This is a genomic window from Rhizobium sp. C4 (assembly GCF_021026315.1).
GTDB lineage: Bacteria > Pseudomonadota > Alphaproteobacteria > Rhizobiales > Rhizobiaceae > Ensifer_A.
This window is the reverse complement of the sequence record NZ_JAJNCX010000012.1, coordinates 115,344-170,522: the sequence shown is the minus strand read 5'-3', so window position 1 is coordinate 170,522 and position 55,179 is coordinate 115,344. Positions and strand designations below refer to the sequence as shown.

Genomic DNA, 55,179 nt, shown 5'->3' with positions numbered 1-55,179 from the left:
CCTGCGGCTTTTCCTTGGCAGTATCGGGGATAATGATGCCGCCCTTGGTCTTTTCTTGGGATTCGACCCGGCGGACGAGAATGCGATCATGAAGCGGTCGGAACGACATGTTTTCCTCCGTTGAGCAAAAAATGTGACGTTGTTCCCTCACCGGACCGGATGACCAGTCCGGGCGGGTGCGAACCTCATTGAGCGTTCGCGCGCATAGATTTATTTTGGGTTTTTCCGAATTCAAGAGGGTGACAAGAAAAAATCAGCGCTCACGAAAGACGGCTGCTAACAGTTTGTAAAAGAAACACAAAAGCGCTGGCGCGTTCAAAAATTCGTTGATGACGGCAAAATTTTGCGCCACCTTGTGTTGGTCAAGAAAGGAGATGAAACATGCAGTTCTCATCAGACTTTGCGCGTCAACTCAATGGCTACGGCCTTACCACCGCGCATATCCTATATCGCATCCCCGATTTTGAATCCGTCCTTCAAACCTATGTCTGGCAGGATTACGATTTGGCGCCTGATTTTCCAGAAATGCACAAGTTCCTCGATTTCTGGCAGGCCAGCCTTGATGGACCTCTGCATTCTGTGCGCTACAGCCATCGGCGCCTCATCGGGCCGAATGAATGGCGACGCGTCGACGGCGAGCTCAAGCTGCACTGAGAGCTTGAAACGAGAATTTTCTCTTCCTAGCTCTTTCGCGGCCGAGGCTTAACGAGCTCGGCCGAAATCCCACGTTTATCTTGAGTGAGATTGAAAATGGACGAGAAGATCAAGATCATCAAAGATCTCAGCGTTGAGGAACGCGAAGACGTTTTTGTCGATATTGCGCGTATGCTGGAGGGAACTGCACGCGAAGCCTTCGTCGAAGGTCATCGCCATTTCGCCGCGCTTTCGGCCAACATGGCCCAGGCAATTTTCGTCAATGCCGACGAGCTGGCGCGCGACGACGTGCAAAATGCAGAACGTGTGCTTGAGCAGGCGACCGCAATGATCACGCAGTTCAAGGCTTTGCATCCGTATCGAATGATGAGTCGTGCCTTACATTGATTGTTGCTCGCTTCTGTGAGCGAGAACGGCTGTGTGTGGATATTCGCGCGGCGGCTGTTGGCACTTGAAATTTTTGCTGCTGATGCTCTTGAATCCGAAATTCTCAAAAACCAAATCGATTTCCGCCAGCTGCTGAAAACAGGGCCGGCCTTGCTGGGAGCGCCGCTTTCGGCGCTTCCGTACCCATGTTGCTTCAAGGAGGATATGGCTATGGCAACATCTTACGACTACGCACCCCTGTTCCGTTCGACCGTTGGGTTCGACCGGGTCTTCAATCTACTCGAAAACGCTCAGCGCGCCCGTTCGATCAGCGATTGGCCGCCTTATGACATCTTCAAGACAGGTGACGACAGCTACCGAATCTCGATCGCGGTCGCCGGCTTTGCCCAGGATGATCTCGACGTCACCTTCCAATCCAACCTTCTGACCGTCACCGGCAAGAAGCAGGAGACGGGCAATGACGGCTAATTGCATCGCGGCATCGCCGGCCGGCCATTCGAGCACCGCTTCGAGCTCGCCGACCATGTCCGGGTAAACGGCGCCGATCTGCAGAATGGCCTTCTGTCGATCGATCTCGTGCGTGAGATCCCCGAGGCTTTGAAACCGCGCAAGATCGACATCCAGACCAACCCGGCTCTCTCGCAAAAGGTCACTCCGGCGCAGATCGAAGCGCCAAAGGCAGCTTAACCCGCATTGTCCGCAGAACAAGGGCGCCACTGCTGTGGCGCTCGTCGACATTCCGGGTTGGGAAGGAGAGAGCGATGAAACCCGATATGTTCAGACAACCTGTTACTATCCTCGTCGGCCTTGGCTTTCCGACCGAGGTTCATACCGTCATGGACGCCTACCGCCATCTTGCCGATCGGCCCGCCTCGTCTAGGGACACGGCGCATTCCATTGCCCTGAAGGCATGTCAGGCGGCCCTTCGCGGAGAGATCGAAGCCGAGACCGCACGCGGCCTGTTTGCTGCCTTTGCTGAGAAGCACGATCTGCTGGCACCGGAAACAGACGTGATTGCCGCCTCCCGTCGTGGGCACGACAAAGAGCCGCACGTTCGCTGAGGAGGCCGAGATGCGCGAGTCTTTCCAGCAGGCAGCCGGCAACGCTATGGCGATGGGTCCGACGATCCTGCTTCAGGGCATTCAGATTGAGCGGCCGCTGGACGTGGTGAAAGCGACCGCACTCTCCGCAGACGACAAGCGGACCATCCTGGCTTCTTGGGCTTCGGACTTTTACGCCGTCGACTCGAAGCCGGCATTCCGCCATCTGCCTGGAACACCGGAGCCGGTTTCCATCGACGAGGTTCGAATGGCCCTCACAGAACTCGATCGGCGTTACGGATGATGATTTAGCGGCCGCACGGGCCGGTTCATTCATGTGGCGAACGTTGGCGATCGAGATCGGAATGGTTGAGACCGAAATGTTCCAAAACAAGGTCGAGGTTGCGGCGGTTGGATTTGAAGTAGACATCAAACAGGTCCCCGAACAATGGGATGCTCCGGGCCGCCGCATCGAACCCGATATTGGCCAACATCTTAAGAAGCTCCTCATTGGGCATGCCAAGCCGGCGCGCCTCATCGATGCTTTAGAGACTGATTGCAGCGCCGGCGAAGTCACCGACACCTGGAACCAGCCAGATCACTAAGTGTGCTCCGAACGAAAAGCGTGTTCCGGGAATGGGCGGCGCCGTGTCCATGAGCCGAGACGATCCACGCATGCGGCGAAGGCGTGCCAGACGTTCAGCGCCAACGGGGATGGAGGAACCGCGCATTCCTTGATCAGATTACTCCGGCTGGCGCGCGCCTGCTGATCGGCTTGAGACAAGGGGTGAGAATGTACTACGGGATCAACAGTTAAGCAAAAATGCTAGCCGAAACGCGGTTCGAATCCGTTCAAGAGCAAAAGAAGCGTTTGTTGAAATAGCACATCTCTACCGTTGAAGGGTTGGTCACGGTTGAAATGGAATGGTTTGTCCCGGTTAGCGAACCGGACCACTCGTGTATGAAACGCGGTGGACTCTCACGCCATCGGCATTAAGCAGGGTGATCATACCTTCTTTACTGGACAAAGCGGCCGGTGGCATGATCTCGATGGTTATGGTCGCCCCAGGATCGATCGTGCAGGAAAGGATCATCGCATTCTTCTGCATGTCTTTGATCATCTACCCGTCGAGAGCAACAGTGTCACATCGCAGCATCTTCACACAGTTCCGCTTCCGCAGTGTTACGGCAGACATTATTCCATGGACGGAATCTTCTATTGCTTGTCGCCAGGGCCTCATTCGTTAGCGTTTGTGTTTTCTATGACCGACCGCTCGGGCGAAATAGTTTGTGCGCGAAGGCGGTTGCAAAGCCTATGAAGGCGATGGTCCACAGGACGCCTGACAGAACCACCAGCGTCTCGAAATCGGCATCGTCGAACGTGGCGGCAATGCGGGTGAGGGCGGCGGCTGCAGCACAGGCGTAAACGGCCTGGGAAAATCGGGACATTGTCAGCGCATGCCCCGTGTGGCCAAGCGACGCCCTCATCATGACTGCCAATGTCATTGTGCCGATAGCGCCGGCGCCAAATGCATGCAGCCCCGCGGCAGATGAAACGGTGGACGGGGTAAGAGGAGCAAGGCCCGCGAGAATGAAGCCCGCGGGCAGGAAGAGGTAAGACAGATGCAGAACGAGAACCAGAGGCTCGCGCAAGCTGCGGTCGCCTGCCCAGCGGGCTAATCGCACAAGATGCAGAAAGCCAGTGCCAAGCATCAAGAGGCCGCCAGAATAGGAAAGGGGAGCCGCCACCCAGGCTGAGAAGGCCGCGATGCTGAAAACGATGGTCGCTGCGTCGAACTTGTTGAAGGCCGCCGGCAGACGGCCCGGCTTTTCCCGCGCCAGCCAGTTGCGGGTGAAGCTGGGGATGATCCGTCCGCCAATCAGGATGATGAGCATGATGGCCGCCGCGACCGCGAGCCGCCGCGCATAGTCGCTCGTCCCGCTGAAGAAAGCTTCTGCATGGAAGAGCACATTGGCGAAGAGCAGGATGGTGAGCGGGATCAGCACTTTCAGGTTCCGCCAGTTCTTCCCCGCCAGGATCTCGTTGGCCGTGACACCGGCGACTGCCAGCAGGAAGAGACAATCGAGCACACCCGCCGCGACGGGACCGATCAGCGCGGAGAAGAGCACCGCGATCCGCCCAATCATCCAGAGCGCGATCAGAACGCCGAGCGGCCGGCCCTGAACGGGGAGCCGTCCCGTCCAGTTCGGCACGGCCGTCAGCAGAAAGCCGGTGACGACCGCCGGCAGGAAGCCGAACAGCATTTCGTGGATGTGCCAGTCCACCGGATCGAAGGTGGTCAGCAAGCGCAACTGCCCGAAGACCATCGGCAGCCAGAGAAGGATGGCCAGCCCCGCATAGAGCCCGCCGAGGAAGAAGAACGGCCGGAACCCGTAGGAGAGGATCGCCGGCCCGGTATAGGTTTTCAGTCTCGGCACGGGCATGGCCGGCCTCCTTTCTCGCTGTGTTCAATGACCGGCACAGGTGCATCCGGAATGCGGGAGCCGGCGGATTTCCGCGCGCCAGACATCCGGCCCTTCCTCCAGCGCCAGCCACTCGAACATGCCGGAGAAATGCAGGGCGATGTGCCGGCGCAGCGGAACCGGGTCGTGATCGCTGACCAGAAGCATCCCCATCTTCGGCGTCAGCGCCTCCAGCATCGCGAAGATTTTCGGGTGGCGCTCCTGCGGGGGCAGCAACCGCACGTCGATGGTGGGAAGATCGGTCAGCGTTTCGGTCATGGGATTCGTGTCTCTCTGCGGCCCTTGAAATCATTGGCTTTTGTTTGCGACCGGCCGTATCGCCGCGACCCGAAGGCTAGGCCTCCGCCGAAACGTCATTTTGCGCTAACGCAAAGAAAAAGCCGGTCTCGCCAGATCTCGCTATCGGGCGGCCGTTACAGCCCTTTCGCCGTTTTGATTGCGATATCGCAAACTCGTCCCGGCCTCTGCCGCTAGGTTCCGCTCGAAACGTTGATATCAAGCGGGAAGACAGACATGCCCCTCGGGTTCAAGGATTGGTGCAGGGATTTCATCGCGGCGAGCCTTGTAGCTCTGGTCGCAATCCTCCTTGCCGCAGCCTTCACCGACTCCGCCGGCGCAGCACCGCTCGTCAGCGAATTCCTCGACAAGGCGAAGCCCTCGGACCTCGTGCCGGGCGCAGACGCCTATGGCCCGCTCAGCGACAAGGCCCCTGTCGTCGCCGCCATGAAGAACGGCAAGCGCATCGGCTGGATCTTCCTCACCTCCGATTTCGTGCCCACCGCCGGCTATTCGGGCAAGCCGATTCATATCCTGGCGGGCATTTCGGACGATGCCGTCATCACCGGCGTTCGTCTCATGCAGCATCACGAGCCGATCGTGCTGATCGGCATTCCCGAAGCCCGCATCAAGGCCGTAACCGAGAAATATGCCGGTCTCGACCTCAGGAAAGAGGCCGTGTCGCAGGGCTCGGCGCATGATCCCGACATTGTCTCGGGCGCGACCGTCACCATCATGATCATCGACGATTCCATCGTCCGCGCCGGCATCAAGGTGGCAAAGGCCCTGTCGCTCGGCGGCCTCGCGCCGGATAGCCAGCTGGCCTCGGCCAAACGCCAGATGGACCGCACGAACGATCAGGTGAAGGACTGGCAGACGCTGGCCGGCGACGGCTCGATCCGCCACTTCACCCTCGATGTCGACCAGATCAACAGCGATTTCAAAGGTCTCGGCGACCCGCGCTCGGAAGAGCATGTCGAGCCCGGCCCCGGCAATGACGCCTATATCGATCTCTGGGTCGCGCTCGTCAGCCAGCCCTCGATCGGTAAGAGCCTGCTGGGCGACAACGGCTTCCGCAATCTGCAGGCGGCACTCAAGGAAGGCGACGAAGCCATCCTCGTTGCCGGCAATGGCCGCTGGTCTTTCAAGGGCTCGGGCTATGTGCGCGGCGGCATTTTCGATCGCATCCAGGTCATCCAGGGCGAAATCTCGAACCGCTTCCACGACCGCGATCATCTCCGCATGAACCAGATCGCCGCCGATGGTGCGCCGGCGATGAAGGAGGCAGACCTCTTCATCATCCGCAAGGCCTCGGGCTTTGATCCGGCCGAACCCTTCCGCCTGCAGATGCTGGTCCAGCGCCCGGTCGGCGCCATCGACAAGCTGTTCCGCAACTATGAACTCTCCTACGACCTGCCGAAACCCTATCTCGCTGCCGTAACCCCTCAAGCTCCGGCAGCAAGCCCGTCCGTCACCACGGAGGGCCCCGACAGCGCCGCGACGATCCGCAACGCCCTCTGGACGAAGATATGGCAGGCGAAGAAGGGAGATGTCGCGGTGCTGGCGGCGGGGCTGGCAGGGCTCACCCTGATCTTCTTCTTCCAGACCTTCGCCACCCGCAACGAGCGCGTCTTCTCGATCCTCCGCACCTCGTTCCTCGTCTTCACGCTGGTCTTCATCGGCTGGTATGCGAATGCGCAGCTCTCGGTGGTGAATGTCCTGGCCGTCATCTCGGCGCTGTTCAGCAATTTCCGCTGGGAAACCTTCCTGATGGATCCGCTGATCTTCATCATGTGGTTTGCCGTCGCGGCTGCTCTCCTCTTCTGGGCACGCGGGGCCTATTGCGGCTGGCTCTGCCCCTTCGGCGCGCTGCAGGAACTGTCGAACAAGATCGCGCGTCTGTGCCGCGTGCCGCAGATCACTCTCCCCTGGGGTCTGCATGAACGCCTGTGGCCGATCAAATACATCATCTTTCTCGGTCTCTTCGGCATGTCGCTCTACTCGTTCGACATGGCAGAGCACTATGCCGAGATCGAGCCTTTCAAGACCGCGATCATCCTGAAGTTCGACCGGCCGTGGCCCTATGTGCTCTTTGCGCTGGCCATGCTCGCTCCCGGCCTCTTCATCGAGCGCTTCTACTGCCGCTATGTCTGCCCGCTCGGCGGCGGGCTCGCCATCCCGGCACGGCTCCACATGTTCCGCTGGCTCAAGCGCTACAAGGAATGCGGCAACCCATGCCAGGTCTGCGCCAAGGAATGCCCGGTTCAGGCGATCCATCCGACGGGCGAGATCAACCCCAACGAATGCATTTCCTGCCTGCACTGCCAGGTTCTCTACCAGCACACTTCCAAGTGCCCCGTCGTCGTCGGCCGCATCAAGAAGCGCGAACGCTTCGAGCGCCAGACGGGCATCGCACCCCAATCCGGCACCACGCCGAAGATCGATGGCCAGCCGAAGGTCAATTTCAAATCCCATCCAGCGGCGGGGGACACCGCCGGGATGACTAACCAAGGAGCAGTCCAATGAGTGACAACAAGATTTCACGCCGAGGCCTTCTCGGCTCGACAGCAGGCGGAGCGGCATTCGCCGGCGCCCTGCTGGCCGGCGGAGGCGAAGGCCTGTTGCCGCGGCGTGCCGCCGCTGCAAACGGTGCCTATCACGAGATCCATCCCGGCGAACTCGATGAGTATTACGGCTTCTGGTCGAGCGGTCAGGCCGGCGAAATCCGCATCATGGGCGTGCCATCGATGCGCGAGCTCATGCGCATTCCGGTGTTCAACCGCTGCTCGGCCACGGGCTGGGGCGAAACGAATGAAAGCCTGAAGATCCTCACCGAGAACCTCCTGCCGGAAACCAAGGAATTCCTCGCCAAGCGCGGCATGAAGACCTACCAGAACGGCGACCTGCACCACCCGCACATGTCCTTCAACAAGGGCACCTATGACGGACGGTATCTCTTCGCCAACGACAAGGCCAATACCCGCGTTGCCCGCGTCCGTTGCGACATCATGAAGGTCGACAAGGTCATCGAAATCCCGAACACCAGCGACATTCACGGCCTGCGTCCGCAGAAATGGCCGCGCACCGGCTATGTCTTCGCCAATGGCGAACACCGCATCCCGCTGCCGAATGACGGCATCATCCTCGACGAGCCCAAGAAGTATCATGCGATCTTCACGGCCATCGACGGCGACACGATGGAAATTGCCTGGCAGGTGATCGTCGACGGCAACCTCGACAATTGCGACACGGACTATGAGGGCAAGTATGCCTTCTCGACCTGCTACAATTCCGAAGAAGGCGTGACGCTCGCCGAAATGACGGCGAGCCCGATGGACTGGGTCACCGTCTTCGACATCGCCCGCATCGAGGCCGGCATCAAGAAGGGCGACTTCAAGGTCTATAACGGCGTCAAGGTTCTCGACGGCCGCCACGGCTCGCCCTACACCCGCTATATCCCGGTGCCGAACTCGCCGCATGGCTGCAACATGGCGCCGGACAAGATCCACCTGTGCCTCAACGGCAAGCTCTCGCCGACCGTCACCGTGGTCGACGTGCGCAAGCTCGAAGCCGTCTTCAACGGCGCCGAGCCCCGCAGCGCCGTCGTTGCCGAACCGCAGCTGGGCCTCGGCCCGCTTCACACCGCCTTCGACGGCAAGGGCAACGCCTATACGACGCTCTTCCTCGACAGCCAGATGGTGAAGTGGAACATCGACAAGGCCGTTCGCGCCTATGCCGGCGAGAAGGTCGATCCGATCCTGCAGAAGATCGACGTCCAGTACCAGCCGGGCCACAACCACTCGACCATGGGCGAAACGCTGGAGGCGGATGGCAAATACCTCATCTCGCTCAACAAGTTCTCCAAGGACCGGTTCCTCAATGTCGGTCCGCTGAAGCCGGAGAACGACCAGCTGATCGATATCGCCGGCGGCGAGATGAAGCTCGTGCATGACGGCCCGACATTTGCCGAACCGCATGACTGCATTCTCGTGCGCGCCGACATCGTCAATCCGGTGAGCGTCTACAAGCGCGACGACCCGATGTGGGCCGATGCCCGCGCCCAGGCCAAGGCCGACGGCGTCGATCTCGACTACGCTGCCGACGTCATCCGCGACGGCAACAAGGTGCGTGTCTACATGCACTCGGTCGCGCCGCAGTTCAGCCTTGAGAAGTTCGAGGTCAACCAGGGCGACGAGGTGACGATCACCATCACCAACATGGACGACGTGGACGATCTGACCCACGGCTTCACGCTCGGCAACCATGGTATCGCCATGGAAATCGGCCCGCAGGCGACGGCATCCGTCACCTTCACCGCCGACCGGGCGGGCGTCCACTGGTTCTATTGCCAGTGGTTCTGCCATGCGCTGCACATGGAAATGCGCGGCCGCATGCTCGTCCATCCGAAGAAGGCATGACGCCATGACACCGCGCGCCGCTTTCCTCACCCTGTTGCTGGCTTTCGTCTGGTCGCACCCTGCGGCCAGCGCGGAGATGACAGTGCGTGCGGAACCCGGCGCTCTCGTCGCAGCGCTGAAGGCGGCAGCGCCGGGCGACACGCTCCGACTCGGCATGGGCGACCATGCCGGGCCGGTCGACATCGACAAGCCGCTGACCATTCTGGGCGACGGCAAGGCCCGTATCCTGGGCAACGGTCAGGGCTCCGTCGTCACGGTGAAGGCCGCGGGCGTCACCATTGAAGGCGTCAACGTCGAAGGCTCGGGGGCAAAGCTCGACCAGCTCGACGCCGGCATCAAGGTTGCCGTGGGCGGCGACAAGGCGCGCCTCATCGCCAATCGCCTCACCGGCAATCTCATCGGCATCGACATGCAGGGCGGCAAGGATGCGCTGGTCGAAAGCAACACGATCGCCAACCGCACCGACCTGCACCGCGCCGAACGCGGCCCCGGCATCTATGTCTGGAATTCGCCGGGTCTGACCGTTGCGAACAACGAGATCAGCGGCGGCAATGACGGCATCTTCATTACCACCTCGCATCACGCAACCTATCGCGACAACCGGATGCATGACGTCCGCTTCGCCATCCATTCCATGTATGCCAATGATATCAAGGTTTTCGGCAACCGCTCCACCGGCAACGACATGGGCTATGCCTTCATGTATTCGCGTCAGGTGCAGGCCACGGACAACCTGTCCTCCGGCGACCGAACACATGGCATCTTCCTGAACTATGTCACCGACGCGAAGCTCGCGCACAACGACATCCGCGACGGCGGCGAGAAATGCCTCTTCGTCTACAACGTGAACAAGGCGACGATTTCCGCCAACCGCTTCGAAGGCTGCGATATCGGCGTCCATTTCACCGGCGGTTCCGAGAATGTCACGCTGACCGGCAACGCCTTCCTGCATGACCGCACCGAGGTGAAGTATGTCGGCTCGCACTGGCTCGAATGGAGCCTCAAGGGCCGCGGCAATTACTGGGCCGGCCATGTCGCCTTCGACGTCAACCGCGACGGCATTGCCGACAGCCCATACCGCCCGAACGATTCCATCGACCGCATGACCTGGAGCCAGCCGACAAGCCGGCTGCTTCTGGGCTCCCCCGCCGTGCAGATGATCCGCTGGGCGCAATCGCGCTTTCCGGGCTTGCTGCCCGGCGGCGTCATCGACAGCCATCCCCTGATGAGCCCCGCAGGCGCCGGGCTCGACACGCCAGACCTCGCACCGAAAGGCGGCACGCAATGACCGCAGGGACCGCACAGACCCCCATTCTCAAGATCGACGGCGTCGGCGTGACCTTCGCCGACCTGAAGGCGCTGCAGGACGTCAGCTTCGATGTCGCGCCCGGCGAGAAGCTCGCGCTTCTCGGCCATAATGGGGCGGGCAAGTCGACCCTCTTCAAATGCGTCCTCGGCTTCCTGAAGCCAGCCGCGGGCCGCATCACCGTTGCCGGCGACGCGCCGGGCTCAAATCACGCCCGCCGCTCGGTAAGCTATCTGCCCGAACAGGTCGCCTTTCCGCGCATGCTGACCGGCATCGAGATCATCACCTACTTCGCCAGGCTGAAATCGGTCGATCCGAGAGAGGCGCTGCCGCTGCTCGATCTCGTCGGCCTCGCGCAGGCCGGCCGCCGTCGTGTCGGCGATTATTCCAAGGGCATGCGCCAGCGGCTGGGGCTTGCGCAGGCGCTCATCGGCAAGCCGGACCTGCTGCTGCTCGACGAGCCGACCAGCGGGCTCGACCCCGTGTCGCGCCGCGAGTTCTACGAGATCATCGACCGAGTGGCCCAAGAGGGCGCGGCCGTGCTCCTCTCCTCGCATGCGTTGAGCGAAGTCGAAGGCCATATCGACCGTATCGCCATTCTCTCCAAGGGCCGCCTGGTCGCCGACGGCCAGATCAAGACGCTCGCCGAGGCCGCGCGCCTGCCGATCACCATCCGCATCAAGGCCCGCGAGGGACAGGCGGATGCGCTCCGCGACCGCTTCGGCGGCACGCGCATCAACGGCCGCTCGGTCGAGCTCTCCTGCGAGCCTGCGGGCAAGATCGACCTCGTCAGCCGCCTCACCGAGCGGCGCGAGGAGATCGACGACATCGACATCGCCTTGCCGAGCCTCGACGACATCTACCGCTTCTATTCCAACTTAGCCGAGAAGGGGGACGCCGCATGAGCCCTTTCACCAAGATTGCAGCCGTCGCCTCGATCGAGTTCCGCGTCGCCTTGCGCAATCGCTGGCTGATCCTGGCGACCGGCGTCATGACGCTCTTCTCGCTGGCACTGACCTTCTCCGGGGCCGGCGGGCTGGAACTCAAGGCCGGCATCCTGACGCTTGCGGCAGCCAGTCTTGCCACGCTTTCCGTCTATCTCATTCCGCTCATCGCGCTCCTGATCTCCTATGACAGCATCGCCGGCGAGGTGGAGCGCGGCACGATGGCGCTGGTGATGGCAACGCCGATCTCGCGCGGCGCGCTCCTGGCCGGCAAGGCGCTCGGCCTCATCGCGGTCCTGGCTATCGCGATTGCCGCGAGCCTCACGATCTCCAGCGCTGCCGCCATCTTCGCCTACGGCATGGACATGAGCGGCCTTGCCGCCATCGTTCGGCTGGGGCTGACCGGACTGCTGCTCGGCGCGGTCTTCGTCGCCATAGGCCTGATGATCTCGGTCGCCTCGCCGCGTGCCGGACAGGCGGCCGCTGTCGCCATCGGCGTCTGGCTCGTCGCCACCGTGCTCTACGATCTGGCGCTGCTGGCGGGCATTCTCGCCGACAAAGAGGGGGTCTTCACCAAGGCGCTCTTTCCTTATTTCGTCACCGCCAATCCGGGCGATGCCTTCCGCATCTTCAACCTCGCAGGCCTCGAGAATGCCGCGCCCGTGAGCGGCCTCGACGGCATCGCCAACACGCTCCCCTTCAGCCCGCTTTATGCGCTCGCCGGCCTGTTCGCCTGGCTCGTTGCCGCGCTTACTGCCGGCTATTTCCAGATCAGGAGACTGACACCATGACCCGCCACTGGACTTCACTTCTTACCGGCGCAGTGCTGGCGCTTCTGCTTGCAAGCTGCAACGGTCACGAAGCCTCGGCACCGCCGGCGCCGACGACGATGACGGCGGAAGCTGTTGGCCATAATTGCCAGATGTACGTGCTCGACCATCCGGGTCCGAAGGCGCAGGTGCATCTGAAGGGCATGGACGCGCCGCTCTGGTTTGCCGAAGTCGTCGATGCCGTCGCCTATCTTCGCGGGGCCGAACACGATGCGGACGTGACCGCCGTCTATGTCAGCGACATGGGCAAGGCGAAGTCCTGGCAGGAGCCCGGTGTCGACAACTGGATGAAGGCGGACGCGGCCGTCTATGTCATCGAAAGCCGCAAGCGCGGCGGCATGGAAACGCCGGAAGCGGTCCCCTTCTCCGACCGCAAGGCGGCAGACGCCTTCGTCGCCGAGACCGGCGGCCAGATTGTCGTGCTGAAGGACATTCCGGACGGTTACATCAAGCAGCAGGCGCAGGTCGGGATGGATACCGCCATGCCTGCGGCACATGGAGGCTGAGCCATGACCCAGATCTTCACGAAACCCGTCACCCGCCGTCGCGCGCTGTTCATCGGCGCTGTTCTCGTCGCCGGCGCGGCAATCCCATCTGCCATACTGGCGCCCCGCGCCTTCGCCGCCAAGCCCGTCCGCTGGAGCGGGCAGGCCCTCGGGGCACATGCCGAGATCGAACTCCTTGGCGCCAGCGAGGCCGAAGCCAGGCCTGTTCTGGCCGCCGTCGAAGCCGAAATCGCAAGGCTTGAAGTCATCTTCAGCCTTTACCGGCAGGACAGCGCGCTCGCTCGCCTGAACCGCGACGGCGCGCTGGCCGACCCGCCTCCGGAGCTTCTGGAAGTGCTGGCGCTCTCGCGAGCCGTCCACGGCCAGACGAACGGCCTGTTCGACCCAACCGTCCAGCCCCTCTTCGCCTTCTATGCCGAATGGTTCACCAAGCCGCATCGCGCCCGTCTGCCCGAAGCCTCCGAGCTCGCGCCGGTGCTGGCCCGCGTCGGCATGGACAAGGTCATCTTCGACGACATAGGCATCGCCTTCTCCCAACCCGGCATGGCGTTGACGCTTAACGGGATCGCGCAGGGCTATATCACCGATCGCATTTCCGCTCTCCTCAAGTCCCACGGCTACGGCAACATGCTGCTCGACATCGGCGAGATCCAGGCGGTCGGCAAGGGCCGCAACGGCGCCGGCTGGCAGGTCGGCATCCGCAAGGGGGTCAGCGGGCCGGAGATTGCCGAGCGCCTGACCCTTTCGGATCAGGCCGTCGCCACGTCGATGATGCTCGGCACGACCTTCGACAATCGGGGTCATGCCGGACACATCCTGCATCCGATGAAGGGGCTCACGCGGGATTACACGCCGCGCGCCAGTGTCATCCATCCCTCGGCCGCGTTTGCGGATGCGATGTCTACGGCGGTGGTGTTGATGGATGTCGTTGAGATCGAACGGATGCGGGCGAGCGGGCAGGATATCCGGGTTTGAGCAGCGCTCCGGGCTTCCTCTCCTCCTGTGGGAGAGGAATGGCATCTGACCCTCCCCAAACAAAAACGGCCGGGTTCATCACCCGGCCGTCGTCGTCCTGGGAGGAGACGTGTCTTATTTCGCAGCCGCCGCAAACAGCTCGTCGAACTTCTGCTTGGCTTTCGGCGGCATCTTGGCGGCTTTGGCCGCGTCGGCGTTGGCGCCCTTGCCGACTTCCACCAGCATCACCATGCCCATGCCGAAATGCGGCTTGCAGCGGACGCCGTAGAAGCCTTCCTTGTCGAGCTTGACGGTCACGTCCTTGCCCATCTCGCCGATGAAGGGCGCAGCGCCTTCCGGCACCATGCCTTCGATGCTTTCGGCGTCATGGCCCTTGTCGGTGGCGACGAAATGGATCGTGTCGCCCGGCGCGGCCTTCACGAAATCGGGTTCGAACACCATCGTGCCCTTGGCGCCCTTGTTCAGCATCTTGACCTCGATATCGGCTGCGTTGGCCGGGAGCGCCATGACGGTCAGTGCAACGCCTGCGACCAGAGCAAGGCTCGTCTTCATCATCGTCTTCATTGTCGAATTCCTTGGGTTGTTTCACGATCCTCGTGACCGCTGAGACCCTTCTAACCTTGACGCCCAAAGTCGAGTTTGCGGTTCGTCAAACAGAAATGAAATTGCGCGCCGCTGGTTACTTTTGCTGATGCGCAAACTGTTTGCGCCAGCACAACGAAGCCAGCCGGCATTCGCCTATTGTCGAGATCAACGTGGAGGGTGGAAAGGTCCGATGCGCTTCAGTCGCGACATCACGCTCGAACAGATGATGACGGAATGGCCTGAGACGGTTGCCGTTCTCATGCGCTACCGGATGCTCTGTATCGGGTGCCCGATCTCCGGCTTTCACACGCCGGTGGATGCCGCGCGCGAACATGAGGCAGAGCTGGAACGTTTCGAGGAAAGCCTGATCGAGGCGATCAGGCATCGGAACCGCGTTTGAGGTTTAACCCTGGGGCTTTCCCTGCCCGATCAGCATCAGCTTGTGCGGATCGGTGACAGTGATCTTCTGCCGCCCGCTTGACACCACACCGTCGCTCTCCCAGGCGCTTAAGAGCCGGCTGACCGTATGCAGCGTCGTGCCGGTCATTTCCGCGATGTCCTGCCGGGAGATGGGGAATTCGATGATGATCCCGTCTTCGGTCTTCTTGCCCGTCTGGCGGATGAGCCGCAGCACTGCGTTGGCAACCCGCTGTTCGACCTGCGCAATCGAAAGCTCGATGACCCGCTCCTGTGTTTCGGCCAGTCGCGCACCCACGGCCTTGTAGGTGTTAATGGCAAGCTGCGGAAAGCGGGCGGACAGTTCCGGCCAGATCGACGTCGGCCAGGCGAGCACGACGCAATCGACCGCTGCCTCGGCGGACGCCGGATAGGTCGTCCGCCCGATCGCGGGCGCGATGCCGATGATCGAACCCGCACCAAGGTAGCGCGCAATCACCTGGTGCCCGTCCCGCGTCGTCTGCACGACACGGACCACACCGTCGAGAAGCAGGAAGAACCGTTCCGCCGCCTCATCCTGCGCAAAGACTGCCTTATCCTTCGGGACCCGCAATGGGTTTGCCCGATCGAGAACCTCATTGATATCCGCGGCCGCCAGCCCGGCGAACGCCTCAATGTCCGCGACAATTGATCTATCGATTTTCGCCATCTCGCCCCGTGACTCGTGCTTGTTTCCGTGCGTTCTATAATGGCTTCTCGAGTGCTGCACCACCTCATCGCGGCGTTTGGATCAGCATTGTCCGCGCCTGGCTCGCGTTTTGGGGCCATCATCAACTGGTTGCGGCCCATGTTCGGCCATTAGCCTCGCCTCGAGTCATGTCCCTGTATGGGAACTTAAGCGGACAAATATCACGGCGACGAGATCGCCAGTTCATATCCTTTCAAGAGCGAAACGACAAACTCGAATTCCTCCGCGGACCGGAGCTTCGATCACGCTAACATCTGAAGCCCGTGCTTCTGCACAAGCGCAAGCAGCTTCAGCGCGGGGCCGCTAGGGCGTTTGGCACCGGTCTCCCACTTTTGCACCGTCGACTGACTGGTGTTCAGATAGCGGGCGAAGACCGGCTGGCTGACGTGGTTCTTCTCACGCAAAGCCTTGATCTCATTTGGCGTGAGTTCAGACGGGACCACAAGGCAATCATTGTCGAATGTCCGCATCGTTTCCTTATCGATGGTCCCGGCCGCATACATGCCTTCGACAGCACTGTGGATTGCCTCGAAGGCATCGCTCTTGAACTTGCGATTAGTCGCCATGGTCTATCTCCAATAGGGCGCCGGCCTTGAGTTCCGCTTCGAGGTCAGCTTTCGTCTTGCGGCGGTATAGGTCAGCGAGCTTCCGGAACGCCAGAAGCTCGTCGTCATCAATATTCGGTCGATCCTTCTTTGCGAAGAGATAGGCGAACACCCAGAACTCGCCTGCCTTGGCCAGAACGATCGAACGATGCAAGTTTTCGTTAAGACGCTTCTTGAAGACGCCGCCTCCAAGATCGTCGGCCTGCCCGAGCGCGACTTGGCGGATTGCCGTCGACAACGCCTTGTCGGAAATGCGCGCCTTCTTTGCCGCCTTGGCGAACCATGCAGTTTTGAACACTCGGTCTGACATCGATCTATATAGCACTAAGTGCTACATCCATCAAGATTGAGGAGAGAACTATGCCGCTTCCCATACCTGATTCAGAATTCGAGCAGCAAGGGCAGCCTTGTCCTGCGGCAGGAAGCGGCCATAGTGCTGCTGCACCACGTCTGGTGTATCCTGGATCGCGTAACTCGCCTGCTCGTAGGAGCCAGTCTGCTTGAGAATATGAGTTGCCAGGATATCCCGCAGATTATGCGGGCCATGCGGCAGCAGCCCCTTGATGGCGCCACGACCGGTATAGGGATTATAGATTCCATAGCGCTGAATCACGGTCCGCCAGGCCTCGTAGAATGTGGTGGAATCGTAGGCGGCATCCAGGCTGGTCTTTTTCACGGTCTTGACGAACAGCGTTCCCGGATCCTTGGCGGGGCCGAGCAGGACACCGCGATGGCGATCGATATAGGCCTCGAGGTATTTGTAGAGATCCAGCAGATCCGGCAAGATCAGCCGGAACGGCTTTTTCCCGAAGAAGGAGGAACCGGAGTTCTTGAACGCGACTGAAGGGATAAGCACCTCCCATCCTTGCTCCCTTTCGCTCCAGCGCAACTCGCCGCATTTCATGTCTTCAAGGCGTCGTTCCGAAGTCGGGAAATGGCCGCGCCGGCAGACGAGAAGCTGACGGAGGTTCTTCTGGCGAAGCCCCAGATGCAAACCCAGGCGAAGCAGAAGGAAAGACCGGACAGCCTCCGCAGCTGCTCTCGGGTATCGATCTTCATCCGGCATGCGCTTAAGGATCTCGTCCGTAATCTTGCGATATTCTGACAGCGGGCTGTCCGCTTCAAGAACAACCATGATAGGTTCAAAAGGATCGCGGTGCACCCGCATTACCCGCTGAATTTCCTTGGAACGGTTGGCGACATGCCGGTGAAACGCGTCGCAGGCACCATGCCAATCGCGCGTTGCGAACTCGATTTCCTCTGGCGCGATCAGACCTTCGATCGGTTTCACATGCTTCAGCAACTCTGGGTGCTGACCTATCCAGCCGACGTCGGAGCGCGACAGGGCCTGCGCGATCATCAGCATGTCCTCTTCCCATCTGGTATAGAAACCGCGACGCTGCTCCCGCCACTGCAGATACCAATCCCAGACGCCAGGGAAGATGAGCAGGCCAAAAGTCAATTGGCTGAGCGGTACGCCGAACCCCTTGACCGCACCGGAAGGAGAGGCGGCCAATGCGCCGAACATCAGACCGAGATGTTCGATCTTCTGGGAAGCCGTTTCCTCGCCCCAAACTCCATTGCGCTGGAAGCCGATCGCGGTCAGCGTCGAAGTCTTGAACCGGATCAGATCGGACATTTCCATCGCAAGGCGAGGCGGCGCATCGACGACGCCGGACAGTAGGTCCGGGTCTTCGAAGCTTTCGGTGGCTTCACTGTGGACGCTGTTCTTGTGAAGGTTCCCACGAGGCGACAATGCTCCTCCGCCATATGTTATGCCCGGAAACCGGATAGCATAGCGCTGCTTGCTGGCCGCTGCCTGATAGCGCCGATAGTCGGTCGATCCCGAAATGATGACCTTTCGCACCCAATCTATGATCTCCTCCCTCTTACTGAAGGGAAGGCTGCCGAAATCGTCCGGAAGGTGCCAGGCAATCCTGCGGCTTTCCGCAGGTGTGATATCACCGAGATCATGGCCAAGGAGAGATCGGGCCTGATGCGGCAGCTTCGCTTTGAAATATCCTTGCGGCAACTGGTAGCGCCGTTCGATACGCGCGAGAATGTCAAAGCTGTTCACCGATCGGGGTACCCGTTCGCCCTCGACCCATGACAGCAGGGTTTTGTGGTCGAACGTTTCATCGAGCCGGATCACGGCGCGATAGAGCTGCCAATAGCTCTCGCCAAACCGGCGCATATGATAGATGAGTGCCTCCTGAAAACTGTCAGGGTCGTGGGTTGCGTCAAACAGCGGCTCCGGAGACTCAAGTATCGGCTTGGGTTTACCTCCCTTGGACCCGTTAGGGAAATCAGTGATCGGATGGCGCTCGCCGGTTCTTCTAGGCGTTCGCGTAGAGGAACGTTTAACCTGGGCACTGCAGCTATCGGCCTCTCCCTTTTTCGCTCTACCAGTGCGGACTTGGCGGTCTTCGGGGACGGGTGGTGCGCCGAGCCAACGATTGACCGCCTCCAGGGCAATCTGAACCTGCCTTTTAAAGTCGGGCTTCCACTGACCCCCAATCCCCGTAGTGATGGCGATTTCCGTCCAATCTATATGACCATTCAACCGCGGCGGCCCCTTGCGATGCGCGATCAAGCTTATGAGGTAGCGCTCGATTTTCTTGGAAGCCGCTTCGCGGGCGAGGGGGGCCACGCGCATTTCGCAGAACTTGGAGATTTTCTGCTGAAAATGCCGCGACGAAAGATCCTGTTTTGACATGCTGATATTCCGTTTCGCTCGGCACCAGTGCCGAGGGTGAGCGGAGATAGGGCGGGACATTTAACAAATGATGGAGCGTTTCAGGCGAAATAAAGTAAGCGTTGACTGGCAACCGATGTTTCTGATTTCGGCCTGTTCGCCGGCAGGTACACTTCAATCAGGAGCACACAATCTCGACGAGGGGTCGCTTGTCGTTGGCGCGGCCGAGGTTCCTAGCGGATCGTGGGTTTGTATCTACTCAAAGCAAAAGGAATTAAAAAAAGCGACCATCGATTGCGTTGACCTGTACGGTCACGTCCATCGCGATGAAGGCGTCCGTAGCGCCCGTGAAGCTCCCTGAAACCGGAACGGCGTTGGCGATGTCGCGGGCCACGGCGACCGGGATGAGGTTGGCGGCGCCCATGCTGCGGTTTGTCGGATCGAATGTGATCCAGCCAGCGCCCGGAACGAACACTTCTGCCCAGGCGTGCGTCGATCCTTCGTCTGTCGAGCCGCTGAGTGATGCGTCTGGATTGAACAGATAGCCTGAGACGATCCGGGCACCGAAACCAAGGCTACGGACCGTTTCGACGAATAACACGGCGAAGTCCCTGCAGGAGCCCCAACCGCGCTCAAGGGTTCTGAGCGGCGTCTGCGTCCCTTCCTCTTCCCGGCTCTGGTAGGAGATAGAGGATGCGATCCCCAGACTGATATCCTTGAGAAGGGACAGCGTATCGGTCGGACTGCCGGCGACAAAGCCGCGGGCCCATGTTGCGAGCCGGCTGTCGATGTCTTCGTATTGTTGAACCCCAAGCGCACCGAGATCAGTCCAATCGCCATCGGCGTAAGCGAAGGGATAGTGGATCGCGTATGCCGCAATGTCGAAGACCGGCCATGCCGATGCCGTCAAATCCACGATTGCCGTGCTGTCCACCACCAATGTGCGGGCGCGGGTCTGGAACGTCGCTGAAGCAATCGCGTTGCCGAATACATCGTTCGACCAGCTCAGTGCAACCCGAGGGAAGGTGGAAACCTCATGGCTGAGCAGCCTGAGCTCGCGGCCTTCACGCGGCCGGAGCATAAGGCGGTGCGGCGACAACGACACCTCCTCCCGGAAACTGTAGGTCGTACGATGACGAATACTGAGCATTGCCATGGAAACAGCTCCCTAAGGCTGATTGCGAGGGTGCAGCCCGCGCGCGGGGCAATTTGCTTATCGTCCGCGCGTCGCGCCAGCGGACTAGCGGATCAGCCCTGCCGCGCGAAGTGCATCGTTGATGACCTTTCCGACGCCCCGATCATCTCGACCTCCGGTCTTGTGAACCACGCTTGTTTTCGCATAGGCCATCACCTTGGCGATCATGGCTTCAATACCTGACGGGGCCGTGACGTGCTCCGGGCCGGTCTCGAAGGTGCCCTCCGCGATTTCGACATCGGCGTCGTCGGCAAGGCCCCAGGTCCGGGCGATACGCGCAGTCGAAGAAATCCCCGCGTCCAGCATGAATGGACCAGAGTTGCCCAGGGGAGCTTCCGCTGTGAAAGACAGGGGGACCCCATGCGCCATGCCCTTGATAAGATTGACCTCGATCACCTCTTTGCCGCTTTCGTCGAGCCAGGCCTTGCGGCTGTGGCCATTGATCGATTCTGTCAGGTCCGGTGTGTCCGAGACCCCATGCGCGCCGGCCCACTGATGGGCGATCTGCTCGGCATTGACTGGCGTTACCGTCTGGTCGTGCGTTCCATGCCAGACAGAGATGCTGGGCCAGGAATCCGAGCCGGGCGCTGCGGTCTCCAGGACAGACCGCATCTGGCTGACGCTCGGACCATTCTGGCCGCGCATCCGCTCGAAAGCCTGGCTTAAGCCCGAGGCGGTTCCATAAGGAAGTCCACCGATGATCGCGCCACCCGCAAACAATTCGGGATAGCTCACCAGCATGACATTCGCCATAGCGCCTCCGGCCGACAGTCCGGTAATGAAGATTCGCCCCGCATCCAGTCCGTGCGCCTCAACGACGTGGCCGACCATTTCCCGGATTGAGAGAGCTTCGCCCGAAGCGCGCCGGATGTCGCCCGGCTCGAACCAGTTGAAGCAAAGGTTGGCGTTGTTGACGCGCTGCTGCTCGGGAAAGAGGACTGCAAAGCCCTTTTCCTCCGCGAGCTTCGACCAGCCGGCCCCGTGGTCATAGGTTGCGGCACTCTGCGTACAACCGTGCAGGACGACGACGAGTGGCGTCTTGGGCGCAAGAATGGCCGGGAGATGCAGCCAGCACTTCAGCATGCCGGGGTTCGAGCCGAAGTTCTTCAGCTCGGTCAGCTGCCGCGAATTTCTATGCTGCGTCACATCCGTCTCCCATGCCCGTGATGGACACGATACTCATACACCCAAAACCTCAAGTCGAAACTCCTGTCGGACGCATCGCCTCGAGAAGCCGGCTGATCCGGATCGTGGTGAAGTTGGAATAGGTGTCGGAGACGGCATAAGGCAGAGCGATCAGATCGCCATGGCGCAAGGCGCCGCAGGAATAGACGACGTTTGGCACATAGCCTTCACGCTCCGTTGGATCCGGTTGCAGCAGAGGTTCGACCGTGCGGGAAAGGATGATGCTCGGGTCGTCCTTGTCGAGCAGCGTTACGCCGATGGCATAGCGCCGCATCGGACCGACACCATGGGTGAACATCAACCATCCTTCGTCGATCTCGATCGGCGACCCGCAATTGCCGATCTGCACGAATTGCCAGGCGAATTCCGGCTTCATCAGGAGATGGCCCTCGTCCCAGTTCAGCAGGTCATCCGAATAGAGCAGATAGAGGTTTTCGCTATCCTGCCGGGCGATCATGGCATAGCGGCCATCGATACGCCTGGGGAACAGCGCCATGCCCTTGTTGCGCGCGGCAGGTCCGCGCAGGGGCGTCAGGGAGAAGTTCAGGAAGTCCCTCGTTTCCAGAAGCTCCGAGCGGATGGATGAGCCGCTATAGGCGGTGTAGGTCGCATAGTAGATCGTCTTGCCGTCATCCTCGAACGCGACGAAACGCGCATCCTCGATCCCGTTGGACTGGGCCTCGGTGACCGGAAAGATCACACGTTCGCCAAGGTCGCTTTCGCTGCTGAAGCTCAACGTGATGCAGCCAGCAGGCGCCAGGCCGTCACTGGCATGAATGTTCGGCAGACCCGCCAGCCGTGTCGGGGCATCGATCGAAACCACCCCGTGTTCATCGATGACGCCGGAGCGGAAGGTCAGCGAGGATATGTGCCCCTCGCCAACGGCCCTGAGACTGATGATCACCCGCAGGCTGCCGTCCGCAAGGCCGGACTGATCCGGATGCGGCACGATGCTGGGATTGAAGAGCGCGGAGGACTCGAACGAATATTCGTTCATGAAGTAGGCGCCGACCAACTGCCGCTGCTGCTGGCTGAACTGCTGATGGTGGAGAAACGCATCCTCCATCGCATCGGCCCGCAGTTCGAATTGCCGCAGCAGATTGCGATGCCGGCCCTCGAAATTGGCGAGGATGTCGCGCAATTGATTGGCAGTCGATGCAGCGTCCAGCGACAGAACGCGGTCGACGATTTCATTGGCTCTGGTCTTGTCGCGCGGATTGAGATGCCGGGGTTCTGTCGACGGCTTGAACGGGCGCACGATGACCCGTGTCGAATCGGGCTTGAGATAGAGGGCCTGCCGATTGAGAATGTTCCGATGGGGCAAGGTGGATCCTTTATGGTCTTCCTGTTGAGCGGCTTTTGTCATGACAATTGCCGGAATTCGGCGCGCGGAAGCACGGGCGTCAGTTTCTGGTTGGTCTGCGCGATCTCGATGCAGGAGATCAGATAGCAAAGGACGGATTCGGCGCCGCGGTTCTCATTGGGGCGATCCGCATGCAGACCATCGCGGCAACTGCCCGTTTCGGGATCGACAAGGGAGACGCCGTGATCATTGCTGCCGGTAAACCAGTCGAAGGTTCTGCAGGCTGCGGCAATCCAGCCCTTGTCAGAGGTCGCCTCATACGCAGCCAGACACGCCGATATGGTTGCGGTTGCCTCGACCGGCTGCTGGTCGAACGGCTTCGGCGCCTGCCCGATCTCGAAGAAGCCGTCGGTCCCGATTGCGCGAAAGTGGCCCTTGTCCGATCTCTGCTGGGTCATCAGCCACTGCAAGGTGGAGAGACCCGTCTCGACAAAGCCGAAGACGTTGGTGGCGAGCCCGGTGAGGATCAAGGCCTGGCTCAGCCGGGCATTCTCGTAGGACAGCCCCTCTTCGAACCAGTGGCGATCGCCATCCGACACGCGCCGTTCCAGGTCCATCAGGCTTTCCGCGTGCCGCACACGCAACATGCTTGCGTGGTGGTCGTTTGGATTGGCCCTGCAGTAGTCGTTGAGCCCGAGAAGCGTAAAGGCCCTGGCTCGCGGCGAATTGAAGGTCAGCGTCACCGACATGGCCCGCGCAAAGAGCGCACTCGCCCAGCGTCGGCGCGGTGCATCGGCATCGGAGAGCGTGCAGGCCCCCAATGCCCAGAGGGTCCGGCCGTGGCTGTCTTCGGAGCCCTCGCTTTCAAGCCAACGGCGATCGAAGCCCATGAAATTCCGGAAGCGGCCGGTATCGCGGTTCCAGGCATGTTCGACAAAGGCGGCGAAGGATGCCGTCATCCGATCGCCTATGCCGGCGACGCCCGCAGCCGACATCAGAGATGAGAGCAGCAGCGCGCGGGCGTTGTCGTCCACGCAATAACCGTGGGACCTGTCGGGAACGGAATAGACGGCGTGCTGGAAGATTCCGGTATCGTCACACATGGCATGGAAGTGCCCGAGCCTGAGGGGCGCCCGTTGTAGCGGCAGCTTCATCCGCAGCGAGGGGAGATCGCTGACGAGTTTCGGTCGAGAGGCTTCGCAGCCCCTTGCCATGCTATCGAGATAGAGCTTGGCGACATGCGACCAGATCATCGTGCGTCCGGCGTCATAGGCGCGTCTGCGCATCGCCATCCGGGCATCGTCGTCGCCGAGCAGGTCGGCAATCGCCTTGCCGGTGGCCGTCGCGTCACCGAAGGGAACGAGAAGGCCGCGCCCGTCCTTCAGCAGTTCGCGGGCATGCCAGTAGGGCGTCGAGACGACCGCGCTGCCCATGCCGAAGCTGTAGGCAAGCGTCCCGGACGTCATCTGGGCCTCGTCCAGATAGGGCGTGACATAGACGTCGCACATGGAAATGAAGTCGAGCAGCGTCGGCAAATCAACGAAGTGGTTGAGGAATTGCACGGAATCTTCGACGCCAAGGCTTTCGGCGCGCTGGCGCAGGCTGTCGCGATAGGTCTCGCCCTGCTGGCGAAGAAGCGTCGGGTGGGTAGCGCCGAGGACGATATAGAGGGTCTCCGGGTTCTGCTTCAGGACCGCGGGCATGGCGTCGATGACCGTCTCGATCCCCTTGTTCGGGGAGAGCAGACCAAAGGTCAGGATCAGCGGCCGGCCAGCATAACCCCGTGCTGCCTTGGCCGTTTCCGGATCGTGAAAGGGCCGGTCGGGAATACCATGGGGAATAACATCGATTTTCGGGGCCGCTACGCCGTAGATTTCCGTGAGCAGCGCGCGCCCCTTCTCTGCCATGACGACGATACGGCTTGAACAGGCGGCGACCTTCTGCAGCACGCGGCGCTGGGACGGCGTGGGGTCGGCCAGGATCGTGTGGCAGGTGGTGACGATGGGGATACGAAGGTGCTCAAGGAGCTTCAGGATAAGCTCACCATCGGGGCCACCAAAAATGCCGAACTCATGCTGAAGTGATACGACATCGAATTGTCCCTCATTCAGGATCCGCGCCGCGGTCACATAATCGTCGGCCTCGGCTTCGCGAATCTCGAAGATGACCTCCGCCGGATAGGCATAGCTCTGCTGGTCGTCCGTTATGGCGATGATGCTGGGCCTGATGTGTTCGGACAGGCCGGCCATGGCCTGGGAGAGATCACCGGTGAAGGTGGCGATCCCACATTGGCGGGGTGGGGAATTGCCGATGAAGGCGATACGCATTGGCTTGGTCACGGGCGTTCCCTTCAGAACATGTCAAGAATGTCCAGGCCACAAGCGGCCGGGACATCGGGTTCATTTGAGGTCCACCGCTTCGAGATCCCGCTCGCGGGCAACACGCTCCTGGTGACGTTCTTCATTCCACAATCGATACTGCGGGCTGTTGTTGTAGACAGGCATCGGAGCCGCGACGGTGTAGATGACGGCTGCCGCGGGCGAGAGGCCCGTCGTGGTGACGAGGCGAACGACCTGTCCGACGGTAAAGCGGTGAGAAGGCATGGCGTTTCTCCGAAAAAGTGGCGGGTTTCGCTTGAACAATTTGCGACCGTTCACGCGACGGTCCCTGCAAACACAAATCAGTCTCGTTTCGCGGAAAAGACCTTGTCCTTTTCCAGCGCGGCTTCCAGTTCGGCGGGATCGATCGTGATCAGGCTTGTCTTGCTGCCGGCGACGACTTCGATCATGGTCGCCACCCGTCGATAGGCGAGCCACGAAATGCCCGTCATCTGCTCTTCGTCGTCCAGTACCCGGTAGTCTCCAGCCGGATGCAGGCCATCAAGGCCGTTCAGGGTGAAGGGCGCATCGAAATGCACGGTTCTCGTCTTCGTCCGCGTAAACATCGCAAGCTCCATCTCCGGAATGGTGACGGCGCGTGGGCGTCGTCGGACCGGATCATTTTCCCGGTTTGCGGGCCGGATTCGGGTGCGCTTTTCCTGAAAACAGGATGACGCTGCACTCCCGGCGCCCATCGTCACGCTCCATCCTGACATCATTCTGCTCGGGCGGTCGCCTCGCCTTGAGACTGTGCCGGACATCGGCCAAAACGACGATCTCATCAGATTGCTCCATCGTCATTCTCCGTATTGTCTGTTCGAACCGTCTCGCGATCGGCAAAACTGCCGCCGTCATCTTCCCAACGTGACAAGGCCGGTCCCTGGGACGCAGCAATCCGTCGCTGCGAAATCTGTCGCTTTGACAGAGGGTATGTTTCACTCATGATCATGCCATCGTTGATGTGCCCGATCATCAGATGCTCGCGGGCGTGATCCGGTCCTTCCGCGGCTTTCAGGTCCGAGGTCGCATAACCCGAACGCTTGAGCATGGATCGCAACACACGCTGATCGGCCCCGGCGTTTCCGTCGCCTGGCGGTCTCCGTGTTACCATGGCAAGGCGAAGAAGCGTCCTTCATCAGGACGCCCCAAAGCCTCCGAGGCTCTCAGCAGTGTGGGCACTTGGAAAGTCATGGTTGTCTCCTGACAGAATCTCACCGAGGATTTCGAATGCAGTTGCAGTCAGTTACCGAACCGCAAGGACGAGCCGACTGCATTCGCGTCGAGTTCGACCATGGAGCGCTTGTTCTTCTGATACAGGCCGCGGGCGATATCCAGAATCCGAGAATGTGCCCGGTCGAAGGCCATCAGATAGCCCTGCTCCCGCGGGTTTGTGTCAGACCCTCCCTGATCGAAGAGCCCGACCGACAAAAGGAAGACGATCTGCTTCAATCCGTCATGGCCGACAAAACGAATGGCGTCGCGGCGCTCGTCGTAGGTTCGCGTTGGATTTGCAAAGGAAAGGGTCATGCTTCAGCTCCCGGTGCAATGGATAGGCCGGGATTCTCGGAAACACGTTCCGCCCACACGCTGATTGCAGCGATGAGTGCATCCGGCTCTCGCGTACCCTGCTGATAAAGATCCAGGGCATATCTGGCCGCGGTCCGATCGAGCTCGCCCATGGGCTCTTCGTACTGAAACCCCGTGCAACGAAGCACTTCTCTGATGATGCCGATATCTGTGCTGGCGAGCATGTGCTCGTTATAGTCGGAAGACATGTCGTCCTCCTTTGCTGGGGCTCGAGTGCGTGCCACCCGTAAAATGACAACGCCCGTAAAATGGCTGCCATTGACCTTCAGATGGGGATGCCGATCAAAAATTGCAAGTTAACATGCACATCGACGAAAGGCTGTGCCGCAATCGCGAAACGGCGCGCGATGTTTCCGCCGGAGATTTCAGTACCCTTTTCAACGCTCCGTGGCGAACAAGTGAAGTGGGTTTCAATCCACGGAACCTCGTTAACGGGATGATGCGAGTCCAGCAGAAAGGTGAGGCCTGGGTCAGTGCTTTAAGGTGAGATATAGCTCCATCTTGGTGTGCAAACTGAGGCTCCGATTCGTTATCATCAGGCGAGAAGAAGTCGGTTCATCTCCGCGATCACTGCGGCGTAGTCGTAGGGCTTCGTAAAGAACTCGGCATTCTCGGGCAGTTCATGAGCGTTGGGCAAAAATCGGCCGGATGTTACAATGATCTTGATAGGCGGCCAGCGATCGCGCACGAAAGCGGCAAGCCTGAGCCCATCCATTGATCCGGGCATATCGATGTCGGTGAAAACGAGCCGAATATCTTGATGCTGCTCAAGACTGGCAATCGCCTCGTCCGCATTGCCGGCTTCAAAAACCTGAAATCCATGCTCCATCAACTCATCGACAATTGATAAGCGGATGAGAATTTCGTCTTCAACAACGAGTACAGCGTCTTGATGCTGTTTCACAGGCCAATCTCTTCCTCTTTGGAGTACTCATGGCTCTGCCTAAAGCCGCGACGACGCGTAGTGATTGCTCGAACGCTCACTCTGCGACAAAGTTCCATCGTCGGCGATGAGCGGTCAATGACCTGCAACCATGGAGCAGCAGGATCAATGACATCGCCCCGAGCTCCGAATCAGCGGCTTCACATTCTTAAACTGTAGGTTCATTGCCAACCATCGCAACCGGGAGAACGAGCATTGTATGTCTTTTGATATTGCGCGCGCTGCGAAACCAGATCAGAAATAAGCATACCTTACAGATGCACGCCAACCCGGGAGACAGGCATGCAACAGGCATTCTCGCAAAACGAAGTTGCCTTTTTGCGGCGAGCGACCGATCTAGCATCGAGGATGCTCTGCTTGCGGTCACAGCGTGACAAGGCGGAAATTGCGACCTATGTGTTGCTCGCGTTTCAGCCCAAGTCTGCCGATATGGACGAGTTGGCCCGTCGGGCAGCACAGCATTTTATGTTACGGCGGACGGCTGGGCCAGGATGTGCGCAAACTATTAGAAATGACGCCAACCCCAACAAGCCGGAACACGATCGCTGGCCTCAAGGGCGTTGATAAAATTTCTTCGTGCGTCAGTGCTCTACATTTCAGATCGATAAGAGCCATTCAGGCGCAACGCGGATGACTGCCCTTGAAGCCGTCAAGCACTTGAAAGACATATTCTACTGCCTCTTGTCTGGAAAGGGATCTGAGTTCGGATCCCGTCAAGGCGTGATAACACCGGTTACGGAACTGGACACCCCAGACGCCGAGTGCTCGGGCGGCCTGAAACGCGGCCTTCGCCGGATGCTTACCTGAGATCGGCAGTTGAGGTATTTGCAAATTTAACTGGGGCGCGGGGATTGTAGAGCGTCCTTGACGTTTGACCGGTGGCGTCGCCTTAACCGAGTTTGAGACGCGGTACTATCTCTTCCTGAATTTCACGCGCCGATCGATAACGCTGTTGGTTTCCATGCGGAACTGAGCCGATGTGCCTGTGGGCGAAAATTGCCCGAGCATGAGAAGTATCTGCGGACAGCCTCTTTCGCTGGCCCTTTGTCCCTAAAGTTTACGATACCACTCGATCAGCTCTCAATCGAAATCAACACCTAAGTTACCCTGTCAAGGCCTCTTGTAGAAGTGCCGCGACCTCTTGTGGCATGTCAATCATTACGTCGTGCCCGCAGGGTAGCTCATGGACCCGCCAGCCCGGAAGGGATAGCACCCGGGCCATTACGGCCCTAAAAGGCGAGTTGGGCCAATTGGCCGCGATATACGTCCTATTCGTCACATCGTGAAAGCGTCCGGACAGCCTCAGTCTCTCGGCAAGGGTGGCGAAAGGTTGTGGCGTGCATTTTGCGTCGATCCATGCCTGGTCGTCGATCGAAGCGCCGAAAGCAGACGAGGGCACTGGCGGAATTGTGTGACCGCCACTGGATTGCGCACGGGACAAGTGCGCTGCTACTGCTTCGGGCAGGTCGAGGTCGAAGGTGGATTTATCGTCCTCTCCTACGAAGGCGTCGAGATATACCAGCGCGCGAACGCGCTCGGGCATGATATCGGCCACTTTCGTGATCACAATACCGGCATAGGAATGGCCGACAAGGACCACATCCTGCAAATCCTCAAAATTGATGACGTTGACGATGTCCTGAACATGCGTCGAGGCATTGATCGCAGGCGAATAGCCGTTCGATCTTTCCCCGAGGCCGGAGAGCGTCGGAGTGAACACATCGTGGCCTTTTGCGCGGAGAATCCGCGCTAACCTTGAATAACACCACCCGCCGTGCCAGGCGCCGTGGACAAGTACAAAGGTGGCACTAGATTGTGGCATCGTGTTTCCCCCGGGGGCGAAAGGGGCGCCGCATTGCGACGCCCCTGGCGGTCAAAAATTAAACTTGTCGACATTTTCCTTTGTAAAAACAAAAGGATCGGCCAACGTTGCCGTGTCACCCTTGACCTTCATCTCGCCGATACGACCAGCCGGAACGACCCCTGAAGCGGCATCAAACTTGCCGGTAGCAACGGCGTAGGCGACGTATACGGCTGCATAGCCAAGATCAACGGGATTCCAAAGGATAAATCGGGACAGCGTGCCGTCCTTCAGCTGGCCGCCGTTGACACTGGGAAGACCATGGCCGGCTACCGCTACCTTACCGATCAAGCCCTTATCCTTCAGCGCTTCAAGTGCCGCAGTCATCGTAGCGCCGATGACTACAATCCCCTTAGTGTCGGGATTGCCTTGGAAATAGCTCGACACCAGGTTCTTGGACTTCACCGCATCTTCGTCGCCTGCAAGGACGGCTGCCACGCTCATTTTTGGATAGGATGACGCCAAATATGCCTTGATCGCCTTTATATAGCCCAGCTGGTTAGCGGCCGTCGCGGAACCCGTGAGTACTACAAGCGGGCCCTCAGTCACTCCGTCCTTGACGATGCTGTCTATGAGCGATTTCGCCATGCCCTCGAATGACACCGCCTCGACGAAAACGGTACGAGCCGATGGATCGACGTCCGAATCCCACGTGACCACCTTGATGCCCGCCTGTTGCGCCCGCTTCAGCGAAGGCGCCAGCGCATTCGCATCGAGCCCCGCGATGGCAATCACGTTAACTTTCCTGCGAATGGCTTGGTTGATGATGTTCACCTGCCCCTCGACACTTGCATCAGTCGGCCCGTTGTAATCGACTTCAACGCCGAGTTCCTTGGCGGCTTCCTGAGCGCCGACGCCCGTCGACGTGAAATAGGGAATTCCTATCAACTTTGGAATGACAGCCATGACGATTTTATCGGCTGCTGCTGAGATACTCACGCTCGACAGCAGGCAGGCCGCAGCGATGGTCATCATCGCAGTGCGTCTCGTCATATTCTTCACGACAGTTTTCATGTTTATGTCTCCTCCACAACCCCTCCAGCGACCATCGCCGGTTGGGAATTTTAAAATTGGTCAGGAGCGCGCCCCGTGGAGCCGGTTCAGCGCTTCGTTCGTGAGCACCCCGGCAATGAGAAATGTCCCCGTTATTAAAAGTCCCCAGTCGCTGGTGAACCCGGCAAAACTCAACCCGTCCTGCAGGTACCAAAGCACCAGTCCGCCAATCACGGTCCCAAGAATCGTACCGCTGCCGCCGGCAATACGAGTGCCGCCAAAAATCACCATGGTAATGACCAAGAATTCCAGTCCAAAGCCCTCATTTCCCCGCGCTGAGGAGATGCGCGCGCAATAGACATTACCCGCGATGCCGACGAGGGCGCCTTGTAGCGTATAGACTGCAAGCCTGATCCGTTCGGGGCTGACTCCACTGAAGCGGCTTGCTTGTTCATTAGCACCGACGGAGTAAACATGCCGTCCAAACACGGTTGCGCCGAGCAGAAAGGTAAAAGAAATCACCATGATCACGAAAATGATCATTTGAAAGGGTAGGGGTCCCAACGTTCCCTGCCCGATGAATTGGAACCATTCCGGAAACGACGACACCGCTTTTGCGTTGCTGACTGCGAGGGCTATTCCACGAAATAGGGCCAGCGTGCCGAGCGTGACCACCAGCGGATTGAGGCGAAGCTGCGTAATCAAGGCGCCGTTTAATGCCCCACCGGCAATCCCGACCAGCACGCCCAAAACCATCGCCACCGGCATCGGCACACCCGCGTCGTAGCTGAAACCGATGGTGACTACTACGAGTGCCAATAGGGATCCGACGGAAATATCTATGCCGCCAGAAATGATCACCAAAGTCATTCCTAAGGCAATTATGCCGCCCTCGAAAAAGCCCTGCGAGGCGTAAAAAATGCCGTTTATATCGAAATAACCGGGCATCAGCGCGCTGATCAGCGCGATTTCCAGTAAGAACAGCACGGCGAGGGCCGCGTCTCGGCGGAACACGATCCTACGAAGCATCTCAGCGTCCTTCTCACAGTCTGGATTTGAGGCCGACGAAGGTGACCGCCGCCAGGATAATTAAGCCAAGTATTAGAGATTCGAAGGTAGGCGGGACCCTATTCAGCGCGGTTGCATTGAGGATAACGCTCAGCAGCAGCGCACCAATTATTGGCGACAAGTTTGCGCCGCGACCGCCCGACAGGCTTGTACCGCCGAGCACCACTGCAGCGATTATCTTCAGTTCAAGTCCGGATGCGGCGTTTGCTTGCATCGACGCTACCTGGCCAACAAAGACACCTGCAGTCAAAGCACAGCCGATACCGACAAGTACGAACAGGCAGAACTTTACCATGTCGACGGGTATGCCTAGGTTGCGGGCTGCCCGAACATTTCCCCCCGCCGCATAAGTATAGCGGCCGAAGGCCGTCTGGCGGGAGATGAAGCCGAACACCAGGGTAAGGACGACCATAAGGACGATTTCAACAGGCACGCCCAGAACTCTGGCCGTACCGAAAAACCGTGCCGCACCTTCGGCGTAAAGCGTCATGTCGCCTGCGAGGATTAGCAGAGCGCCCCTTAGTACCATCAGCGTTCCGAGTGTTGCGATGATGGAAGGAACGCCTGCAGCCGTGGTCAAAAGTCCATTCACGCAGCCAAAAGCTGCGCCACATAGAATCGTGACAATCATTGCACTCCAAGGATCGCCGATAGACTGTGCAGTTCCTGCAAAGACAAATGCTAGCACGGCCACCATGGATCCCATGGAAATGTCGATTTCTCCTGAAATGATGATCAGGTTAACCGCGAGCGCCACCAATGCGATCGGCGCCGCCTGCTGCATGATACCCAGAAAATTACTCGCACTGAAAAAGCCGGGCGTACTGACAGAAAGGACTGCCATCAGCAACACGAGGAATGCGAGGGGCGGGGTTTCCGGACGATCAAAAAGCCGGTTTATTATCTCAACAGTGGTCCTGCCAAAGCCCTTCATTTCATGCGCCCTCGACCTGGCCAGATACCGCATGGCCAATTGCCAACGGAGAGAAATCTTGTTGGTCAAAGATCTTCGTGACCTGGCCCTGATAGAAAGTCGCGATGTGGTCCGACAAACAAATCACTTCCTCCATGTCGGACGAGATGAGAATGATCGCTCGGCCATTCTCGACCAGCTTTTCGATCAGGGCGTATATTTCGGACTTGGCGCCGATATCGACGCCGCGGGTCGGTTCGTCCAGGATAATAAGGTCGGGATTTCCGGCGAGAATTTTCGCCAGCAGAACCTTCTGCTGGTTTCCGCCCGAGAGCGAACCAACTGCGACATCAGGTGATTCCATCTTTATCCTGAAGCGTTGCGCCTGCTCGCGAGAGAAGGTACGTTCGCTTTCGCGGTTGACTATGCCATACCGCGAAAACAATCTGAGTGCGGCAAATGTCATGTTCCAGGATGCCGGGTAGGACAGATGCAGGCCCTGCGTTCGTCTTTCTTCGGGGAGATATGCAATGCCAAGCTTCAGCGCGTGCGCTATTGAGGCGAGCCGCACCTTCTCACCATGAAGCCTGATCGCTCCGCCGTCTGGGCGATGAAGACCCGCAATCGAAAGGGCAAAATCAGTTCGCCCGGCTCCGATCAAACCGGCGAGCCCCAGAATTTCCCCTCTGCGAACTTGCAAGGAGACGTCTTTGAAGAGACCCTTGCGGCTAAGGTCAATGGTTTCGAGCACAATTTCGCCAGCGACTTGACGCGACTTTCTCTCATAAAGTCGTGAGACGGGTCGCCCCACCATGTGCTGTATGAGGCTCTTCGTATCGAAGTCCGATGTCTTTCCGGCACTGACCACGCTTCCATCGCGGAGTACAACGATGCGGTTGCAGTGTTCGAACACTTCATCGAGACGGTGTGTAATGTGGACGATGGCTGTGCCTTGCTTCTGCAATTGTTTGATCACACCAAACAAGCGTCCCGATTCAAGCTCGGTAAGCGCTGCGGTCGGCTCGTCCATGATCAACAATCGGGCTTTTCGGCTAAGGGCTCTCGCAATTTCGACGAGCTTCTGGTCAGCCGGCGACAATGCCTTGACCAAAAGGGACGCATCGAAATTTGCCCCCAAGCTGCGAAGAATTTCCTCCGCGTGACGCTTCATTGCCGTGCGGTTATGGAAGCCCAGCCGGCTTCGCGGCCATCGAGAGCCAATGAAGATGTTCTCATAGATGGGAAGTTCCGGAAACAAGTCCAGTTCTTGAGGGATGACGGCGATACCTTGCCGCTCCGCGTCGCGGGGGCCGGAAAAGGAAACCACCTTGCCGTCACATTCGATATGGCCTTCCGTGGGTGCCACCCACCCTGCGAGGCACTTCATAGAAGTGCTCTTGCCCGCACCATTTTCGCCGGTCAAGCCGATAGCGTCGCCAGGAAAGATCTCAAATTCAACATTTCGGCAGGCAAAGAATTGCCCATACTGCTTGCCGACACCGCGAAGCGCGAACGCCGGTCGGCGGGGAACGCCTTCTATATGGTCTGCCAACTCGTCCTCCCAACGCATTCACGACCTGCAGAAGTAGCGGCCTGGATCGCCGCTGGCCGACCAACCGATCTGCGCGCCGACTTTGACTTTCAAAAAGCCTATATCAGCAATTACAAAATGTACTAACTTGTTCGTAAAGTCAACCCGATATTGATGCCGTGGTTAGAGTTGTGAACTATCAAGTCCTGCGGTTATCCCGATTGGCGTCGAGGTTGTGATCAACTTCCGTCACAACGCGTCGCGGTGTGCCTGGGATTGCGCGGTGGCTTGCCAGAACGGCTATTGAAATCCGGAGCACAGACACTGCCTGCCGCCGTCGTATCGAACGCAGAGGGCCGCGGCCGCTCCTACATCGATCGCTTGAGAGTTTAGGGAGTGATTAGGGTAGCGGAACTAGCGAGTGTTCTTTATAATACGCACTAGTTCGTACAGTACTTGTTGTTAAATGCTCGACCAAATCGGTTTGCAGCATAGCAGCAAGATAGCGGCGCGTGGACGTTTAGAACCGCGAGAAACGCGTAAACCCTCTTTTAGGGCAATTCAGACTCACATTCCTGACCCGCATTTGTCGGCCCCGCGCTTTTTCAGAAAAGAGATCGCCCCAGCGGCTATCGGCGATATGGTGCGGCGAACGCCATTTTCCGCATTTCCGCCCTTCGAAGATATCTTCGGCCGGCGGGCATACCAAAGTGCTGACAGAGGGCGACATTTGACGAACCAAATACGCTGTGGCTAATCATAGCATGCCAAGCAAAATCCAAAAAGACGAGTTACTCATGAATGATGCGCCATCGGCCAAAATCGCACGTCTTCCAAGGAAGAACGATGCCGGCGCCACCAAAGAGAACATTCTTAAAATAGCAACGGAAGAGTTTTCCGCCGCCGGCTTTTCCGGGGCCAGAGTTGACGAGATCGCCGAACGAACCAAGACGTCAAAGCGGATGATCTACTATTATTTTGGCAGTAAGGAGGGGCTCTATCTGGCTGTGCTGGAGCAGGCATATGCCAGAATACGTACCTTGGAGAGCGCCCTACAGCTTGAAAGCCTGACACCCACACAGGCAATGCGTCGCCTGATCGAAAGCACTTTCGACCATGACGACGGGGATCCAAATTTTGTTCGACTTGTCAGCATCGAAAACATTCATTTCGCCGCGCATATGAAGCGCTCGGACATTCTATCCCGAACGAATGTCGGGATCATCGACATCATCTCGGGGATATTGCGAAAAGGCTATGCCGATAATAGCTTCTTGAGAATCGTAGACCCGGTGGACCTGCATATGATGATCAGCGCACAGTGCTTCTTCCGTGTGTCCAACCAGTACACATTCGGTGCTATTTTCGGTCGTGATCTGTCGTCGGAAGTACTGAAGAGCCGGCATAAATCGATGATTTGCGATGCGATCATCGCCTTCCTGACGACGCGCGCCGCGACCGAACCTTAAGTCTCTCCAGACAACGGTATTCTGTGAGGTGGAGAGCTTACTCCAAAATGGATTAGGTCAGCGGGGCAAGGTCAGCGTGAGCGTCCGGCGAATGGATTTTCGCAGGGTCGAGAGACCGAAGCTATAGGCCTCGCTTGGCTTCGTCAGCCATGACGCGCTCGATCATGTCGGGATCACATCGCTCATCCAGGAGGAACTGGCGGATGCCACCATCCCATGTTCTTATGTCGGCTAGCAGGTCCCGGAGATCGTCCACGCCGTTGTCAGTGAGGCCCTTTGTGCCATCTTCGCTGCCGTCGCGAACATAGACCAATTCACCCTCGGCGATATTGTCCGAGTTGGCCGTCACTTCCTCGATGAGTTCGAGGTTCTCGCCTATCATGCCGGCGACTTCTTTAAGCGTATAGATGAACCTTGATCGCGCCATCATGCAGCCTCGGACAGGGGTTTCACTGGCGTCCACTGCCACGGCAACAACTCTTCGAGGCGATCCGCGGGGTGATCCTGAATGCGGGTCAGGACGTCTGTCAGATAGACTTCCGGATTGAGGCCATGGAATTTGGCTGTCTCGATAATGGTCAAGATATTGGCGATGCGCTCGCCGCCCTGATCAGAGCCTGCAAAGAGCCAGTTCTTTCGGCCAATCCCGAGCGGGCGCATCGCCCTTTCAGCAATGTTGTTGTCGATCTCGACACGCCCATCGTCGATGTAAACACTCAAGGCCGCCCACCGTGACAGGGCATACCGCATCGCTTCAGCCAACTTCTGTTTCTGCGGCAAAGTCGAAAGTGTCTCCTCGATCCAAGCCTTCAGATCTCGAAGAATGGGACCAGCGTGTTCTTGTCGCAATGCCTGGCGCTCGGCGGCCGTCATGCCGCGAATGCGATCCTCGATATCGTAGAGCGCACCGATGCGCGACAGCGCCTCGTCAGCCACCGGAGACGGCTTAAGCTTGATCACGTCATGGAACTTGCGACGCACATGCGCCATGCAGGCGGCTTCAGTGATCTGGTTGCCGTAAAGCTTCTTGTAGCCGCCATAGCCATCGGCATGCATCACACCGCTGAACTCAGCGAGGTGGTCTGCCGGATGCGCGCCCATGCGGTCGGGACTGTAGTAATAGGCGATGGCTCCTGGAGTGGGATCCCGATATCCGCTGCCATCGAAGACATAGACCCAGACCCGGCCTGTTTTTGTTCTCCCGCGCCCAGGATCGAGAACATCGACCGGGGTATCGTCCGTATGTATTCGGTCGACTGCCGCGACATGGGTCCTGATGAGCAAGACGAGAGGCGTAAGCAGGGCCGATACCCGGCCTACCCAATCCGCCATGACGGAACGCGAGATGTCTATTCCCAGCCGATCATACATCTCGGAGAGACGGTAGAACGGAATGTGATCGTCGAACTTGGAGACCATGATATGGGCAAGCAATCCCGGCCCGGGTTTGCCGCGCTCGATCGGCAAGGTCGGCATTTCGCCGGATACGGTCGTATCGCAATCCTTGCAGATCATGCGCTTTTCGACATGGCGGACGATCTTCACCGAAGCCGGAATGTGTTCCATTACCTGCACGACCTTGTCGGCCGCTTTCAGGAATGACGTTCCGCCACAGGTCGGGCAATTGCAGGGTGCTGCATACACCTTTTCTTCGGTCGGAAGGCCATCCGGCAATGGCCGGCGTTTCGGCTTGTTCGGGGCATCCTCCAGATCCGGCAAGGGAGCTTTTCCTGACCGGGCCTCAGCTTCGGCGCGAGACGCCTCGATCTCCTCCAGCATCAGTTCGAATTGCTCGATCTTCCGATCAATTTTCTCCGAAGAGGCACCATGCTGTCGATGTCGAAGCAGTTCCAGTTGCGCGCGCAGAAGACCGATAATGGAGTCGCGCTTGCTGACTTCGGCCTCTTGGCTCTCCAGCTTCGCCGCCTGTTCAGCGACGAGCGCGCGCAGTGCCAATAGCTCGTTCTGACTGTCCAGAGGCGGTGTTTCCATGCCCCAAAACATAGCCGATTTGCTGTGAAAGCGCCAACATTTTAACCCGGATGCCCTTGCAAAATATAGCTTTTACCCCGTTCGTCCGGGAGCTGAGGTCCATGCCGGCCGACGCCAGTCTATCCCTTCCACAAGCATCGAAAGCTGCGCCTGCGTCAGGTGTGCAACGCCTTCTTTCGACGTCGGCCAGGGAAAGTACCCGCGTTCCAAAATCTTATAAAACAGGCAGAACCCTTGGCCATCCCACCACAGAAGTTTGATCCGGTCGGCGCGTTTTCCGCGGAAGCCGAAGATTGCTCCAGAACCCGGCGCTTCCTTGATCACCGCCTCGACCATGGTTGACAACCCATCGATGCCACGACGCATATCGGTTACCCCGCAGGCCAGATAGACCCGCACATTCCCAGAAGGCCCGATCATGCCGCCTCCACGCAAGCGATCAAGGACGCCAACAAAACCAGGTCCATATCCGCGGCGATCTTCAGGATGCGGCCGTTTCGCAGAACAAGTTCAACTTGCCTGGATTTCGGGCGGACACCGCTTCCCTTTCCATTCTCCACATGACACTCAGGATGCTCGACGACCGAGACCGGGACAAATGATGGCGTTTGCGGAGCCGCCAACTCCGGTGGCGCGAACTTCTTTCGCCAGCCGTAGATTTGCTGGGGAAGAACGTCATGCCGTCGCGCAACGACGGAAACGCCGGCGTCTGACCCGAATGCCTCCTGCAATATCGACAGCTTTTGTTGGGTGGACCAACGCCGTTGTCGCTCGCCACCCGTCAGGATCTCAACCTTGGCCATCCGTACCTTGTTACGTCACAAATGAATCATCAGTGACGTAACTTGCGACAGAAGGGCGCTTCAGCAAAATCGGCTCACCGGACGCTCACAGGTCAGCAGCAGTCCATCAACACCATAGTTTTCAGAAACGGCCTTCGCCTCGGTCACAACACGGACTGGTGGGGCTGTGCGGAGAGCTTTCGTCGCGGATTGCCCGATGTGTCGCTTGAGTACGTAGTGCGTCGGGGTGCCGGCGGGGCGGGTGTCGCGCTTACCCATGCCCTTGCACAACTGGGAGTGCGTACGGTCGAGATTTTCGACCTCGATCCAGCGCGAGCATCCGCGCTCGTCGTCCAGCTTCAGGCAGCCCATGCCGATTGCCATTTTGAGGTCTGGATCGATATGCGACAGGCTTTGAAAGGCACTTCCGGTCTGGTTCACTGCACGCCAACCGGTACGAGAGCGCATCCCGGTTTGCCTCTCGCACCAAGGCTGATCAGGCCACATTTCTGGGTCGCTGAAATCGTCTATGTTCCAATCGACACCGAACTGGTCAAGACAGCCGAAGCGCCGGAATGGCGGTTTTTCAGGCTGTTCCCGCATTTGAACTATTTATCGACATTCGTCCTGACACCAACAGAATGATCAGCCTTTTTGAATCATTGCGTGCCTAATAGCCGGGCGCGTCAACCCGATGCAGGCTCTAGACTCCAAGATCAAGGTAATTTTCGCAGAAAGCCGGGTATTGTTGATTCGATGGTCCGCCCTTCGGGACATCGCACGTGATTGGGTAACGCGACCACGGCTGCCAATATCTACGAGGTCCTGCGTTCGAATCCCTTCAAGAGCGTGATAACAAGCGTTACGGTCGGCTTGGGTCACGCTGCAAAATCGCACACTGCTGTCGCAGACCCGTTAACTTTAGAGTGCCAGTAGAGGGCATCCACACCATCAGCTCTCAATGGAAATAAAAAATCAGCAAAAAATCTAACCCCAGGGGGTCTACGAAAGTCGGGGCTATTCAGTCAAGTTAAGGTGACATCGCCTTGTAGCATGGACCCCCAGCCCGTCTTATCCTATCATTAGCGCATCTTTCTTTTGTTGCCCGCGATCGTGGTTATGATGGTTCCAATTTGGTGGATGTCAAAACTCGTGCGGCCCGGGAAGCAGAATAAATATGAACGACAGAGCCCTTCAAACAACTGGAAAGCCGCAATATACCGGGTCCGTCATTCCACTTCCCGAACCGCCTGCCGGCGTGAGTGTGATTCGTGACGTAGAATTTGGTTCGCATGAACGACAGCGATACGACGTATATCTACCGAAAGATATCTCCGCTCCCATGCCTGTAGTTGTGTTTTTTCACCCTGGGGGCTGGATGCGACGCGACAAGCGCGCGGTGCGCACCATGTTCGTCCTGGAGTATGGTTACGCCTTGGTCAGTATCGGTTACAGGTTGGCACAAGACGCGTGCTTTCCCGCGCAGGTGCACGACGTCAACCTCGGGCTGAAGCATTTGATAGAGAATGCCGGGACGTATGGCATTGATACATCAAGGATTGTTCTCGCCGGAACATCAGCGGGTGCCCATCTCGCAGCCCTGGCCGCGTTGGCAATGGACCGAGCGGATTTCAACCCCGTGCCGAACCTCGAGCTCAAGGGCGTGGTCGCCATCTACGGTGCCTATGATTTCCCGCAATTTCTTAGTGCGGTGCAGAACAGCGAAACCGACCAATCTAGCGCTGAATCGCCCTTGGGTCTGTTGATTGGAGGTGATCCGCAGCTATATCCGGATAAGCTGGTGACCATCAGCCCTGTGACATATGTACGGCGCGATGCACCTCCATTTTTAATCATGCATGGCGAACAAGACAAAGTCCTTCCGTGGGCCCAGAGTGCTTCGCTTGCTGGAGAGCTGATCAAACAGGGCGCATCTGTCGACTTTGAAATCATCCCCAATGCAGGTCACGGTGATGAGGTGTTTCGGCAGGCGCCAATCTCCGATCGGATCGTGCGATTTATCGATCGAGTGATGGCATCATAAGCTCATATCTCGGTGCTGCCGCTGGGCCAAGAATAAATCTGTCCGATGGGTCAAGGCGTTGACTTCCTGGACAACCCAATGCCGAAATGCGGTTGCCGCAGGATTGCGCGGGCGGATTTCAGGTTCTAGCAGAGCAACGGACTGGTGGGAACGGATACAGGTCGCGAAGGGCTGAACAAGACGGCCGCTTTCCAGGTCATTGATCACCAGCTCAATTTGAGCCACGACCATTCCCATCCCCGCCAGAGCCGCTTCGTATGCTAATGTCGAATTGGAAAACAGCATCAGGCGAGTTTGCTGTCCTTGGCTCAATCCCGAAGCAGACAGCCAGGTTGGCCAGTCACTCATGCGATTTCGCGAAGAAATACGCGGGACCAAAGCGAGATCGTTGGCGTTTTCCAAAGCAACCCGCGGCGTGCAAACCGGAGCAAGGCGGGATGAGAACAGCTCCTGGCGAAGAACATGGCGGCTGGACATAGCGTTAAAGCAAATGGCCATGTCCGCATCAGTATGGCTGAAGTCAACATCGTCACTGCCAGTTTCGAACTCTACGGAAACCTCTGGATATTGCCGGGAAAATTCTTCGAGTTTTGGAATCAGCCAGCGATTTGCCAAGGTCTGATAGACCCGGATTTTGACGCCGTGAGACATTCCGGAACTGGCAGCGTCCTCTATTCCGATCGAGATGGCGTCGAAGGCTTGGGTCAGCACTCTGCCCAGCTCAAGGCCTCGGCGGGTCGGAACGGTGCGGTTGCCAAAGCGCTCGAAAAGCGAAAAGCCAATCGATCTTTCGATGCGATGGATTTGCTGACTGACGGCGCTGGCAGAGACATTCAGTTCGCGGGCAGTCGCCTCAAATGACCCCAGGCGCACTGCGGCTTCCAAATGACGCAGGGCAAGCAACGGTATCCGAGAGAGAATGCTCGTGTTCACAATGTCCCTGCCAGCCTGAATTGAGGAACACCCGCTTGGCAGTTGAGCCGATAGGCAAGGCAATTTGAAAGATTACGACCAAAGCTCCGCATGCGGGCCTACTCCGTGTGATTCACGTTAGGAATTTGCCGGCCTTGCACAGCAAGATCGGCGAGTTCCTTCTCAAACAATGTCCAAAGAGCCGCGGCCGGTGGCGGCAGAACAAAGTCGCGACGCCTGATCAGGCCGATCCGCCGATGGATAGTCGGCTCTTTCAAAGCGACTCCCTTCAACCCCCATTCCTCGCAGGCATGCATGGCGATCTGAGGCAAAACAGCTGCAAATCCGCCCGATTTCAGGAAGCCAACAAGGCTGGAGAAGTGCTGAACCTCATCACCCCATGGAACGGCAACACCGACACTCCGAAGCTCCTGATCGACCTCCTGGCGATTGGCACTATTTTGGTTCAAAGCCAACAAAGTCAGGCCAAGTTCCGATAGCGCCGACAATCGCTGCCAGGGGACTTCGCGCTCAGCTGCCATGGGATGGTCTTTCGGCACGATGAGGACATAGCTGTCGTACAATGCCTCCTGCACATAGAGATCGCTGGGTGGATTGAGAAGCGTGTTGACGGCAAAAGCCGTGTGACCGGACAGAACGTTGTGAGCGACCGTCTTCCCCGTGTTGTCATGCAAGCGTAAATGCATTTTCGGGTAAAGGGCTTTGAAGGCCCGCGCGACACGTGGTGCAATCGCAAAACATACGGAGGTGACGCAACCCACGTCAAGCCAGCCGCCGTCACCACGCGCTTCCTGCGCGATCTTTGTCAGGCTTTCGTCCATCTTCTGCAAAACTGGCGTCACGTCGGCCAGCAGGATCCGCCCCGCGCGGGTCAAGACTACGGAGCGGGTCGTCCGCTCAAACAGTTGCGTCTCCAATGTTCGCTCAAGCTCAAAGATCCTCCGGCTTACTGCAGAAGGCGACAAGCCCAAGACATCCGCTGCGCGGCCAAAGCTTTGAAAGCTTGCCACGGCGATGAAGGCGCGGAGTTCCAGAAGGCCGTAATTGATGCTCATTTCGAAATAAACACTGCAAACTTTTCACTTATTTTCAACATTCGATTATGGCATTTTCAAGTTCCCTCAAACCACCACGGCGCGGGAGGTCGGGGGGAGTGACGCTTCGGCGAATTTGGCCAGCCGGTCATTCTCTGATCTGGCGCATGTCAAGCTCTTCCGGAGGCGATGCCAAAACCGAGAACTCGCTATTGAGCGACAGGCATCGGCGAAATGACTGCAGGAGTGAAAATCCACGGGCTGTGATGCCCGACGATCGCTTCTATGGTCTTGTAATCAATCGGGTGCGTATGAATGGGAGGAAACTAATAAATGCTTGCCTATATAGGACTTTTCGTTGTCGTTCTATCCGTGTCCATTCTCATGACCGGACGCGTGTCCCCCGTGGTGACATTTACGTCGATACCTCTGGTAGGTGCATTCTTGGCAGGTAACGACATCCCTCATGTGCAGAAATTCGTTATGTCCGGTCTGGGCACCGTCGCGCCCATGGTGGTCATATTCATATTTGCCATCACCTATTTCGGCATTATGTATTCTCAGGGAATTTTTGAGCCGCTCATTCGTATCCTCCTGAAATTCGCCGGTAACCGTCCTCAACGAATTTTGATGGCGACTGTCATCACAGCCGCTCTAGTCCATTTGGATGGCGCAGGGCCGACCACGTACCTCGTCACCATATCCGCCTTCCTTCCGATCTATAAACGGTTTCAGATCAGCCCCCTTCACTTGGCCATGCTGACTGGTCTCATGGCCGGCATCATGAACATCGAACCTTGGACACCTGCAGTCCTTCGTGCCGCTACAGTGCTGCATGTCGACCCTGCGGCATTGTGGCGACCGCTTTGGCCAGCGCACCTCGCAGGTATATGCAGCGCACTTGTCTTGGCTTGGTGGGTAGGACGAAAGTTGCCGCAGGCCGTTTTGCTTGAACAAAGTGCCGAACCTGCGGCAGCGAATGGTGCCTCAATCTCGAAAACCAGCGAGGAAAACTGGAGGGGTATAGCGAACACACTGCTCACCCTCGCCACGATTGCCGCTATGGTCTTTTCCGGCATTCCTTTGGGAATTGTCATGATGATAGCGGTCGCCATCGCACTGCCTCTCAACTACAGCGGCGCAAATGCCCAGATGAAGGCGATCAAGGAACATGGCGCTGAAGCGGTCAGCCTTTCCGCCATTATCCTGGCGGCAGGCGTCTTTCTCGGGATCCTCAACGACAGTGGCATGCTGGACGCTTTAGCCAAGCTGCTCATCTCACTCATACCCGCGAGCCTTGGAAGCAGTGTCCATCTGATTGTTGGCGTCCTTGCGCTGCCACTCGGCATGATGTTTGGCGGAGACACCTATTATTTCGGCATCATGCCCGTCCTGGTGAGTGTTGGGAAAGCGCACGGCATTGCGCCGGAAGCGGTAGCCCGTGCGATGTTGATCGGTGAAAATGTCGGGTATTCAATCAGCCCGGTTATCGGCAGCGCTTACATGCTGGTTGGTCTTGCAGGTGTCGATTTCGGCGCTCATTTGCGACACTCCGTCTTTTACATGTGGTCCATCGCACTGATCATGTTGACGGTTGCATTTTTTTCAGGAGCGTTGTGAAAACGGCCAGTATTGACCTGCCATCGAAGTTTCTTTCTGCTGCGAGTAGAGGAGCCGGTAGACCGTTTTCCGCGAGCTGCGACGAAACTGGTACAGCGATTTCGAGATCCCCGACCTAACGGGCTACTGGTGTGCGCTGGCTCAGCAGCTGTGTTTGGCCGGCGGTTCCGGCACAGCAAGCTAGTCTGTCATTCCCAGTTGCGCCAGCGGATCATCGTCTCTCTGAAGGCCGGCTGGAGCCCGGAGCAGATCGCCGGGAGCATGCGGTTCGAAGGTAAACGTGAATTTCCGTGCACCCTTTGCCATTGAGTGCCGTGCTGCATGAGGTGTCCACCTAACGGAGGTGGACACCAAATGATTGAGACTGAAGAAGAGAAGCTGGTTATCCGGCGGATTTTGCGAAACAGACGTCGGCGGTATGACGCTGCGTCGAAGGCACGCCTTGTTGCGGCGAGGGCAGATGTAAACCGTCGTCAGCTACGTCGAGATAATCCGAGCCAGGCGACTGTCTCCATCGTGGGAAGCACCGCGAGGACTTCAGCGATCTGGCCGGAACGGTCGATGACAGTCTGGGCGCCCAATCCGGAGCGACCCTTGACCACGTCGCGCCGATTGTGGTGACCGCCAACATGGCCACATCGGCTTCGGCGATGAAGTCGGCTTCGAGCACCCATCGTTCTTCTCGCGCGCCTTCAGTAGAAAGCTCGGTGAAAAACCGTCGCTCTATCGAAAGCGGCAGCAGGCCAGTGTGTCACGTTTGACGACTACGGCGACGCGGCCCCGAATCCATGAAAGGTCAATGGGGTAGGCAAGTTGAAGCGCAGGTCGATGGTTCAATCCCGCTCAAGAGCCGAGTTCGGCATTCATTCCTGCTCGCAAGGTTTCGTTTATGCGCTCTTGCCAGCCTGGACCCTCCGCCTGAAAATGCGCGAGGATATCGCTGTCGATCTTCAATGAGACCAACTCCTTGGCGTTGGGGATCGTAGGCCGCTCAACGGCCGGTGCTGCGACCTTCTTTGGCTTGGTGAACAGCGCCTCAGCTGCGTCTTTTGGATTGGATGGTCGTCGGGGCGTTGCCATAGTCATATCCTGTTGTGTTGTGCGCTTGGACGTGCGCTGAGTTTTCCCAGTAAAGTGCCCAAACTCGGTGGCCAATCCGAACATTGCAGATACGAATTTGATGTCGAGATTGTGCGCTTAGCGTTGTATTTCGCCGAATTTCACTCCGCTATCAAACCGTCAAACACTTCCAGAAGGGCATCACTGATGGCCTTACCGAGCGCGGCTGCGGTGGACGCAAGCGCCTCTTCGTTCATATCTCGCGCGGCCATGGCAAACCTTGCCCCCTCTGCCACGACGATTTCCTGTGCTCTTTCGATCGCCCAAAGGGCGAAGTCGGTTCGGCTTTCGATTTCTATGGACTCCATGTTTTTTCCTCTTTTGCGCAGCCGCGTTGTCGTTGAAGGTTTGGAGGGATGGCGCGCGGAATATCGAACGTAGGACCTTCGCCGATAATTTGCAGGTTGGCCCCTAGAATAGTTTGGATGTTTGGCGCCTGGGGTAGAATGCCATTTTCGGCGATGCTTTAAGTGATATAGCTGACGCAAGCTAAGCGTTTGTGCGCCTGAGCATACTGAGTTTATCGCATCGTGGAACTCGCCAGTAGGGTTAATTAGCAATATGGCTGCACAGCTGGATTTCTTTGAGGCATCGGTCACAGTCGCCGGCGGCCGGCCAAACAGGTCAAAGATCGTTCCAACGTCAGAGAAACCCCTGCCACATTTGGATGATGAGGCAATGGCTCGCCATCTCGAAGACACAGGCAGCTACAGGGTCCTCAGAAAACTCGAGCCACCGCAGGTCTCCTCATATCCGCGAGCTGACTTTCCAAGACGCGGCGTCATCGTTGATACAGAAACCACTGGTCTGAACTATCGCTCCGACGAGATCATCGAAATCGGAGCGGTTGCGTTCAGTTTCAACGATTTGGGCGAGATCGGCGAAGTGACGGGCGTCTATGGCGGGCTCCAGCAACCGACTACTCCAATTCCTGCCGAGATCACCCGGCTGACCGGGATCACCGATGACATGGTTGCCGGGCAGATCATTAATGCGCCTGCTTTGCGCGCCATTGTTGGATCAGCCGACCTCATCATCGCTCACAACGCGAGCTTCGACCGGCCTTTTTGTGAAGCCTTCTCACCAATGTTCGCCGACAAGGCCTGGGCCTGCTCTGTATCGGAGATTGATTGGGCAGGGCGCGATTTCGAAGGGAGCAAACTCGGATATCTCGTCGGCCAGTCAGGCTATTTCCACGATGGCCACCGCGCGGTTGATGATTGTTTCGCGCTCTTGGAGGTTCTGAGGCGGCAAACCGGTGTTTCGGTATCGACGCCTTTTGCAGAGCTTCTGGAAAGGAGTAACCGCTCGCGCGTTCGCATTTACGCGGAAAACAGCCCGTATGACATGAAGGACCACCTGAAGGCACGCGGCTATCGTTGGTCGGACGGCTCCGAAGGTCGGCCGAAGTCCTGGTGGGTCGAGCTGCCGGAAGACAAGCGGGACGATGAACTGTCCTTCCTCAGAACAGAAATCTATCGCTGGGACGCCGATCCCCCGATCGTTCATTTAACGGCGTTTGATCGGTTTCGTGCTGGCTGATCCTATGATCGCATTTGAGATAACGCGATCCAGCTGCCACCGCGCGGACAATTGTGAGATCAAAGCAACTCCATTTGGGCGCTCACGGACGGTCCCTCCTCGCTCTCGAGCGCGGAAAGCGTTATGCCGAGCAATCGAATGCCCTTTGTCGTCGGAAACACGTCGCCCAGCAGCGCCTGCGCCACTTGTTGCAGTTCGATCTCGCCGCGGATTGCCCGAGTCAATGTGCGACTCCTTGTAATCTGCTGGAAATCCGCGAACTTCACCTTCAGCGTCACCGTGCGCCCGCTGATCTGCTTCGCCTCGCAATGCCGCCAAACTTTATTGGCCAGCGGGATCAGTTCGCTTTTCGCCGCCTCAAGATCGAAAATGTCGACCATGAATGTGTCTTCGGCTCCGACCGACTTGCGCGGTCGATCCGGCTGCACCGGCCGCTCGTCAATCCCCCTCGAAATCCGATAATACCATCCGCCGGACTTGCCGAAATTCGCCTGCAGGAAATCGAGTGACTTGGCCCTGAGGTCAGCGCCCGTAAGGATGCCCAGCCGCTCCATCTTGGCGGCTGTTGCGGGTCCGACGCCATGGAACTTCTTCACCTCCAGCGCCTCGACGAAGGCGGGGCCGTTCTTCGGCGTGATCACCGCCTGGCCGTTCGGTTTGTTCAGATCGCTCGCCATCTTGGCCAGGAATTTGCAGTAGGAAATCCCGGCCGAGGCATTCAGGCCGGTCACCTCCTTGATGCGCGCCCGGATGCGGGTGGCTATGTCGGTTGCGATGGCAATGCCTTGCTTGTTTTCGGTGACGTCGAGATAGGCCTCATCAAGAGAGAGCGGCTCGATGAGATCGGTGTGCTCGGCAAAGATCTCGCGGATCTGCTGAGAAACGGCGCGATAGACGTCGAAGCGTGGCTTGACGAAGATAAGCTCGGGGCAGCGTCGTTTCGCGGTGACAGAGGGCAGGGCGGAGCGGACGCCAAAGGCCCGCGCCTCATAGCTCGCTGCTGCTACGACACCACGGGCGGCCGATCCGCCGACAGCGACGGGTTTGCCGCGGAGATCGGGATTGTCGCGCTGCTCCACGGAGGCATAGAAGGCGTCCATGTCGACATGGATGATCTTGCGGACAGGTGCCGCAGGATCCGCGCCTTCTCCTCTGTGCTCGATCTCCGAAACCGCCAAGCTGCCCATCGCCGGATTATTCAGCTCGGCGTCTCAGGTGACTTCGCCGGCGGCTCTACGAGGATCAGCATGTCGTCGGGCAGGGGACGCTGGAGGTGCTTCACCTCATTCCATTCCCCCGTAAGCCAGTGATCCACCTCTTCAGGCGTTGTCAGGATCGCCGGCATGGCCTTTTGATGGATCGGTGCTACGACCGCATTCGGCGCGGTCGTCAGAAATCCGTAGAGCTCGAACTCGCGTTCCCCGTCGCGGACCTTCTTCACGCCCTTCCATGGCGTCCAGAAGCCTGCGAAGGCCATCAGTGGCCGATCGGGGTTTTGCGCAAACCACGCGTTGGGCACGCGGCCGCCTTCCACTTTGCTGGCCGGATCAGGCTCGGCAAAGGAGGTGAATGGAACGACACAGCGATGGGAGGGACCGAGCCAGCGCCGCCAGTGGGGTGAGTTCACATTGCGGATATTGGTGACGCCGGGGTCATACTTGCCTTTGATAAAGGCTGGCGGTGTCGGCATGCCCCATGTGCAGCCTGCAATCTCCCGATTTCCGTCAGCCCCAACGCGAACGATCGGTGCCAGCGTGCCGGGATAGACGTCGAGCGACGGCTGGTTCCAGCTGCGGGTTTCAGCAACCTCTGGACAGGGTTTTCAGTAATCTCCGGACACAGTTTTCGTTAATTCCCGGACAGTGTTTCCGCTAAATCCCGGACAGTTTCGGGCGACGGAAAGAGGGTTGGTTCGCGGCTGCGCCGACTTGGTTGTTATGCCTCTCACGACAACGTTGCGAGGGGCCGATGCCGAGACGGAAGCAAGCAAGACGAACGACAGTGAAGGATATCCGGACCATTTTGCGCCTGACCCACGAAGAGGGTCTTTCGGTGCGCGAGATTGCCGAGCGGCTGAAGATCGGCAAGAGCTCGGTATCGACCTATTTGCTACGAGCTCGGGAGGCCGGGCTTTCGTGGCCTTTACCAGTTGGCGCTGACGAGGATGCAAAACTGGAGCGGCGGCTATTCGGCCGAGCCGGCCGGCCGCCGCGCGATCTGATCGAGCCAGACTGGGCGCTGGTGGTTCAAGAACTGAAGCGCAAAGGCGTGACGCTGACGCTTCTATGGCAAGAATACCGAGCCAACCATCCCGATGGTTACGGCTTCACCTGGTTTTGCGGGCAGGTTGCAGCCTTTCGGCAGCGCACGAGTGTGGCCTTCCGCAATCGGCACGCGGCGGGTGCCGTTATGCAGACCGACTATGCGGGGCCGACGGTGCCGGTAATTGATCCGGCCACCGGCATTGTCCACCCGGCTCAGATCTTTGTCGCGGTGTTAGGCGCTTCGAACCTGACCTTCGCCTATGCCAGCTTCAGCCAGAAGTTACCGGACTGGATCGACGGCCAGATCCGTGCGCTGACCTTCTATGGCGGGGTCACCAAGGCGATCGTATGCGACAACCTCAAAGCGGGGGTTGCCAAGGCCCTTTGGTTTGAGCCGACATTGACGGCGACGTTCGCTGCCATGGCGGAGCATTACGATACCACGATCCTGCCGACCCGAAGCAGGAAACCGCGCGACAAGGGCCGGGTCGAAGGCGCAGTGCTGATCGTCGAGAGGTGGATTCTGGCACGGCTCAGGAACCGCAGCTTCTTCTCGCTGGCTGCCCTCAACGCGGCGATCGCCGAATTGCTTGAGGAACTGAATAGTCGGCCGATGCGCCATGTCGGCAAAAGCCGCCGCGAACTGTTCGAGGAGATCGAACGGGCAGCCTTGAAGCCCTTGCCGGCTATTCCGTTCGAATATGCGGAATGGAAGTCGGCGAAGGTTCACCCGGATTATCATGTCGAGGTCGACAAGACCTTCTACTCGGTGCCACATCGGTTGATCGGATGCACCTTGCAGGTGCGGCTCACCCACCGGGTGGTCGAGATCTTCCATGATCACCAGCGCGTTGCCAGTCATGTTCGTCGCTCCCAGCGTTCCGGCCACGTCACGGTCAACGACCATATGCCCAAGGCGCATCAGCGCTACGCCAACACCACGCCGGCCAATCTCATCAGCCGTGCGAACCAGATTGGCCCCAGCGCCGCCATCCTGGTCGAACGCATGATGCGCGACAAGCCACATCCAGAACAGGGATACCGATCGGCGATGGGCATTCTGTCGCTGGTGTCACGCTATGGAGCACAACGCCTCGACGCGGCCTGTGAGCGGGCGCTCATCATCAACGCCATCACCTATTCCTCCGTCGCCTCCATCCTCAAATCCGGCCTCGACCGGGAAAGACCGCAGGCTGAACACGCGGCCCCCACGCCTGCGCATACGAATATCCGTGGCCGATCCTACTACCAGTGAAGGAAGAAAGAATGCTGACAAACCCCACCCTCGACCAGATGCAGTCCCTCGGGCTCACGGGCATGGCAACAGCCTGGCGCGAATTGGCCGAACAGTCCGGCACCAATGAACTCAACCGTGATGAGTGGCTGGGCTTGATGCTTGACCGCGAAATGACCTTGCGCGCCGACAAACGCATCCGCAACCGGCTCGCTTCAGCCAAGCTCCGCTTCGCCCAGGCCTGCATCGAAGATATCGACTTCTCTGCCGCCCGAGGTCTCGATCGGCGCAACACCATGGCGCTGGCCCAAGGTCAATGGCTCACCGCCCATGAGAGTCTGATCATCACAGGCCACACCGGAACCGGGAAATCATGGTTAGCCTGCGCCTTCGGCAGACAGGCCGCCAGGCTCGGGCACTCCGTGCTCTATGTCCGCGCGCCGCGCATGTTCGAAGATCTGGCACTTGCCCGTCTCGATGGCTCCTTTCCTCGTCTCATCGACAAACTCGCACGCGTCCAGCTCCTCATCCTTGACGACTTTGGAACACATGCGCTTTCCGATCAGCAGCGCTTCCACCTCTTCGAAATCGTCGAAGAACGCTATCAGAGGAAGTCCACCCTGATCACAGCCCAAGTCCCGGTCGCAAACTGGCACGATCTCATCGCCGATAGCACGGTCGCCGATGCCATCCTCGACCGTATCGTCCACAACGCTCATCGCATCACTCTCCGTGGCGAGAGCATGCGAAAGCAAAAAGGCGCGATCCCCTTGACGGCTGATGAAAACGGCGAAATCAATCAGCCCTGATGGTAACCAGGCTGCCAAGGACCAACCTCGGCAAACTGTCCGGACTTTAGTGAAACTGATGTCCGGGATTTACTGAAATCAATGTCCAGAAACTGCGAAGCGCGCACCGGATCTTCGAGAATGGCACGCTGATCGCAGCTCATCCCGTGTTGGAGGGCCGTAAGCAGCGCCGGGTTCATCCGGATCATCGCCGGCCCATCCAGTCGCAATATCGGTCGGGGTCACGACAGGAGCCCCATGTCGTCAAACCTGCCGGCGACACCGTGCTGCAACGATCGCTCGCCTTCTATGATGCTATCGGTAAGGCACTGGCACAGGAGAACAGGCCATGAGCGCGACCCTTGATCCTATTCCGTCGATGATCGACCGTATCCGTCATGATCTCGTCGGCCTGAAGATGCCACGCGCACTGGAAGCGCTTGACCATGTCGTGCGCCGCCTCGAGCACGGCGAACTGTCCGCCCTTGAGGCCATTGATATCCTCCTGTCTGAGGAACTCACTCTGCGCGAGAACAGCCGCATCAAGACGGCTCTGCGCATGGGCAGGCTTGCCACCATCAAGACGCTCGCCGGCTTCGATTTCACATTCCAGCCCTCACTCGACCGGGATCGCATTCTGACCTTAGCTCAGCTCGGGTTCGTTGACCGTCACGAAGCCGTTCATTTCCTCGGTCCGCCGGGGACGGGAAAGAGCCATCTCGCGACAGCGCTCGGCGTCGAAGCCGTGAAGGCCGGAAAGAGCGTCTACTTTACCACGCTCGCGGACCTCATCGCTTCGCTTGCCAGGTCAGAACGGGAAGGCAGGCTGCAGGAGCGCATTCGCTTCTTCTGTAGGCCTAGCCTGCTCATCGTTGATGAGATCGGCTATCTGCCGGTCGTCCACGGCGGCGGCAATCTGTTCTTCCAGCTCGTCAACGCCCGCTATGAACGCGGCGCAATGATCCTGACGTCAAACCGCGGCTTCGCAGAATGGGGCGATGTCTTCGGCGATCCTGTCGTCGCCACGGCACTGCTCGACAGATTGCTCCATCATGCCGTCGTCGTGCAGATCGAAGGATCCAGCTATCGGTTGCGGCAGCATGCCGAACTCATGCCGGAACATGTTCGCTCCAAAGCCCTTATCGCGCCTCCGGCATTCGCTCCCCCTCAAAAGCCCCGCGGACGGCCGCCGAAAAATCCTCAATTATCCCTGTCATCCACGTCGGCATAACTGGGGAATTTTACTTCGGCACTTCTGGGGAAAATTCACGCGGCATTGACAATCCCATCCGAAATCCGGCCATCCCTTCAGTTCCCAGTTCCATGTCATGGGCCATAACTCTCTTTTTATAGCCCACAATAACGCGCCAATGCGGGCGATAAAAGCTATTTTATCACCCATCACATGGAGGAAACAAATCGGCCTTCCTGCCGCCGCTCCATGCCTTCCTCGTCCAAGGCGACAAAGGCAACCAAAAGCTTATCTGGTCCCGCTGACGGCGCAAGGTCTCAGACCAGACCGGCCGCAACTACCTCTCGGCCAAACTGAGCGATCTGAGCTTCCCCATTGTCGCTCCGTGCCGTTTCGCCGTGAGGATTTTGCAGTGTCGGGGCAGGTGGCGAGTAGCGCGAGAACAGATTATAGACCATGCCCAGACATCGCCGTTGCGCGCTAAGGAAATAAAACAATGAAGAGCAGAAAATCCACCGGGCGACTTTCTTTCGAGGACGTCATTCGGCCCGTGATCGAAGACTTTATTGAGCGCGGTATATTCAAAGACCTCAACAATCAAGATCATAAAGCCGGTCTTGTTCTCAAGGCTCTTGGCTATGATCCTTCCGACCCACCTGCAGGGTTCTCCAAGGCAACGATCAGCAGGATTTTACGGATGGAGTGGTCAAAGCGGCAGGAAGCTGAAGGCAACACCGCTTTCAGGACCCAAAGGGAGGTTTTCAAACCGCACTATGCGGCCCCGAATAGAACAGGGTCGCAATAACCATCCTGGCGAACGCTATCGGGGCGAGCTGCTTCGAGGAGATCAGCGACCGCATAATCTGTCGCAGATAGACTGGATGGAATCCCATCTTTCACCAAGGACAAGGTTTGCCGGGATAGCACGTCCGGTATCCGCGGTTTCGCTTCCGGCGGGTGAGGTCGAGAAAGAGCACCACGGCATCCTGCTCCCGCTCGAAACTCTGGACCATGGTCTGACCCTTTGCACCGATGCGACCCCAGCGCCGTGTCAGACAGGTTTCTCCAAACAGGTTCGGCTCGATCGACATGGCATAGAAGCGGGACATGTTTTTTGTCCTGTCCGTTCGTTCTATGTAGAGCTGGTAGGGTTGCGAGATCATGAAGACAGAATCGCGATTTTGCCCGTGATCGTCCAACGACAGTTTTGAATCGGTCCTTGCCCATCGATTCATTTCCGTGAAGTCTAAGAACGATCCGGGCGGTCCGCCTGAGGCGGACGGCTCTATCCGCCTGTTGCGAACGAAGCCCGCACGCGGGCCTGCGTCCATCCGGGTGACGATCCTCCCGCAAGAGCATCCCGCGGCTCAGTTACGGATTGGGCTTCGGGCCGAAGCGGCTGTTCTTGACGCAAGACTTCATATCCTCCCGTCTGAACCATATCGCTCGCCCGCAGCGCAGCGGTGGATTTCCTGCAGTGAACACGATCTGCTCATCGGTCCGCATGCGCAAAACCTCGTGCGGCTGGATCAAGGGACGAGCCGCGAGCTGCTTCGATCTGGTCCGAGACGATCCCCGCGAATGGAAGCTCCGGCTCACCTGGTCGATCTCAACGGTGGTCGTGCCGCAGCGGCGAGAGATATAGTCGGCCGTCTCCGGATCATTGATCGCTGCGAATGATATCCAGCTCGCGCTCTCGAACCATTTGCTCGACGCGTCGCGCCCGCCATAGGTTTCGCGCAATTGTCCGATCGACTGGTAGATCATCGTCAGCGTGATGCCGTATTTGCGGCCGGCGTCGCGAGCGGTCTCCACGATGCGCATATAGCCAAGACGCGCCGCCTCATCGAGCAGGAACAGCACGCGATTGTCGGCCTTCCCGTCGCGATTATAAATCGCGTTCAGGAATGAACCGATGATGACGCGCGCCAGACCCGCATGGGTCTCAAGTGTTTTGAGATCGATGTTGAGGAAAACATCCGTTGTGCCAGATGCGATGTCCTCTGTCGAAAACGTCGAACCGGACACAAGCGCCGCGTAGCTCTTGTAGGAAAGCCAATGCGTTTCCTTGATCGCATTGGCATAGACGCCGCTGAACGTTTCCGGCGTCATGTTGACAAAGGCGGCCACGTTTTCCTTCACGAAATCCGAGCTCGAATTGTCGTAGATGTCCTGCAGTCTCTGGCGAAGTTTCGGCTCGGGCTCCGAGAGATTGGCGCGCACCTGTCGCAGTGTCTGATCCTTGGGGTCGGTATGGCCGGACAGACACACATCTGCAATCATCGCGGTGAGAAGCTGCAGGCCGGACGCGCGGAAAAAGTCGTCACGAACGCCGCTCGCTCGTCCGGTGTCGCTCATGATCCAGGAGGCCACCGAGGCGATATCCTCTTCCTTCGTACCACCGAACTTGCCGATCCAGTCGAGTGCGTTGAAGCCCATTTCGGGCTGACGCGGGTCGAGGGTGCGTAGTCGACGGCCGGCTTCCTCCCGGTGCTTGGCGACCATTGGTGCGACCTCGTTCGACGGATCGAGGACAATCAGTCCACCGCCCCATTTCAATGCGGTCGGGATCGTCACCGACGTCGTCTTGAAGCCCCCCGATCCGGCAAACACGATGCCATGCGAGGAACCGAAGGATCCGTCGAAGCAGAGAAGCGCTGATTGCCCTCCCCCGCCCCAGCTCGTCTTGTCATCCGCATAAAAGGGGCGGTCGCCGATGCTGTCGCGATCGACGCGATAGCGTTCACCGATCACGATGCCAGCGGATGATGGAAAGAGTTTTTCGGCCTCTTTCATGTCCATCCAGTCGGCCTCGCCGTGAAGCGCGCGCTTGCCGCGAATGCGCTTCGGCTCAGGCCTGGCAAATGCCGCATTGCCCAGAACCATGACGCGTGCCGCGAAGACCGCGCCAAACGCTGCAGCACTCGCCCCGATGAGTATCGAAGGGTCGACAAACGAAAACACGGATTGGCCGGATGGTACTGCCTCGGCGAGTGCCATCAACCGCGCGCCTTCCCGCAGGCCGGCGATGATGATCGCCGCCAGGCCGCCGGCCGCGACACCGAGACCTGCCGCCTTGATGTTCGCTGTGCCGGCGCTGGCGAAGAGATAAACCAGGCCGATCCCGGCCGCCGCCACGAATGGCAGCGCTATGGCGATGCGACCGAGCATCAATCGCCCAGCTTCCGAGCGACCGAACGAAGCCACGACCTGCTCGTGTCCGGAAGAGAGAAAGACGGCGGCGACCATCAGGATGACGGGCGCGATGGTGATCAGGACCCTATTCGCGGTCATTGCCGAAAGCCTCGGACCCGATGGCGATCAGTCTGTCGCGCTCATTCGCATCGTTTGCCAGACGCT

The 55,179-nt window shown here is 58.7% G+C and carries 60 protein-coding genes and 3 pseudogenes (2 of these 63 running past the window's edge); 23 read left to right on the top strand and 40 right to left on the bottom strand.

What is annotated here, in order from left to right:
* A protein-coding gene (locus tag LQK84_RS19570) for a co-chaperone GroES (RefSeq protein WP_230830408.1) crosses the window boundary here: on the bottom strand, positions 1-109 show its 5' portion. The gene continues 206 nt to the left of window position 1, outside the view; 109 of the gene's 315 nt are visible here — the first part of the coding sequence; it begins with the start codon at positions 107-109; its stop codon lies off the left edge, out of view.
* Between the two features lie 272 nt (positions 110-381).
* Between LQK84_RS19570 and LQK84_RS19565 the strand changes: the two genes are divergently transcribed.
* The 5 genes and pseudogenes from LQK84_RS19565 to LQK84_RS19545 all read left to right on the top strand — a co-directional run bounded on the left by LQK84_RS19565 (position 382) and on the right by LQK84_RS19545 (position 2,385).
* Complete coding sequence (locus LQK84_RS19565; RefSeq protein WP_230830407.1) at positions 382-654, top strand: usg protein; 273 nt, start codon at positions 382-384, stop codon at positions 652-654.
* Positions 655-750: 96 nt separating this feature from the next.
* On the top strand, positions 751-1,041 hold the full coding sequence (locus LQK84_RS19560) for a hypothetical protein (RefSeq protein ID WP_230830406.1): 291 nt from the start codon (positions 751-753) through the stop codon (positions 1,039-1,041).
* Positions 1,042-1,251: 210 nt separating this feature from the next.
* Positions 1,252-1,728: pseudogene (locus LQK84_RS19555) on the top strand (Hsp20 family protein).
* A gap of 74 nt (positions 1,729-1,802) precedes the next feature.
* Positions 1,803-2,102, top strand: a complete 300-nt coding sequence (locus LQK84_RS19550; protein ID WP_230830405.1) for a DUF982 domain-containing protein — start codon at positions 1,803-1,805, stop codon at positions 2,100-2,102.
* A 10-nt stretch (positions 2,103-2,112) separates the two neighbouring features.
* Positions 2,113-2,385 carry a hypothetical protein gene (locus tag LQK84_RS19545; protein ID WP_230830404.1) on the top strand — a complete coding sequence of 91 codons (273 nt, stop codon included), beginning with the start codon at positions 2,113-2,115 and terminating at the stop codon, positions 2,383-2,385.
* A 25-nt stretch (positions 2,386-2,410) separates the two neighbouring features.
* Here the strand turns inward: LQK84_RS19545 and LQK84_RS19540 are convergent.
* The 4 genes and pseudogenes from LQK84_RS19540 to LQK84_RS19525 form a co-directional block, all read right to left on the bottom strand.
* Positions 2,411-2,812 (bottom strand): annotated as a pseudogene (locus LQK84_RS19540) (DUF4112 domain-containing protein).
* A 207-nt stretch (positions 2,813-3,019) separates the two neighbouring features.
* On the bottom strand, positions 3,020-3,202 hold the full coding sequence (locus LQK84_RS19535; RefSeq protein WP_230830403.1) for a hypothetical protein: 183 nt from the start codon (positions 3,200-3,202) through the stop codon (positions 3,020-3,022).
* A 139-nt stretch (positions 3,203-3,341) separates the two neighbouring features.
* The gene (locus LQK84_RS19530; RefSeq protein ID WP_230830402.1) at positions 3,342-4,526 is read right to left on the bottom strand and encodes an NnrS family protein; all 1,185 of its coding nucleotides are present in this window, start codon (positions 4,524-4,526) and stop codon (positions 3,342-3,344) included.
* A 24-nt stretch (positions 4,527-4,550) separates the two neighbouring features.
* Complete coding sequence (locus tag LQK84_RS19525; RefSeq protein WP_230830401.1) at positions 4,551-4,823, bottom strand: DUF2249 domain-containing protein; 273 nt, start codon at positions 4,821-4,823, stop codon at positions 4,551-4,553.
* Between the two features lie 255 nt (positions 4,824-5,078).
* Between LQK84_RS19525 and LQK84_RS19520 the strand changes: the two genes are divergently transcribed.
* Genes LQK84_RS19520 through LQK84_RS19490 form a run of 7 tightly spaced genes read left to right on the top strand, consistent with a single transcriptional unit; the run spans position 5,079 to position 13,820 of the window.
* Positions 5,079-7,367 carry a NosR/NirI family protein gene (locus LQK84_RS19520; RefSeq protein ID WP_230830400.1) on the top strand — a complete coding sequence of 763 codons (2,289 nt, stop codon included), beginning with the start codon at positions 5,079-5,081 and terminating at the stop codon, positions 7,365-7,367.
* Complete coding sequence (gene nosZ / locus LQK84_RS19515; RefSeq protein WP_230830399.1) at positions 7,364-9,259, top strand: TAT-dependent nitrous-oxide reductase; 1,896 nt, start codon at positions 7,364-7,366, stop codon at positions 9,257-9,259. Before LQK84_RS19520 ends, nosZ begins: the two co-directional genes overlap by 4 nt.
* A gap of 4 nt (positions 9,260-9,263) precedes the next feature.
* The gene (locus LQK84_RS19510; protein WP_230830398.1) at positions 9,264-10,547 is read left to right on the top strand and encodes a nitrous oxide reductase family maturation protein NosD; all 1,284 of its coding nucleotides are present in this window, start codon (positions 9,264-9,266) and stop codon (positions 10,545-10,547) included.
* On the top strand, positions 10,544-11,470 hold the full coding sequence (locus LQK84_RS19505) for an ABC transporter ATP-binding protein (RefSeq protein WP_230830397.1): 927 nt from the start codon (positions 10,544-10,546) through the stop codon (positions 11,468-11,470). Before LQK84_RS19510 ends, LQK84_RS19505 begins: the two co-directional genes overlap by 4 nt.
* The gene (locus tag LQK84_RS19500) at positions 11,467-12,300 is read left to right on the top strand and encodes an ABC transporter permease (RefSeq protein WP_230830396.1); all 834 of its coding nucleotides are present in this window, start codon (positions 11,467-11,469) and stop codon (positions 12,298-12,300) included. Before LQK84_RS19505 ends, LQK84_RS19500 begins: the two co-directional genes overlap by 4 nt.
* The gene (locus tag LQK84_RS19495) at positions 12,297-12,845 is read left to right on the top strand and encodes a nitrous oxide reductase accessory protein NosL (protein ID WP_230830395.1); all 549 of its coding nucleotides are present in this window, start codon (positions 12,297-12,299) and stop codon (positions 12,843-12,845) included. Before LQK84_RS19500 ends, LQK84_RS19495 begins: the two co-directional genes overlap by 4 nt.
* Positions 12,846-12,848: 3 nt before the next feature.
* Positions 12,849-13,820: an FAD:protein FMN transferase gene (locus LQK84_RS19490; protein ID WP_230830394.1), complete on the top strand. Its 972-nt coding sequence runs from the start codon at positions 12,849-12,851 to the stop codon at positions 13,818-13,820.
* 114 nt (positions 13,821-13,934) lie between these two features.
* Here LQK84_RS19490 and LQK84_RS19485 read toward each other — a convergent pair whose 3' ends face one another.
* Positions 13,935-14,384 (bottom strand): pseudoazurin, encoded by a 450-nt coding sequence (locus LQK84_RS19485; RefSeq protein WP_330166425.1) that lies wholly within the window; start codon positions 14,382-14,384, stop codon positions 13,935-13,937.
* A gap of 211 nt (positions 14,385-14,595) precedes the next feature.
* Here LQK84_RS19485 and LQK84_RS19480 point away from each other — a divergent pair, with 211 nt between their 5' ends.
* Positions 14,596-14,805, top strand: a complete 210-nt coding sequence (locus LQK84_RS19480) for a hypothetical protein (RefSeq protein ID WP_230830393.1) — start codon at positions 14,596-14,598, stop codon at positions 14,803-14,805.
* A gap of 3 nt (positions 14,806-14,808) precedes the next feature.
* Here the strand turns inward: LQK84_RS19480 and LQK84_RS19475 are convergent, their stop codons facing one another.
* The 15 genes from LQK84_RS19475 to LQK84_RS19405 all read right to left on the bottom strand — a co-directional run bounded on the left by LQK84_RS19475 (position 14,809) and on the right by LQK84_RS19405 (position 27,401).
* On the bottom strand, positions 14,809-15,510 hold the full coding sequence (locus LQK84_RS19475) for a Crp/Fnr family transcriptional regulator (RefSeq protein ID WP_230830392.1): 702 nt from the start codon (positions 15,508-15,510) through the stop codon (positions 14,809-14,811).
* Between the two features lie 281 nt (positions 15,511-15,791).
* On the bottom strand, positions 15,792-16,115 hold the full coding sequence (locus tag LQK84_RS19470) for a helix-turn-helix domain-containing protein (protein WP_230830391.1): 324 nt from the start codon (positions 16,113-16,115) through the stop codon (positions 15,792-15,794).
* Positions 16,105-16,464 (bottom strand): type II toxin-antitoxin system RelE/ParE family toxin, encoded by a 360-nt coding sequence (locus LQK84_RS19465; RefSeq protein WP_230830390.1) that lies wholly within the window; start codon positions 16,462-16,464, stop codon positions 16,105-16,107. Before LQK84_RS19465 ends, LQK84_RS19470 begins: the two co-directional genes overlap by 11 nt.
* Positions 16,465-16,512: 48 nt before the next feature.
* Complete coding sequence (locus LQK84_RS19460; protein ID WP_230830389.1) at positions 16,513-18,870, bottom strand: hypothetical protein; 2,358 nt, start codon at positions 18,868-18,870, stop codon at positions 16,513-16,515.
* Between the two features lie 253 nt (positions 18,871-19,123).
* Positions 19,124-20,005 (bottom strand): transglutaminase family protein, encoded by an 882-nt coding sequence (locus LQK84_RS19455; protein ID WP_230830388.1) that lies wholly within the window; start codon positions 20,003-20,005, stop codon positions 19,124-19,126.
* Between the two features lie 84 nt (positions 20,006-20,089).
* Positions 20,090-21,190, bottom strand: a complete 1,101-nt coding sequence (locus tag LQK84_RS19450) for an extracellular catalytic domain type 1 short-chain-length polyhydroxyalkanoate depolymerase (protein ID WP_230830387.1) — start codon at positions 21,188-21,190, stop codon at positions 20,090-20,092.
* A 49-nt stretch (positions 21,191-21,239) separates the two neighbouring features.
* A complete protein-coding gene (locus LQK84_RS19445) occupies positions 21,240-22,595 on the bottom strand; it encodes a glycoside hydrolase family 130 protein (RefSeq protein WP_442966986.1) in 1,356 nt (451 codons plus the stop codon).
* Entirely contained in the window at positions 22,592-24,871 is a 2,280-nt protein-coding gene (locus LQK84_RS19440; RefSeq protein ID WP_230830385.1) for a glycosyltransferase family 4 protein, read from the bottom strand. Before LQK84_RS19440 ends, LQK84_RS19445 begins: the two co-directional genes overlap by 4 nt.
* A 60-nt stretch (positions 24,872-24,931) precedes the next feature.
* Positions 24,932-25,135: a hypothetical protein gene (locus LQK84_RS19435; protein WP_230830384.1), complete on the bottom strand. Its 204-nt coding sequence runs from the start codon at positions 25,133-25,135 to the stop codon at positions 24,932-24,934.
* Positions 25,136-25,212: 77 nt separating this feature from the next.
* Complete coding sequence (locus LQK84_RS19430; RefSeq protein WP_230830383.1) at positions 25,213-25,476, bottom strand: hypothetical protein; 264 nt, start codon at positions 25,474-25,476, stop codon at positions 25,213-25,215.
* 52 nt (positions 25,477-25,528) lie between these two features.
* The gene (locus LQK84_RS19425; protein ID WP_230830382.1) at positions 25,529-25,705 is read right to left on the bottom strand and encodes a hypothetical protein; all 177 of its coding nucleotides are present in this window, start codon (positions 25,703-25,705) and stop codon (positions 25,529-25,531) included.
* Positions 25,692-25,958 carry a hypothetical protein gene (locus LQK84_RS19420; protein ID WP_230830381.1) on the bottom strand — a complete coding sequence of 89 codons (267 nt, stop codon included), beginning with the start codon at positions 25,956-25,958 and terminating at the stop codon, positions 25,692-25,694. Before LQK84_RS19420 ends, LQK84_RS19425 begins: the two co-directional genes overlap by 14 nt.
* Positions 25,959-26,149: 191 nt before the next feature.
* Positions 26,150-26,437 (bottom strand): DUF1488 family protein, encoded by a 288-nt coding sequence (locus LQK84_RS19415; RefSeq protein ID WP_230830380.1) that lies wholly within the window; start codon positions 26,435-26,437, stop codon positions 26,150-26,152.
* Positions 26,434-26,685, bottom strand: coding sequence for a hypothetical protein (locus tag LQK84_RS19410; RefSeq protein ID WP_230830379.1), 252 nt, complete (start codon positions 26,683-26,685; stop codon positions 26,434-26,436). The genes LQK84_RS19415 and LQK84_RS19410 overlap by 4 nt, the downstream gene beginning before the upstream one ends.
* Before the next feature lie 347 nt (positions 26,686-27,032).
* The gene (locus tag LQK84_RS19405; RefSeq protein ID WP_230830378.1) at positions 27,033-27,401 is read right to left on the bottom strand and encodes a response regulator; all 369 of its coding nucleotides are present in this window, start codon (positions 27,399-27,401) and stop codon (positions 27,033-27,035) included.
* 321 nt (positions 27,402-27,722) lie between these two features.
* Between LQK84_RS19405 and LQK84_RS19400 the strand changes: the two genes are divergently transcribed.
* On the top strand, positions 27,723-28,004 hold the full coding sequence (locus LQK84_RS19400; RefSeq protein WP_230830377.1) for a hypothetical protein: 282 nt from the start codon (positions 27,723-27,725) through the stop codon (positions 28,002-28,004).
* 538 nt (positions 28,005-28,542) lie between these two features.
* Here LQK84_RS19400 and LQK84_RS19395 read toward each other — a convergent pair.
* From LQK84_RS19395 to LQK84_RS19375, 5 genes are read right to left on the bottom strand one after another with little or no spacing between them, the layout of a single operon-like run.
* Positions 28,543-29,262 (bottom strand): alpha/beta fold hydrolase, encoded by a 720-nt coding sequence (locus LQK84_RS19395; RefSeq protein ID WP_230830376.1) that lies wholly within the window; start codon positions 29,260-29,262, stop codon positions 28,543-28,545.
* Between the two features lie 51 nt (positions 29,263-29,313).
* On the bottom strand, positions 29,314-30,315 hold the full coding sequence (locus LQK84_RS19390; protein ID WP_230830375.1) for a substrate-binding domain-containing protein: 1,002 nt from the start codon (positions 30,313-30,315) through the stop codon (positions 29,314-29,316).
* A 60-nt stretch (positions 30,316-30,375) separates the two neighbouring features.
* The gene (locus LQK84_RS19385) at positions 30,376-31,323 is read right to left on the bottom strand and encodes an ABC transporter permease (RefSeq protein ID WP_230830374.1); all 948 of its coding nucleotides are present in this window, start codon (positions 31,321-31,323) and stop codon (positions 30,376-30,378) included.
* A 13-nt stretch (positions 31,324-31,336) separates the two neighbouring features.
* The gene (locus LQK84_RS19380) at positions 31,337-32,296 is read right to left on the bottom strand and encodes an ABC transporter permease (RefSeq protein WP_230830373.1); all 960 of its coding nucleotides are present in this window, start codon (positions 32,294-32,296) and stop codon (positions 31,337-31,339) included.
* A gap of 1 nt (position 32,297) precedes the next feature.
* Complete coding sequence (locus LQK84_RS19375; protein ID WP_230830372.1) at positions 32,298-33,827, bottom strand: sugar ABC transporter ATP-binding protein; 1,530 nt, start codon at positions 33,825-33,827, stop codon at positions 32,298-32,300.
* 776 nt (positions 33,828-34,603) lie between these two features.
* Between LQK84_RS19375 and LQK84_RS19370 the strand changes: the two genes are divergently transcribed.
* Positions 34,604-35,275, top strand: coding sequence for a TetR/AcrR family transcriptional regulator (locus LQK84_RS19370; RefSeq protein ID WP_230830432.1), 672 nt, complete (start codon positions 34,604-34,606; stop codon positions 35,273-35,275).
* Between the two features lie 121 nt (positions 35,276-35,396).
* On the opposite strand, the gene LQK84_RS19365 is transcribed toward LQK84_RS19370, so the two are convergent.
* The 5 genes from LQK84_RS19365 to LQK84_RS19345 form a co-directional block, all read right to left on the bottom strand.
* Complete coding sequence (locus LQK84_RS19365; protein WP_230830431.1) at positions 35,397-35,702, bottom strand: hypothetical protein; 306 nt, start codon at positions 35,700-35,702, stop codon at positions 35,397-35,399.
* Complete coding sequence (tnpC, locus tag LQK84_RS19360) at positions 35,702-37,267, bottom strand: IS66 family transposase (protein WP_230830430.1); 1,566 nt, start codon at positions 37,265-37,267, stop codon at positions 35,702-35,704. The genes LQK84_RS19365 and tnpC overlap by 1 nt, the downstream gene beginning before the upstream one ends.
* A 72-nt stretch (positions 37,268-37,339) precedes the next feature.
* The gene (tnpB, locus tag LQK84_RS19355) at positions 37,340-37,687 is read right to left on the bottom strand and encodes an IS66 family insertion sequence element accessory protein TnpB (protein ID WP_230830371.1); all 348 of its coding nucleotides are present in this window, start codon (positions 37,685-37,687) and stop codon (positions 37,340-37,342) included.
* Positions 37,684-38,070 carry an IS66-like element accessory protein TnpA gene (gene tnpA, locus LQK84_RS19350; protein WP_230830370.1) on the bottom strand — a complete coding sequence of 129 codons (387 nt, stop codon included), beginning with the start codon at positions 38,068-38,070 and terminating at the stop codon, positions 37,684-37,686. The genes tnpB and tnpA overlap by 4 nt, the downstream gene beginning before the upstream one ends.
* A 60-nt stretch (positions 38,071-38,130) precedes the next feature.
* Positions 38,131-38,652 (bottom strand): hypothetical protein, encoded by a 522-nt coding sequence (locus LQK84_RS19345; protein ID WP_230830369.1) that lies wholly within the window; start codon positions 38,650-38,652, stop codon positions 38,131-38,133.
* A 574-nt stretch (positions 38,653-39,226) separates the two neighbouring features.
* Between LQK84_RS19345 and LQK84_RS19340 the strand changes: the two genes are divergently transcribed.
* A complete protein-coding gene (locus tag LQK84_RS19340; protein WP_230830368.1) occupies positions 39,227-40,093 on the top strand; it encodes an alpha/beta hydrolase in 867 nt (288 codons plus the stop codon).
* On the opposite strand, the gene LQK84_RS19335 is transcribed toward LQK84_RS19340, so the two are convergent.
* Both LQK84_RS19335 and LQK84_RS19330 read right to left on the bottom strand, forming a co-directional pair.
* Positions 40,088-41,026: a LysR substrate-binding domain-containing protein gene (locus tag LQK84_RS19335; RefSeq protein ID WP_230830367.1), complete on the bottom strand. Its 939-nt coding sequence runs from the start codon at positions 41,024-41,026 to the stop codon at positions 40,088-40,090. The two genes, LQK84_RS19340 and LQK84_RS19335, sit on opposite strands and share 6 nt — an antisense overlap.
* Before the next feature lie 98 nt (positions 41,027-41,124).
* On the bottom strand, positions 41,125-42,081 hold the full coding sequence (locus tag LQK84_RS19330; protein ID WP_230830366.1) for a LysR family transcriptional regulator: 957 nt from the start codon (positions 42,079-42,081) through the stop codon (positions 41,125-41,127).
* Positions 42,082-42,393: 312 nt separating this feature from the next.
* Here LQK84_RS19330 and LQK84_RS19325 point away from each other — a divergent pair, with 312 nt between their 5' ends.
* Complete coding sequence (locus LQK84_RS19325) at positions 42,394-43,680, top strand: CitMHS family transporter (RefSeq protein WP_230830365.1); 1,287 nt, start codon at positions 42,394-42,396, stop codon at positions 43,678-43,680.
* 637 nt (positions 43,681-44,317) lie between these two features.
* A complete protein-coding gene (locus LQK84_RS25355) occupies positions 44,318-44,488 on the top strand; it encodes an AraC family transcriptional regulator (RefSeq protein WP_442966991.1) in 171 nt (56 codons plus the stop codon).
* A gap of 35 nt (positions 44,489-44,523) precedes the next feature.
* Here LQK84_RS25355 and LQK84_RS19320 read toward each other — a convergent pair whose 3' ends face one another.
* Both LQK84_RS19320 and LQK84_RS19315 read right to left on the bottom strand, forming a co-directional pair.
* Positions 44,524-44,760, bottom strand: a complete 237-nt coding sequence (locus LQK84_RS19320; RefSeq protein WP_230830364.1) for a BrnA antitoxin family protein — start codon at positions 44,758-44,760, stop codon at positions 44,524-44,526.
* Positions 44,761-44,900: 140 nt separating this feature from the next.
* On the bottom strand, positions 44,901-45,107 hold the full coding sequence (locus tag LQK84_RS19315; protein WP_230830363.1) for a hypothetical protein: 207 nt from the start codon (positions 45,105-45,107) through the stop codon (positions 44,901-44,903).
* A gap of 253 nt (positions 45,108-45,360) precedes the next feature.
* On the opposite strand from LQK84_RS19315, the gene LQK84_RS19310 reads away from it, so the two are divergent.
* On the top strand, positions 45,361-46,341 hold the full coding sequence (locus LQK84_RS19310; protein ID WP_230830362.1) for a 3'-5' exonuclease: 981 nt from the start codon (positions 45,361-45,363) through the stop codon (positions 46,339-46,341).
* 59 nt (positions 46,342-46,400) lie between these two features.
* Here the strand turns inward: LQK84_RS19310 and dinB are convergent, their stop codons facing one another.
* Both dinB and LQK84_RS19300 read right to left on the bottom strand, forming a co-directional pair.
* On the bottom strand, positions 46,401-47,528 hold the full coding sequence (gene dinB / locus LQK84_RS19305) for a DNA polymerase IV (RefSeq protein WP_269072189.1): 1,128 nt from the start codon (positions 47,526-47,528) through the stop codon (positions 46,401-46,403).
* A gap of 11 nt (positions 47,529-47,539) precedes the next feature.
* A pseudogene (locus tag LQK84_RS19300) lies at positions 47,540-48,130 on the bottom strand (SOS response-associated peptidase); the annotation flags it as partial.
* Between the two features lie 179 nt (positions 48,131-48,309).
* Between LQK84_RS19300 and istA the strand changes: the two are divergent.
* The 4 genes from istA (at position 48,310) to LQK84_RS19280 (ending at position 52,624) form a co-directional block, all read left to right on the top strand.
* The gene (istA, locus tag LQK84_RS19295) at positions 48,310-49,860 is read left to right on the top strand and encodes an IS21 family transposase (protein WP_230830283.1); all 1,551 of its coding nucleotides are present in this window, start codon (positions 48,310-48,312) and stop codon (positions 49,858-49,860) included.
* A gap of 11 nt (positions 49,861-49,871) precedes the next feature.
* The gene (istB, locus tag LQK84_RS19290; protein ID WP_230830282.1) at positions 49,872-50,648 is read left to right on the top strand and encodes an IS21-like element helper ATPase IstB; all 777 of its coding nucleotides are present in this window, start codon (positions 49,872-49,874) and stop codon (positions 50,646-50,648) included.
* Between the two features lie 328 nt (positions 50,649-50,976).
* Positions 50,977-51,858, top strand: a complete 882-nt coding sequence (gene istB, locus LQK84_RS19285) for an IS21-like element ISRel3 family helper ATPase IstB (RefSeq protein ID WP_230830361.1) — start codon at positions 50,977-50,979, stop codon at positions 51,856-51,858.
* A 457-nt stretch (positions 51,859-52,315) separates the two neighbouring features.
* Positions 52,316-52,624, top strand: coding sequence for a hypothetical protein (locus tag LQK84_RS19280; protein ID WP_230830360.1), 309 nt, complete (start codon positions 52,316-52,318; stop codon positions 52,622-52,624).
* A 91-nt stretch (positions 52,625-52,715) separates the two neighbouring features.
* On the opposite strand, the gene LQK84_RS19275 is transcribed toward LQK84_RS19280, so the two are convergent.
* The 3 genes from LQK84_RS19275 to traD form a co-directional block, all read right to left on the bottom strand.
* Positions 52,716-52,928, bottom strand: coding sequence for a WGR domain-containing protein (locus tag LQK84_RS19275; protein ID WP_330166424.1), 213 nt, complete (start codon positions 52,926-52,928; stop codon positions 52,716-52,718).
* A 262-nt stretch (positions 52,929-53,190) separates the two neighbouring features.
* Positions 53,191-55,113, bottom strand: coding sequence for a Ti-type conjugative transfer system protein TraG (gene traG / locus LQK84_RS19270; RefSeq protein WP_230830359.1), 1,923 nt, complete (start codon positions 55,111-55,113; stop codon positions 53,191-53,193).
* Positions 55,100-55,179, bottom strand: the 3' end of a protein-coding gene (gene traD / locus LQK84_RS19265; RefSeq protein ID WP_230830358.1) for a type IV conjugative transfer system coupling protein TraD. It continues 136 nt past the right edge of the window; the window shows 80 of its 216 coding nt (coding positions 137-216); its start codon lies beyond the right edge, outside the window; the stop codon is at positions 55,100-55,102. The genes traG and traD overlap by 14 nt, the downstream gene beginning before the upstream one ends.

Coding starts and splice junctions, on each gene's coding strand:
- LQK84_RS19565 (WP_230830407.1), top strand. CDS start 382: ATGCAGTTCTCATCAGACTTTGCGCGTCAACTCAATGGCTACGGCCTT.
- LQK84_RS19560 (WP_230830406.1), top strand. CDS start 751: ATGGACGAGAAGATCAAGATCATCAAAGATCTCAGCGTTGAGGAACGC.
- LQK84_RS19550 (WP_230830405.1), top strand. CDS start 1,803: ATGAAACCCGATATGTTCAGACAACCTGTTACTATCCTCGTCGGCCTT.
- LQK84_RS19545 (WP_230830404.1), top strand. CDS start 2,113: ATGCGCGAGTCTTTCCAGCAGGCAGCCGGCAACGCTATGGCGATGGGT.
- LQK84_RS19535 (WP_230830403.1), bottom strand. CDS start 3,202: ATGATCAAAGACATGCAGAAGAATGCGATGATCCTTTCCTGCACGATC.
- LQK84_RS19530 (WP_230830402.1), bottom strand. CDS start 4,526: ATGCCCGTGCCGAGACTGAAAACCTATACCGGGCCGGCGATCCTCTCC.
- LQK84_RS19525 (WP_230830401.1), bottom strand. CDS start 4,823: ATGACCGAAACGCTGACCGATCTTCCCACCATCGACGTGCGGTTGCTG.
- LQK84_RS19520 (WP_230830400.1), top strand. CDS start 5,079: ATGCCCCTCGGGTTCAAGGATTGGTGCAGGGATTTCATCGCGGCGAGC.
- nosZ (WP_230830399.1), top strand. CDS start 7,364: ATGAGTGACAACAAGATTTCACGCCGAGGCCTTCTCGGCTCGACAGCA.
- LQK84_RS19510 (WP_230830398.1), top strand. CDS start 9,264: ATGACACCGCGCGCCGCTTTCCTCACCCTGTTGCTGGCTTTCGTCTGG.
- LQK84_RS19505 (WP_230830397.1), top strand. CDS start 10,544: ATGACCGCAGGGACCGCACAGACCCCCATTCTCAAGATCGACGGCGTC.
- LQK84_RS19500 (WP_230830396.1), top strand. CDS start 11,467: ATGAGCCCTTTCACCAAGATTGCAGCCGTCGCCTCGATCGAGTTCCGC.
- LQK84_RS19495 (WP_230830395.1), top strand. CDS start 12,297: ATGACCCGCCACTGGACTTCACTTCTTACCGGCGCAGTGCTGGCGCTT.
- LQK84_RS19490 (WP_230830394.1), top strand. CDS start 12,849: ATGACCCAGATCTTCACGAAACCCGTCACCCGCCGTCGCGCGCTGTTC.
- LQK84_RS19485 (WP_330166425.1), bottom strand. CDS start 14,384: ATGAAGACGATGATGAAGACGAGCCTTGCTCTGGTCGCAGGCGTTGCA.
- LQK84_RS19480 (WP_230830393.1), top strand. CDS start 14,596: ATGCGCTTCAGTCGCGACATCACGCTCGAACAGATGATGACGGAATGG.
- LQK84_RS19475 (WP_230830392.1), bottom strand. CDS start 15,510: ATGGCGAAAATCGATAGATCAATTGTCGCGGACATTGAGGCGTTCGCC.
- LQK84_RS19470 (WP_230830391.1), bottom strand. CDS start 16,115: ATGGCGACTAATCGCAAGTTCAAGAGCGATGCCTTCGAGGCAATCCAC.
- LQK84_RS19465 (WP_230830390.1), bottom strand. CDS start 16,464: ATGTCAGACCGAGTGTTCAAAACTGCATGGTTCGCCAAGGCGGCAAAG.
- LQK84_RS19460 (WP_230830389.1), bottom strand. CDS start 18,870: ATGTCAAAACAGGATCTTTCGTCGCGGCATTTTCAGCAGAAAATCTCC.
- LQK84_RS19455 (WP_230830388.1), bottom strand. CDS start 20,005: ATGGCAATGCTCAGTATTCGTCATCGTACGACCTACAGTTTCCGGGAG.
- LQK84_RS19445 (WP_442966986.1), bottom strand. CDS start 22,595: ATGACAAAAGCCGCTCAACAGGAAGACCATAAAGGATCCACCTTGCCC.
- LQK84_RS19435 (WP_230830384.1), bottom strand. CDS start 25,135: ATGCCTTCTCACCGCTTTACCGTCGGACAGGTCGTTCGCCTCGTCACC.
- LQK84_RS19430 (WP_230830383.1), bottom strand. CDS start 25,476: ATGTTTACGCGGACGAAGACGAGAACCGTGCATTTCGATGCGCCCTTC.
- LQK84_RS19425 (WP_230830382.1), bottom strand. CDS start 25,705: ATGGAGCAATCTGATGAGATCGTCGTTTTGGCCGATGTCCGGCACAGT.
- LQK84_RS19420 (WP_230830381.1), bottom strand. CDS start 25,958: ATGCTCAAGCGTTCGGGTTATGCGACCTCGGACCTGAAAGCCGCGGAA.
- LQK84_RS19415 (WP_230830380.1), bottom strand. CDS start 26,437: ATGACCCTTTCCTTTGCAAATCCAACGCGAACCTACGACGAGCGCCGC.
- LQK84_RS19410 (WP_230830379.1), bottom strand. CDS start 26,685: ATGTCTTCCGACTATAACGAGCACATGCTCGCCAGCACAGATATCGGC.
- LQK84_RS19400 (WP_230830377.1), top strand. CDS start 27,723: ATGCAACAGGCATTCTCGCAAAACGAAGTTGCCTTTTTGCGGCGAGCG.
- LQK84_RS19395 (WP_230830376.1), bottom strand. CDS start 29,262: ATGCCACAATCTAGTGCCACCTTTGTACTTGTCCACGGCGCCTGGCAC.
- LQK84_RS19390 (WP_230830375.1), bottom strand. CDS start 30,315: ATGAAAACTGTCGTGAAGAATATGACGAGACGCACTGCGATGATGACC.
- LQK84_RS19385 (WP_230830374.1), bottom strand. CDS start 31,323: ATGCTTCGTAGGATCGTGTTCCGCCGAGACGCGGCCCTCGCCGTGCTG.
- LQK84_RS19380 (WP_230830373.1), bottom strand. CDS start 32,296: ATGAAGGGCTTTGGCAGGACCACTGTTGAGATAATAAACCGGCTTTTT.
- LQK84_RS19370 (WP_230830432.1), top strand. CDS start 34,604: ATGAATGATGCGCCATCGGCCAAAATCGCACGTCTTCCAAGGAAGAAC.
- LQK84_RS19365 (WP_230830431.1), bottom strand. CDS start 35,702: ATGGCGCGATCAAGGTTCATCTATACGCTTAAAGAAGTCGCCGGCATG.
- tnpC (WP_230830430.1), bottom strand. CDS start 37,267: ATGGAAACACCGCCTCTGGACAGTCAGAACGAGCTATTGGCACTGCGC.
- tnpB (WP_230830371.1), bottom strand. CDS start 37,687: ATGATCGGGCCTTCTGGGAATGTGCGGGTCTATCTGGCCTGCGGGGTA.
- tnpA (WP_230830370.1), bottom strand. CDS start 38,070: ATGGCCAAGGTTGAGATCCTGACGGGTGGCGAGCGACAACGGCGTTGG.
- LQK84_RS19345 (WP_230830369.1), bottom strand. CDS start 38,652: ATGCGGGAACAGCCTGAAAAACCGCCATTCCGGCGCTTCGGCTGTCTT.
- LQK84_RS19340 (WP_230830368.1), top strand. CDS start 39,227: ATGAACGACAGAGCCCTTCAAACAACTGGAAAGCCGCAATATACCGGG.
- LQK84_RS19330 (WP_230830366.1), bottom strand. CDS start 42,081: ATGAGCATCAATTACGGCCTTCTGGAACTCCGCGCCTTCATCGCCGTG.
- LQK84_RS19325 (WP_230830365.1), top strand. CDS start 42,394: ATGCTTGCCTATATAGGACTTTTCGTTGTCGTTCTATCCGTGTCCATT.
- LQK84_RS19320 (WP_230830364.1), bottom strand. CDS start 44,760: ATGGCAACGCCCCGACGACCATCCAATCCAAAAGACGCAGCTGAGGCG.
- LQK84_RS19315 (WP_230830363.1), bottom strand. CDS start 45,107: ATGGAGTCCATAGAAATCGAAAGCCGAACCGACTTCGCCCTTTGGGCG.
- LQK84_RS19310 (WP_230830362.1), top strand. CDS start 45,361: ATGGCTGCACAGCTGGATTTCTTTGAGGCATCGGTCACAGTCGCCGGC.
- dinB (WP_269072189.1), bottom strand. CDS start 47,528: ATGGGCAGCTTGGCGGTTTCGGAGATCGAGCACAGAGGAGAAGGCGCG.
- istA (WP_230830283.1), top strand. CDS start 48,310: ATGCCGAGACGGAAGCAAGCAAGACGAACGACAGTGAAGGATATCCGG.
- istB (WP_230830282.1), top strand. CDS start 49,872: ATGCTGACAAACCCCACCCTCGACCAGATGCAGTCCCTCGGGCTCACG.
- istB (WP_230830361.1), top strand. CDS start 50,977: ATGAGCGCGACCCTTGATCCTATTCCGTCGATGATCGACCGTATCCGT.
- LQK84_RS19280 (WP_230830360.1), top strand. CDS start 52,316: ATGAAGAGCAGAAAATCCACCGGGCGACTTTCTTTCGAGGACGTCATT.
- LQK84_RS19275 (WP_330166424.1), bottom strand. CDS start 52,928: ATGTCCCGCTTCTATGCCATGTCGATCGAGCCGAACCTGTTTGGAGAA.
- traG (WP_230830359.1), bottom strand. CDS start 55,113: ATGACCGCGAATAGGGTCCTGATCACCATCGCGCCCGTCATCCTGATG.